The following is a 54,689-nucleotide window of genomic DNA, read 5'->3' as shown; positions in this document are numbered from 1 at the left end:
GTGAGCATGCCGCTGTAGGCGTTCAGGCCCATGGTCGCCACCAGCACCAGCGTCGACACGACCGCCAACACCGACCCCAGATACAACACGACGTCGTTGCCGGTCTCGTTGATGCCTGCCAAGGCGTCGCTCGCGCCGAGATACGTGGCCATCCACGCGCCGAGCGGGATCAGCCACGCCGGCGAGGCAGAGGCGCCAACGAAGACTGACGCGATGATCGACGACGGTTTGGTGTCGCGGGGGAGGTAGCGGCTGTAGTCGGATACGTACGGTGCATAGGTGATGTTGTAGGACGCAGCCACGCTGAATTGGACCAAGAAGGCGACGAAACTGAATCCTCCTGTGGCTGCTGTCGTTCCGGTGACACCACCGAACAGGACACCGCAGGTGAGAACAATCCACAACGGAAGGGAAATCCAGAACAGGATCCGAAATGTCCTGTGCAGCAGGTCGTGCCCGAAAATCGCGACTAAGGCCGCAATGACGGTGATCAACACCGCGACGACGACCGGGTTCCAGCCGAAGATCGACTGCAGTCCCGATTTGATGATGACGACGTCCACCACATTGAAGCCGACGAAGGTGAACAGCGTTCCGACAAGCGGCAGCAGTACACCGCGGTAGCCGAACTGTGCCCGCGACTGAATCATCTGCGGCAAACCCAGCACTGGGCCCTGGGTGGCGTGAAACGCCATGAACAGCGTGCCGAACGCAATCCCGGCCAGACCCGCCACAATCGTCCATCCCAATGACAGACCCAGGCTGGGGCCGACGAATCCGAGCGCAAGGGTGAACGGCTGAAAGTTGCCGACGAACCAGAACGGACCCTGGTGACTGACCTTGCCGTGACGTTCGTCGTCCGGTACGTAGTCGATGGACCGCGTCTCGATCAGAGCCGACGTTCGGCCCGCGGGTTCGGCGGATGGGTCTGATGTCGTCACGGGACCTCCGATGTGGCGGTAGCGGTCATGGGTATCACCTTGCGGCATGTACCACCGTGGACGCCATACTCAACTGCTGCGAACGCATTCCGTCGTCGGCCGCAGTGATCCACAGAGCGGACTTCATCCACAGTCGCCGCCGATCCCGGTCTCACCAGGCGGCTGCGGTCGCGGGCCAGATCTACCGTCGGCGCATGGGAACCGAACTGCCCACCGAACGTCTTCATCGCAGGCTCGGCGCCGAGGGCGATGCGGAATCCGGGGCGGACGACGACGGCGATTCGGATGCCGCACTGTCGCGCTGGCTGCCCGACGCTGGTACCGGCGCGCAGCCGGGGTGGCTTGCGGCGGTCCGCGCAGACCCCGGTCGCACCGGCGCGATCGTGCTGGGAGCCGTCGGCGTGGTGGCCGTGTTGGTCACCGTCTTCACGATGTTTGCGGACAAGACCCCGCCGGTGGCATCGGCCAAACTCCCGCCGGTGGAGATGGTCTCGTCGGCACAGCCCACCCCACGCGCCCCGGCCCCGGAGGGACCCGTCGTCGTGAGCGTCGTCGGGCTGGTGCACAAGCCGGGCCTGGTGACCTTGTCGACGGGCGCACGCATCGCCGACGCGCTCAGCGCCGCCGGCGGCGCGCTCGACGGCGCCGATCTGATCGGCCTGAACATGGCTCGTCGCCTTACCGACGGCGAGCAGATCATCGTCGGCATCGCCGCGCCCGCCGGGGAACCGACGACCATGGGAAGTTCAGTGGCGGCGGAGCCCACTCCGTCCGCATCTGCAGGAGGCCCGGATCCGCATGCAAGTGAGTCGACGTCCGGCGAGTCGGTCGACCTGAACACCGCGACCGAAGAGCAGCTCGACGCGCTGCCCGGTGTCGGCCCGGTGACCGCGGCCGCCATCATCGCGTGGCGTGACGCCAATGGGTCGTTCGCCAGCGTCGACCAGCTCAGCGAGGTGGACGGTATCGGGCCTGCCCGCCTGGAGAAGCTGCGCGCCCAGGTTCATGTGTGAGCGGCGCGGACCGTCACGAGGTCCGCCTGGATCTGCGTCTGGTCCCGGCGGCGATGACGAGCTGGGCGGTCACTGCCGCGGGAATTTCGTGGTCGATCGGCTGGGTCGTCGTCCTGCTGTCAGCGGCGGTCGCAGCGAGCGCGACGGCGTGGTGGGATGGCAGACACCGTGCGCTACGCGACGGTGCGCGAATGACAGCGGCGGCCGTGGTCGCGATCGCGTTGATAGGGCTTGGCTTCGCCGTCGCGATCCAGCTACGCGTCGAGCAGATCCGACATCATCTGCTGGTTGACCGTTACGGTGACGTCGCCGCCGTCATCGTCACGCCCAGCGAAACGCCGCGCTCGCTCGGCGGCGGAAGGTTGATGTTTCGGGGATCTCTGCGATACGTCGCAGGCAACGAAATGTCCGGCCGGGTGGTCGTTTTCGCTTCGATGGCTGGATTTGGCGAGCTGGCGGCGGGCCAGCCGGCTGCCTTCAAGGCCAGGATCTCCAGGCCGACCCGACGCGACCTCACGGTCGCCGTGCTTTCAGCGACCGGTGAGCCGACCCTCGGGGAGGCCGCACCCGTCCTGCGGGCTGGACAGCGGGTCCGCACCGCGTTCGCCACCGCGGCACGGGACGCCTTGCCCGCCGATCAGGCGGCGATGCTTCCCGCCCTGGTCCTCGGTGACACCTCCGCGCTGTCGGCCGACACCACCGCGCAGTTTCGGGCGGCGGGCCTGACGCATCTCACGGCGGTCTCGGGTGCGAACGTGACCATCGTCTGCGGGGCGGTGCTGCTGACAGCGGTGTTGGTCGGTCCTCGAACGGCGGTTGTGTTCGCCGGGGGTGCTTTGGTGGCGTTCGTCATCGTGGTGCAGCCGTCGGCGAGCGTGTTGCGCGCCGCGGTGATGGCGGCCATCACGCTGCTGGCCGTCGTGACACACCGACGCAGACAGGCGATCCCGGTACTGTCGGCGACGATCATCGCGTTAATGATCGCGACACCCGAGCTCGCCGTCGACCTCGGCTTCGCCTTGTCGGTGTCGGCGACTGCAGCGCTTGTGGTGATCGCACCAGGATGGTCGCGACGGCTGGTCGCCCGCGGCTGGCCCAAGCCGTTGGCCGACGCGGTCAGCGTCGCCGTGGCCGCACAGCTGGTGACCGCGCCACTGGTGGCAGCCATCTCCGGCACGTTGAGCGTGGTCGCGGCGTTGGCCAACCTTGCGGTGGCGGTTGTGGTCGCCCCGATCACCGTGATCGGCACCGCGGCGGCCGCGTTGTCGGTCTGGTGGCCCGCGGGCGCGGATCTGCTGATCAGGTTCACCGGACCCGAGCTGTGGTGGCTGCTCGGTGTGGCCCGTTTGGCCTCAGGGATTCCCGGCGCATCTGTGCCGGTGCCGTCAGGGTTGCCCGGTGCACTGACTATCGGGGCGGCAGGTCTCGGGGCTGTCGTGCTGTCGTGGTGGTGGCACAAGCGGCTGTCAGCGCGGCATGACACGATCAGAACATGAGCGAACCGGTCCCTGGATTGCATCTTGTCGTCGGGGATGAGGAGCTTCTGGTCGAGCGTGCGGTCGCTTCTGTCCTGCGCGCCGCGCGCAAGCAGGCGGGCACCGACGATGTCCCGGTGGACCGCATGCGTGCGGGCGAGGTGAGCACGGCCGAACTCGCCGAACTGCTGAGCCCGTCGTTGTTCGCCGACGAACGGGTGGTGGTGCTCGAGTCCGCCGCCGAAGCGGGGAAGGACGCGGTGGCCCTCATCGAGACCGCGGCTGCCGACCTGCCCGACGGCACACTGCTGATCGTCGTGCACTCGGGGGGAGGGCGCGCGAAGGCGCTGGCCGGAAAGCTGAAGGAGCTCGGCGCGACGGTTCATCCGTGTGCCCGCATCGCCAAAGCTTCCGAACGTGCCGATTTCGTCCGCGGCGAGTTTCGCGCCTTGAAGGTCAAGGTGTCCGACGACACGGTCACAGCCCTGCTGGACGCGGTGGGATCAGACATCCGCGAGCTCGCGTCGGTCTGCTCGCAGCTGGTGGCCGACACCGACGGCACTGTGGACGCGGTCGCGGTGCGCCGCTACTACAGCGGCAAGGCAGAGGTAAAGGGCTTCGACATCGCCGACAAGGCGGTGGTCGGTGACGTCGCAGGCGCTGCCGAGGCGCTGCGCTGGGCAATGATGAGCGGCGAGCCCCATGTCGTCCTCGCCGATGCGCTCGCCGAGGCGGTGCACACGATCGCTCGGGTCGGGCCGCTGTCAGGCGACCACTACCGGCTGGCCTCTGAATTGGGGATGCCGCCGTGGCGAGTGCAGAAGGCGCAGAGACAGTCGCGACGCTGGTCGCGGGAATCGGTCGGCAAGGCGATGCAATTGGTGGCGACGCTGAATGCCGATGTCAAGGGTGCGGCGGCAGACGCCGACTACGCGTTGGAGGCGGCGGTGCGCAAAGTGGCGGAACTCGTCGCCGACGATCGCTGAGTGGTGCGAATCAGAGCTTGTTGAAGGCGCGCGACAGCGCGGACTTCTTGTTCGCCGCCTGGTTCTTGTGAATGACACCCTTGCTGGCTGCCTTGTCCAGCTTGCGGTTGGTCGACTCGAGCAACTCGGCGGCCTTTTCCTTGTCGCCCGCCTCGGCGGCCTCACGGAACGAGCGGACGGCCGTGCGCAGCGAGGACTTCACTGACTGGTTCCGGAGTCGGGCAAGCTCGTTGGTGTGGATCCGCTTTACCTTCGACTTGATGTTGGCCACGCGCTAGTTCCTTCGTAAATCTTCATTGGGGTTGGGCAAAGTCTGGCGCCCGTCGCGCGGGCAGCGAGGGTTCAGATTACCAGCGCAAGGGGTAAAAGCCCAAAGTGGTCGAGAAGCGGAAGCCACTGGCCTGCGCAAACGCGGCGTTTGGGGCAGCATGTCAAAGGTGAGCCTGCGAACATTGCCAACCGAGACCGCGAAATCCGCCCGAGGCAATGGCCGCCGAACCGCGCGATACGAGGGTATCTTCGACGGCTACAACGACGTGGGCAGCTACTGCGAAGCCTTCGACGAGATGTTCGATGCGCAGGGCAACGTCCGCGGGCCGTACAAGGGCATCTTCGCCGAACTCGCCCCGTCTGACGCCTCTGAGCTGGAGGCCCGCAACGATGCCCTCGGTCGCGCGTTCGTCGATCAGGGCATCACATTCTCGCTGTCGGGCCAGGAACGTCCGTTCCCGCTCGACCTGGTGCCGCGGGTGATCTCGGCTGCCGAGTGGTCGCGGTTGGAGAAGGGCATTCGGCAGCGCGTCAAAGCGCTGGAGCTGTACCTGGACGACATCTACGGCGAGCAGGAAATTCTCCGCGACGGCGTCATCCCGCGCCGGCTCGTCACCTCCTGTGAACACTTCCACCGCGAAGCCGCGGGCATCGTGCCGCCCAACGGCGTGCGCATCCATGTGGCAGGCATCGACCTGGTTCGCGATGCGCAGGGCAACTTCAGGGTGCTGGAGGACAACCTGCGCTCACCGTCGGGTGTCTCCTACGTAATGGAGAACCGCCGCACCATGGCGCGCGTCTTTCCCAACCTGTTCGCCACCCACCGGGTGCGCGCAGTAGGCGACTATTCATCGCATCTGCTGCGTGCGCTGCGCAACGCCGCCGCAACCAACGAAGCGGACCCGACAGTCGTGGTGCTGACGCCCGGTGTCTACAACGCCGCCTACTTCGAGCATTCACTGCTGGCCCGGCAAATGGGCGTCGAGCTCGTCGAGGGACGCGACCTGTTCTGCCGCGACAACACCGTCTACATGCGCACCACTGAGGGTGAACGTCAGGTGGATGTCATCTACCGCCGCATCGACGACGACTTCCTCGACCCGATGCAGTTCAATCCCAACTCCGTGCTCGGCGTCGCGGGCGTGTTGAATGCCGCGCGCGCAGGCAACGTCGTCATATCGAGTGCTGTCGGCAACGGCGTCGGCGACGACAAGCTCGTCTACACATACGTACCGACGATCATCGAGTACTACCTTGGGGAGAAGCCGTTGCTCGCCAATGTCGACACCTTCCGATGCTGGCTCAGCGAAGAGCGTGAGGAGGTTCTCGACCGCGCCGACGAACTCGTCATCAAGCCCGTCGAAGGGTCCGGAGGTTACGGGATTGTTTTCGGGCCCAACGCATCCGAGAAAGAACTCGCGACGATCTGCAAGAAGATCCGCAACGATCCGCGCGGCTGGATCGCCCAGCCTGTCGTGCAGCTGTCGACGGTGCCGACGCAGATCGACGACAAGCTTGCGCCACGTCACGTGGATCTGCGGCCGTTCGCGGTCAACGACGGCGACGACGTGTGGGTGCTTCCCGGCGGCCTGACCCGTGTTGCGCTTCCGGAGGGCTCGCTGGTGGTCAACTCCAGCCAGGGTGGCGGCTCGAAGGACACCTGGGTGCTGGCGTCGCGCGCCTCGGGAGCCGACCGCGAGTTGGCCGCCGCAGAAGTGGTCCGCAAGCTCCCGAAGGCGCCGAAAGGCGCGAAGGGCGACAGGAACGGCGATTCGTCGGCGCAGCAACAACAGCAGTCGCAATCGTCGGGTCCCCTCCAGGAACAGCAACAACAGCAGCAGCAGGCGGTGATGAATCATGCTCGCGCGCAACGCTGAATCGCTGTATTGGATCGGTCGCTACGTCGAGCGTGCCGATGACACCGCCCGCATTCTCGACGTCACGGTCCATCAGCTGCTCGAGGACTCCAGCGTCGATCCCGACCAGGCGTCGCGCACGCTGCTGCGGGTGCTGGGCATCGAGCCGCCCGCAGAAGCGCTCGATGTCTGGTCGCTGACCGACTTGGTCGCATACAGCCGTGACACCCACGGCGGCTGGTCGATCGTCGAATCGATATCGGCCGCGCGTGAGAATGCAAGGGGTGCACGTGAAGTCACGTCCACCGAAATCTGGGAGTGCCTGAACACCACCTACAACGCGTTGGCTGAACGTGAACGGGTCGCCAAGCGTCTCGGCCCCGCCGAGTTCTTGTCTTTCGTCGAGGGCCGTGCGGCGATGTTCGCCGGGCTCGCCGACTCGACGCTCTCCCGCGACGACGGCTACCGCTTCATGGTGCTCGGCCGCGCAATCGAACGGGTCGACATGACGGTGCGCCTGCTGCTGTCTCGCGTCGGCGACAGCGCCTCGTCGCCCGCATGGGTGACGGTGCTGCGCTCCGCCGGTGCGCATGACACCTATCTGCGCACGTACCGCGGCGTGCTCGACGCCGGCCGCGTCGTCGAGTTCATGCTTCTGGACCGGCTGTTCCCGCGATCCGTGTTCTATTCCCTCCGACTGGCCGAGCACAGCCTCGACGAACTCCACAACCGCGCGCTCAACAGGGTCGGCGCGACCGCGGAAGCCCAGCGGCTGCTCGGCCGAGCGCGCAGCGAGCTGGAGTTCCTTCGCCCCGGCGTACTGCTGGAATCTCTCGAACAGCGGCTCGCCAGCCTCCAGAAGACATGTCACGACGTCGGAGAAGCGTTGGCGCTGGAGTACTTTCACGCCGCGCCATGGGTCGCGTGGACGGATGCAGGCCGCACCGGCGCGCTTGTCATCGAGGAAGGCGAGATCTAGATGTGGCGCATGCGGGTGGTGCACTCGACCGGCTACGCCTACAAGTCTCCGGTGACGGCGTCATTCAACGAAGCACGCCTGACGCCACGGTCGGACTCCCGTCAAAACGTCATCCTCAACCGCATCGAGACCGTTCCCGCAACAAGGTCCTATCGCTATGTTGATTACTGGGGCACCGCGGTCACGTCGTTCGACCTGTATGCACCGCACACCGAGCTCGAGGTCACCTCATCCTCGGTCGTCGAGACCGACAGGGGAGAAATGCCCAAGAAGGTCAGCTGGGAGGACCTCAACTCGGAGGCGGTGATCGACCGGTATGACGAGATGCTCAGCCCGACCGACTACGTGCCTGCGAGCAGGCGAATTCAGGCCGTAGGCAGGCGGATCGCCAAGTACAACGAACCTGCCGACGCCGTTCTCGCTGCCGCGCAGTGGGCGCACAGCGAACTCGAGTACGTGCCGGGGACCACGGGGGTGCACTCGTCGGGGCTCGACGCGCACCGCGAGGGCAAAGGTGTATGCCAGGACTATGCGCACTTGACATTGATATTGTTGCGGGGCATGGGTATTCCGGCCCGATATGTGTCGGGCTATCTGCATCCCAACCGGGAAGCCGCAGTGGGCGAGACCATCGACGGTCAGAGCCATGCGTGGATTCAGGCCTGGACGGGCGGTTGGTGGAACTATGACCCGACCAACGACAGTGACATCAACGAGCAGTACATCAGTGTCGGCGTGGGCCGGGACTATTCGGATGTTTCGCCGCTCAAGGGCATCTACTCGGGGGAGGGGTCGACCGACCTCGACGTGGTCGTGGAGATCAGCCGGCTGGCCTGACATTCATGGCGGCGGAGTTCGACCTCGATCTCGCATCCGGACGTGTGCATGCCCAGCGCTTCGGTGGCACCGATGCGCCGCTGGTACTCGCCGTGCACGGCCTCTCGGCCAACATGCACGGCTTCGACTACCTCGCGCCGCTTCTGATCGACGACGGCGCGCGTCAGCTGATCGCAGTCGATCTGCGCGGCCGCGGTGGCAGCGAGTCCACCGCGCCGGGGACGTACGGTCTCATGTCGCACGCCCGCGACATGTTCGAGGTGGCAACGCTTCTGGGCCACGACCGGTTCGACTGGGTGGGATGGTCGCTGGGAGCGCTGATCGGTATTGCCGCGTCGCAGATGGACCCCGGCCGGATCCGCAGCCTCGGGATGATCGACCACGCGGGCCGGTCCGACGAAAGTGCTGTCGCGGCAGTGCTCTCCGGCCTCAACCGACTGGATCTCGAGACGCCAACCGCCGAGGACTACGTGGCTCAGGTCGAGGCGCTGAGCCCGATCCACCCGTTCACCGACTTCTGGCGCCGGTTCTACGCCTACGAATTTCGGCGGACAAGAAAGGCGGCCTGCCTCGAAGACGGTCTCGATGCCTCCGGGCAGGACTGGCCGCGGTCGTGGCGGCACCTGACGATGCCTGTCGGGTTGGTTCGGTGTCGACGACCGCTGAACGGCGGGCTGGTGGTGCCCGACGACGTCGCCGCCGACATCGCGTCGGCGGTCCCGACGATCACCGTCACCGACGTCGACGCCGATCACTTCACCGTCATGACGCACCAGCCCGCCGCGGAAGCACTGCGTACTCTGCTGGATTAACCTGCGCCGCGGCCGCCACACACGCCGGGATGCACCTCGATTCGGTGCAGATCGTCACCGAGTTCGATCTGCCTACTGAATGCCGTGGCCGCCAGAGCGCGCCAGTCGTCCTCCTGCCCGGAGCCGATGCCCGGGACGTAGTGGGTGAGGACCAGGATTCCCACGCCGGCCCGCTCGGCGGTGGCAGCAGCATCCTCGACCGACGAGTGGTAGTCGATGATGTCCCTGATGCGTTGCACAGCCATCTGTTCGACCAGATCCCTTCGGATCACGGTGTGCACCAAAGCACCTGCGCCTGCTGCCAATTCGTCCAGTCCGGTGCACGGCACGGTGTCCCCGGCCAGTACCACCGACGCTCCCTCGAAATCGACCCGGAACCCGACAGTCGGCTCGACGGGTCGGTGATCGGTCGGAGCCGCGGTGATCCGCACGCCGTCACCGGCCCACACCACGCCGGTGGTCACCTCCTCCACCTCCACCGTGGGTGGTTCGGTGATGTCGGGGTGGTGGCCGATCCGATAGCTGATGTCCGGGGCCAGCGCGTTGAGCGTCGCATCGACCACTGCGGCGGTTCCTGGCGGACCGATCACCCGTAGTGGAGAGCGGGTGAAGGTGGTGACCCATCGCGTCGTGATGACGTCGGAGAGATCGGTGATGTGGTCGCTGTGCAGGTGTGTCAGGAGAAGGGCGGAGATGTTGGCGGCGCCGACACCTACCGCCGCAGCCCGCATCAACACGCCGCGGCCGCAGTCCACGAGGAAGGTCTGCCCGCCGGCTCGCACCAATGTCGAGGGTCCGGCACGGTTGGGATCGACCATGGGACTTCCGGTGCCGAGAAGGGTGACCTCGATCATAAGGCCTAACGTTAAACCCCGTGGCAGCGGATTCAGCCCGAACGGTCGCAACGTGGCTGTGGCGGGTGACCGCAGATACCGGGGGCATCGTCGCGTTCGCCACCGCACGCCACCTGCGTGAAGTCTATGTCGCGGTGCCGTTGAGTGGAGTCGACGATGACGTCGCGTCGCTCACCGCGGCTTTGCGGGCCAATGGAATTGCGGTGTCGTGCCTAGGCGGTGACCCGACCTGGACGGTCGACCACGACGCCGCACTGAACTGGGCCTTCCGCGCGACCACCGACGCCGTGTTCGACGGTGTCCACCTCGACGTCGAGCCATGGGCGTTGCCGCGCTGGCCCGACGACGCGGGCGCACTGATGGGTTCCTTCGCCACGCTGGTGGACGAGATGGCCGAGGTCGCACCGCTGGCGGTGGATTTGGTGCCGTGGCTGACGACCGAGCACCGCGAGACCGTCAGCCGCATTGTGCGCCAGTGCAATTCGATCACCGTGCTGGCATACCGTGATAACGCCGCGGCGATCCTCGCCGAGGCCGACGCAATGCTCCGGCTCTGCCGGACCGCCGGGATTCCCCACCGCATCGGCGTCGAGACGCAAACGCCCACCGCGGCAATCCCGGCGAACACGACGTTCGGCGACGACGGCGAGGCGGCGATGCGCAGGGAACTCGGCGACGTCGCGACCCGCATGCGGCCGCCGATGTTCGACGGGTTCGCCGTCCACCACCTCGAATCGTGGCGAATGATGCCGCCGTGACTGGCTACTCGCGGCCCGCCGACACCCAGCTCATGTCGTGGAACCTGTTGCCCGACACCGCATCCGCGGCCGCATCTAGCGCACTGATCTGATCAGCGTCGAGCACCACCGACAGCGACCCGAGGTTCTCTTCGACCCGGGCGGCCCGACGCGTGCCCGGGATCGGGACCGATGCAACACCGAACGCGGCGGCGCGATACCTCAACCACGCCAGTGCGACCTGCGCCGCCGTCGCGCCTGCGGCCATTGCGACCGACGTCACGACTTCCACTACCGCGAGGTTGGCGTCCAAGGCGTCCTCGGCGAACCGCGGCATGGTTTTACGGAAGTCGTTCGTCGATGCGAGGTCGGCTGCCGACCGGACGGTACCGGTCAAAAAGCCGCGGCCCAGCGGTGAATAGGGGACAAAACCCACCCCGAGTTCGGCGGCCGTCGGCACGACGTTGCGCTCGACGTCACGGCTCCAGATCGACCACTCGCTCTGCACCGCGGCGATGGGCTGGACTGCGACGGCGGCGCGAAGCTCTTCGGCGGTCACCTCCGACAACCCGAGGTGGCGCACCTTGCCCGCGGCCACCAGGTCGGCCATCGCGCCGACCGTCTCCTCGATCGGCACAGACGGGTCGCGGCGGTGCATGTAGTAGAGGTCGACGACTTCGGTCTTCAGTCGCGACAGGCTCTCGTCGATGGACTTGTGCACATACGCGGCGTCGCCATGTGCCACCAGACTGCCTGCCGCCCGATCGGCCGGGTTGCTCGCGATGCCGAACTTCGTGGCGAGGGTGACTTCGTCCCGACGGTCGGCAAGCAGCTTCGAGATCAGCCGCTCGTTGTTTCCGCTTCCATAGATGTTGGCGGTGTCGATGAAAGTCACGCCGATGTCGAGGCAGCGGTGCAGCGTGGCAAGCGATTCCGTGTCGTCGACCTCGCCGTAAACCGGCGTCAGCGCCATCGCACCGAAACCGATTGCACTGACCGTCAACTGATCGCCAAGGGCGACTGTGGGCACGTCCGCGGTTTTATTAGTCATGCTTTTCATCCTTGGATCGGGGGTGCTTTCACGTTCCTCCAACCGAGACCGCGGCGAGGCTGTTCCGGCGAAGGTGCTTTCGCCCTGACCAAGTTCGACCTAACCTGTTGTGACACCGGTCACTATGGAGGCGACGATGCGAATCGCGGACGTGTTGCGAACGAAGGGCGCCGCGGTGGCGACGATCACCCCCGAGACATCGGTCTCCGGTCTGCTTAACGAGCTCGCCATGAATAACATCGGCGCGATGGTCGTGGTCTCGGCCGACGGCGTCGTCGGCATCGTCTCGGAGCGCGACGTGGTGCGCAAACTGCACGAACACGGTGTCGAGCTGCTTCGGCTGCCGGTCTCGGCCATCATGACGACGATGGTCGCGACCTGTTCGCCGACCGACACGGTCGATCACCTCACCGCGCTGATGACCACCAAGCGTGTCCGTCACATCCCGGTGGTAGAGAACGAGCGGCTGGTCGGGATCGTCAGCATCGGCGACATCGTCAAGCAGCGGATGGAGGAACTGGAAAACGAGCAGCGCGCGCTGCAGGACTACATCACCCGTGGCTGAGATCGAATTACGCCCCATCGCGCGGGCTGACATTCGTTCGCAATCCACAGTGCTGGCCAGGGCCTTCTATGACGACCCGGTGATGAAATACATGCAGCCGGACGACAAGGCAAGGGCGAAGATGCTGCCGCCGTTGTTCGCGAAGCTGACCAAAAACCATTTCATCGCCCGCGGTGGTTCTGAGGTGGCGAGCCGTGGCGGGGTCATCGGGGCGGCGACGCTGTGGGATCCGCCGGGCCTTCGCAAGTCGTCGCGATGGGAAGAACTGAAGATGCTGCCCACATTGGCGTGGCACTTCCGTTCGCGGGCCGAGCAGACCAAGACCCTCGGCAAGCTCATGGAAATGGCCCACCCCGAGGAGCCGCACTGGTATCTGATGGTCATCGGCAGCGATCCATCGGTGCGCGGTGCCGGCTTCGGGCAGGCGCTGATGGGTTCACGATTGGACCGCTGCGACGGCGAGCGGGCCCCTGCTTATCTCGAGGCGAGCGAGGAATCGCTGATCCCGTACTACAGCCGGTTCGGATTCGAGCAGATCGGGGAGATCGACATTCCCGGCGGTCCGACGATGATTCCGATGTGGCGGGCGCCGCGGTAGGTCAGCTCCACGAATAGTCGCGGCGCAACCTTGTCGCGACGATCTCGAACGTCTCGCGTTCCAGGATTGCGCCTTCGCGGCGGATGCCCTCCTCGGGCACGTCCAGCACCCGGTCCAACCGCACCCAGCTCGGCCGGGCTTCGTAATCCCACGGTCCCGAACCGATACCGACCCACTCCCGGTCGTTCTGGTGGCGTTCCTGGCTGGACAGCATCAAGCCGAGGAGGGTGCGACGGTCGCGGCCGACCACAAGTACCGGGCGATCCTTCCCCCGCGACGGGTCGTCCTCGTAGACCACCCATGTCCACACCACTTCGCCGGGATCGGCGCGGCCGTCGAGGTCGGGTGCATACACCAACCTGCGGGCCCGTTGTGCGGTGGGAACGCTGTTATCGGTGACCGGGCGCCCGGCCGTGATGGCTGGCGCCGACTCGTCAGCGACTCCCGTCAGGGCGTCGATGCCCGCCTTGATGCCCTGCTGAATGCTGCGGGGCAGCGTCTCGGGCCGCTGCAGCTGGCGGATGAACCTGGGCGCCTCGTTGAACACCAGGTTCTCGGCTAGCCGCTGGAAGGTCTTCCATTGCGAGGCCATAATCGCAGCATATGTGAAGCGAAACGCGCGCGATTGTGTCGCCTCGCTCCGCTCTCGATACCCTGGATGGGCACAGCGCCCCCGCTATACAAAGCCTGACCAGGAGATTCCCATAAGCAGTTTCGCCGACCAGACCTTCACCGCGCCGGCGCAGATTCGGAACTTCTGCATCATCGCCCACATCGACCACGGCAAGTCGACGCTGGCCGACCGGATGCTGCAGCTCACCGGTGTCGTCGCGGACCGCGATATGCGCGCCCAGTACCTGGACCGGATGGACATCGAGCGGGAACGCGGCATCACCATCAAGGCGCAGAACGTCCGGCTGCCATGGAACGTCGACGGCACCGACTATGTCCTGCACTTGATCGACACGCCCGGTCACGTCGACTTCACATACGAGGTGTCGCGCGCCCTCGAGGCGTGCGAAGGCGCGGTGCTGCTGGTCGACGCTGCCCAGGGCATCGAGGCTCAGACGCTGGCGAACCTGTACCTGGCGCTGGACCGCGACCTGCACATCATCCCGGTGCTGAACAAGATCGACCTGCCTGCTGCCGATCCCGACCGCTATGCGGGTGAAATCGCCCACATCATCGGTTGTGAGCCCAGCGACGTACTGAGGGTCTCCGGCAAGACGGGAGATGGCGTCGCCGATCTGCTCGACCATGTCGTGCGCGAGGTGCCCTCGCCGCAGGGTGACGCCGACGCACCGACCCGCGCGATGATCTTCGACTCCGTCTACGACATCTATCGCGGCGTGGTGACCTACGTGCGCGTCGTCGACGGCAAGATCCTGCCGCGCGAACGCATCAAGATGATGTCTACCGGCGCCAACCATGAACTGCTGGAAGTCGGCATCGTGTCACCCGATCCCAAGCCGTCCGCAGGCCTCGGGGTCGGCGAGGTCGGTTATCTCATCACCGGTGTGAAGGACGTACGTCAGTCGAAGGTCGGCGACACCGTGACGATGGCCCGCCGCGGCGCCACCGAGGCGCTCACCGGATACCGCGAACCCAAGCCGATGGTCTATTCAGGGCTCTATCCCGTCGACGGCTCCGACTACCCGGTCCTGCGCGACGCGCTCGACAGGCTTCAGCTCAACGACGCAGCCCTGGTCTGGGAGCCGGAGACGTCGGTGGCGCTGGGATTCGGCTTCCGGTGCGGCTTCCTCGGACTGTTGCACATGGAGATCACCCGGGAGCGGCTTGAGCGCGAATTCGACCTGGACCTGATCTCCACCTCGCCCAACGTCGTCTACCGCGTCGAGAAGGACGACGGCAGCGAGCTCGTCGTCACGAACCCCTCGGACTGGCCTGAAGGCAAGGTGCGTGCGGTGTTCGAGCCGGTGGTCAAGACCACCATCATCGCGCCGAGCGAGTTCATCGGCACCATCATGGAGCTGTGTCAGTCCCGTCGCGGGGAGCTGGGCGGCATGGACTACCTGTCGCCCGAGCGGGTGGAGCTGCGCTACACGATGCCGCTGGGCGAGATCATCTTCGACTTCTTCGACTCGTTGAAGTCGCGCACCCGCGGATACGCCAGCCTTGACTATGAGGAGTCGGGCGAACAGGAAGCCGATCTCGTCAAGGTCGACATCCTGCTCCAGGGCGAGGCTGTCGATGCGTTCAGCGCGATCGTGCACAAAGACGCTGCCGGCGCGTACGGCAACAAGATGACCAGCAAGCTCAAGGAGCTCATCCCACGCCAACAGTTCGAAGTTCCGGTGCAGGCCGCGATCGGCGCGAAAATCATTGCCCGCGAGAACATCCGCGCGATTCGCAAGGACGTGCTGTCGAAGTGTTACGGCGGCGACATCACGCGAAAGCGCAAGCTGCTGGAGAAGCAGAAGGAGGGCAAGAAGCGGATGAAGACCATCGGGCGCGTGGAAGTTCCCCAGGAGGCCTTCGTTGCGGCGTTGTCGTCCGACGCCGCGGGCGACAAGCCCAAGAAATGACCGCACGGGCTCTCGTGGCCGGGACTGTCATCGTCGCTGTGATGGCGTTGTCCGGCTGCGTGAGCACCGTTTCCGGCTCCGCAGTGCGGGATGCGAAGACCGTGCCAACGGATGTGCCGCGGCTTGACGAGTCGGTTCTCGACTCTGTGTTGCTTCCCATCGAAGAGATCAACGACATCATGGGGACCAAGGATCTCGAAATCACCAGCGACATGGACGATATGACGGATTCATCGGACAAGGTGTCCGATCAGGATTGCCTCGGCGCCATGTTCGGAGCCGAGGAACCCGTCTACAAGGGCAGCGGATGGACGGCGGTGCGCGACGTCGTGGCGCGCGAACCCGATGAGGACAACGACCACTGGCTCGAGCAGACCGCGGTGATCTATCCGGAGGCGAGCAATGCCAACCGGTTCTTCGCGAAGTCTAAATCGAGCTGGGAGAAGTGCGCCGGGTCTTCGCTTGCGGTGGACACCGAGGACACCAGCTCGTTGTGGGAGTTCGGCGACGTGACAAGCAGTGGCGGTCTGATCGCGCAGATGGCGAACCAGGAGGATGCCGACGGCTGGGGATGTCAGCACGCACTCGCGACGGCGTCCAACCTGACCGTCGAGACGTGGGTCTGTGCCTACAACCTCTCCGACGAGGCGACGACGATGGCGATCGACATCATCAACAACGCATCGGACAGGTAGCGCCGCTGCACTTCTGCTCACCCAGAGTTCAAGGTTTGAAGCGACACCGGTTTCGGGGTAGTCCGGTAGCACTATGCGGGTATCGATCATCGAGACGTCGGGACTGGGCGACCGCAGCTACATCGTCAGCGGCGACGGCGTCGCTGTGGTCATCGATCCGCAGCGGGACATCGACCGTGTGCTGGCGGCAGTCGGCGATGCCCGCATCACCCACGTGCTGGAAACCCACGTCCACAACGACTACGTCACCGGCGGGCTGGAGCTGTCACGGACAGTCGACGCCGAGTACGTCGTTCCTGACGGCGAGAACCTCGGCTATTCGGCGCGAAGGGTGGTCGACGGCGACACCATCGAGTCCGGCTCGATCGTGCTACGAGCCATTCACACTCCCGGCCACACGCCGCACCACGTCAGCTACGAACTGCGCGACGAGTCCGGAGATGTCGTCGGCGTGTTCACCGGCGGGTCTCTGCTGTTCGGCAGCACCGGCCGCACCGACCTGGTCGACGAGGCCGAGACGGAGGCGCTGACCCGCGCGCAGTACAGCTCCGTTCGACGCCTGGCCGAAGAGCTCCCCGATGGCGCGGCGGTGTACCCGACACACGGTTTCGGCAGCTTCTGCTCCGCCTCGTCCGTCGACGAGGATGCGTCGACGATCGGGCAGCAGCGCCAGAGAAATCCCGCGTTGACCAAGGATGAGCAGGCTTTCGTCGACGAACTGCTGACAGAGCTGTCGGCATACCCCGCCTACTACGCGCACATGGGCGTGATAAACAGCGAAGGCCCTGCGGCCGTTGACCTTTCGTTGCCCGAGCCCGTCGAAGCCGACGACCTGCGTCGTCGGTTGGAGTCGGGCGAGTGGGTCGTCGACCTCCGCCATCGGGTGGCCTTCGCCGCCGGACATCTCAACGGCAGCTTCGGATTCGAGTTGTCAGGGTCGTTCGTGACGTACCTGGGGTGGCTGCACCCGTGGGGTACGCCACTGACGCTGATCGGCGAGGACGAAGACCAGATCGCCGATGCCAGGCGTGAACTCGCGCGTATCGGCGTTGACGACATCGCAGGCTCCGCCGACATCCAGCATGTTGAAAACGCCGTCGCCGTGCGGAGCTACCGGGTCGCCGACTTCGTCGCACTCGCGAAGGCCATCGGAAGCGGCGAGATGACGGTTCTCGATGTGCGCCAGCCTGACGAGTTCACCGAATCGCACGTGCAGGGCGCGGTGAACATTCCGCTGCACGAGCTGATCGACCGAGTCAACGTGCTGCCAGTCGGCGAGGTCTGGGTGCACTGCGCTTCTGGCTACCGCGCCTCCATCGCGGCTTCCATCCTCGACAGGCACGGGCGCGACGTCGTGCTGATCGACGACGAATTCGACAGAGCCGCCGAACTGAATCTGACAGGCGATGCGCGTTGATCCTCGCTAAAGCGAGCTGAATGCGGCCGCGAGCCGCCCGCGGAGATCACCTCGGCCGTAGCGGTAAAGCGGGCCGCCGCCGTCGGCGAGCAGAAGGCGAAGCTCGGCCATGCCGCGCGCGGTGACTGGGCGCTGGGAGTGCAGCCGCAACGTCGCGAACACGCGCTCATCCCGATGTGGCCGAAATGCACCACGGCATCAAGCCGAAAAGGTCCGCCGCCGCCTACTAGCCCGTCGGGGCTAGCTACATCGGCGCGTTGGCCGGCTGGAACCCGCCGGAACTATCGGACTCCTCCTCGGCGCGGATGACGTGGACGACCGCGTTGATCAGCGCTAGGTGGGTGAACGCCTGTGGGAAGTTGCCCAGATGTCGTCCGGTGCGCGGCTCGATCTCCTCGGCGTAGAGGTGCAGCGGGCTGGCGAAGGACAGCAGCCGCTCGCACAGATGCTTGGCGCGGTGGATTTCGCCGATCTCGACCAGTGCCGACACCAGCCAGAACGAACAGATGGTGAACGTGCCTTCCTCGCCGGACAGTCCGTCGTCGGTTTCCTCCACGCGGTAACGCAGCACCAACCCGTCCTCGGTCAGTTCGTCGGCGATGGCCAGCACGGTGGCCCGCACCCGAGGATCGTCGGGCGGCAGGAAGCGGGTCAGCACCGCCAGCAACAGCGAGGCGTCGAGGGCGTCGTCGGCGTAGCGCTGGGTGAGCACGCCGCGCGAGTCGACGCCATTGGCCAGGATGTCAGCCTTGATCTCCTCGGCGATCGCACGCCACTGCTGTGCGTAGGACTTCTCACCCTCGAGTTCGGCGAGTTTGGAGCCCCGATCGAGCGCCACCCAGCACATGATCTTGCTCGACGTGAAGTGCTGCGGCTCGCCGCGTACCTCCCAGATGCCGCGGTCGGGCTCGCGCCAGTGTTTGATCGCCTCCTCGACCTGTTGCTTGAGCACCGGCCACAGGTTCTCGGGAATCTGCTCGCGCGACTTCGTGTGCAGATAAACCGAATCCAGCATGGTGCCCCAGATGTCGTGCTGCATCTGGTTGTAGGCACCGTTGCCGATCCGCACCGGGCGCGCATTGTCGTAACCGGAAAGATGGTGAAGCTCTTCTTCGACGAGAGTGCGTTCGCCGCCGACGGCGTACATCACCTGAAGCGGGTGGCGCTCACCGTTGTTGGCGCCGGACACGTCGGCGATGAAGGCGAAGAAGTCGTCGGCCTCGCGGTCAAGGCCGAGTGTGTAGAGACCCCACAGCGCGAAGGTCGAGTCGCGCACCCAGGCGTATCGGTAGTCCCAGTTGCGTTCGCCCTGTGGTGTTTCCGGCAGCGACGTCGTCGGCGCCGCAAGCAACGCTCCGGTCGGCGAGTACGTCAGACCTTTGAGCGTGAGCGCGCTGCGCTGTAGATACGAGCGCCACGGATGGTCAGGGAAGTCGCCGATGTTGATCCACTGCCGCCAGCACTCGCTGGTCTGCCACAGTTTGTCGGCTGCCTCGTCATAGGTCTGCGGCACAGGGTGTTTCGACCAACTGAGCGCGACGAAGACGTTGTCGCCTTCCTTCATCCTGGTGCGGGCGCGCGCTTCGCGGCCCTCCAGCCCGATGCGCAGATTGGTGGTCAGCCGCATCGTCGGGTGGGAGTCGGGATCCTTGGTGGCTCGCGCGATCGCCTCGCCGTATGCCTGCGCCGAGTACTCCCAGGTGGCGCTGTTGCGGTGGTAGTCGAACGACGGTTCGCACTGCATCACCAATTCGACCGTGCCGCTCACACACCGCACCGTGCGCAGCAGGATGTGCTCGGCATCCCAGTCCATCGGGGTGCGGCGGTGGGTACGTGACCGCGATTCGATGTCGTGCCACGGGCCCATCACCAGCGCGTCGCGCACGATGACCCAACCGGTGTGTGTCTGCCAGGTGGTCTCCAAGATCAGGCTGCCCGGAAGGTAGCGGCGTGCGGCAGGTACGGAGACGCCATAGGGCCCTAGCCGAAAGTGTCCGGCGCCGCGGTCCAGGATGGCGCCGAAGACGCTCGGGGAGTCCGGTCTCGGTACGCACAGCCACTCCACCGAACCGGCCGACGAGATCAGGCAGGTGTTCTCACAGTCGGACAGGAACGCGTAGTCGGCGATCGGCGGGAACGGGTTCCGCAACGAGCCGCTCGGCGCGTACGGCACGGGGGCCGTCACGGTGAGCGGCGCGGGGGCAGTGGCCCCCTTGGCCTCTTCATTTTGTTGCAGAACCATGCGGAACATCATCGACTCCCAACCTGCCCGACGTCCACTTGTCGGCGCGAGTGTCCGGCTTTGCTGGCTCGGCTTCGGAGGCTGGCCGGGAGCTGCTTAGGCCGCGGCGCCGCCGCCAACCGGCTTGATCTGCGGAAACAGCCGCACCGTAGGCTGGCCGGGTGGGCGGCTTCCTCAACTGGTGGGACGGCGTTGAGCTTTGGCTGTCCGGGCTCGGCTTCGTCGCGCAGACCGCGGTCGTCATGCCTGTGGTGTTGGCGCTGGCCTACGGGATCGCCATTCTGCTGGACGGGGCGCTCGGGAACGGGATTCGGCTGCTGCGTCGGGCGCGCCACCAGGACGAGGAATCGGAGTAATAGCGATGCCGCGCTCTCGGGTGACGTTGGTGCTGGTCAGTCTCGTGCTGTTGGTGATCGTCATGTGGCTCGTCACGCGTTGACGGTGGCGAAAGCCCCGATCTGAGTATCAGCTGGGATTCTGTTATTCTTCGCGCCATGCAGACAGCGTCCGGCAACAAGAGCGGCCACGTCCTGGCCCTCATTGCCGTTGGTTTTCCGGCTGTCGCTGATGTCTGTTGTTGTCGCTGATTCCATACCCGTCCGCGGTTTGGTGTCGGTAGCGGCTGCATCTGTGCCGAAATGCTGATCCTTCGCCTTGCCGTCGTGACGGGCTCCCGTCAATTCCCTGCAAGGAAAGGTCATCAATGAACATCCGCAAAGCCTGGCTGCACGCCGCGGCACTCGCCACCACCGCGAGCGTGCTCGCGGCGTGCGGCGGAGGATCCAGCGACGTCGCGGGTGGAGGCGAGCAGGGCGGCGGCGCAGAAACCACGCTGACGCTTGTCGCCTACGCCGTACCCGAACCGGGCTGGAGCAAGATCATTCCGGCGTTTGCGGCCACCGAAGAGGGCAAAGGCGTCGCGGTGACCACGTCCTACGGTGCCTCGGGTGACCAGTCTCGCGCCGTCGTCGACGGCAAGCCGGCCGACATCATCAACTTCTCGGTCGAGCCGGACGTCGCCCGGCTGGTCAAGGCGGACAAGGTGGCCAAGGATTGGAACGCCGACGCCACCAAGGGAATCCCGTTCGGTTCGGTCGTTTCGCTGGTCGTGCGCGAAGGTAATCCGAAGAACATCAAGGACTGGGATGATCTGCTGAAGCCCGGGGTCGAGGTCGTCACGCCGAGCCCGCTGAGCTCCGGCTCCGCGAAGTGGAACCTGTTGGCGCCGTACGCCGCCAAGAGCGATGGCGGCAAGAATGAGCAGGCGGGGCTGGACTTCGTCACCAAGCTCGTCACCGAGCACGTCAAGACGCGGCCGGGTTCCGGGCGCGAGGCCACCGACGTGTTCCTGCAGGGCACAGGCGACGTGCTGATCAGCTATGAGAACGAGGCGATCAACGTCGAGCGGCAGGGTAAGCCGGTGCAGCACATCAACCCGCCGCAGACCTTCAAGATCGAGAACCCCGTCGCGGTGGTCACGTCCAGCACCCACCTCGATCAGGCGAACGCGCTGAAGAACTTCCTGTACACCCCTGAGGGACAGAAGATCTGGGCGCAGGCGGGCTTCCGGCCCGTCGACCCGTCGGTCGCCGAGGATTTCGCGAACGACTTCCCGACGCCGCAGAAGCTGTGGACCATCGGTGACTTGGGAGGATGGAGCGCAGTAGATCCGGCGTTGTTCGACAAGGAGAACGGCACCATCACCAAGATCTACAAGCAGGCGACTGGATGACAGCTGCGCTCGATCCGCAGGCGACCCGGCCAGAACTCACCGGTGACGGTGGGGCCGGGCCGTCCCGCGGTTTCTTCAAGAGCCGGTACGGCAGTACGTCGCTTCGCGTCGGGGTCGCCACGACGTGGCTGTCCGTGATCGTGCTGCTGCCACTCGCCGCGATCGTGTGGCAGTCCGCCGGTGGTGGCTGGGACGCGTTCTGGAGCGCGGCGACGTCGCGCGCTGCCATCGAGTCGTTCAAGGTCACGTTGACCATCTCGTTTTCGGTCGCGGTGATCAACCTTGTCTTCGGGCTGCTGGTGGCCTGGGTGCTGACCAGGGACGATTTTCCGGGCAAGCGACTGGTGGACGCGATCATCGACCTGCCGTTCGCCTTGCCGACGATTGTGGCCAGCCTGGTGATGCTGGCGCTCTACGGGCCCAACAGCCCGGTCGGGATTCACATTCAGCACACCAAATTGGGCGTGGCGATCGCCCTGCTGTTCGTCACCCTGCCCTTCGTCGTGCGGTCGGTGCAGCCGGTGTTGCTGGAACTCGACCGTGAGGTCGAGGAGGCCGCCGCGTCGCTTGGCGCCAACAACCGCACGATATTCACCCTCGTCATCATTCCTGCGCTGCTTCCGTCGCTGCTTTCCGGAGCGGGACTGGCCTTTTCCCGAGCGATCGGCGAGTACGGATCTGTGGTGCTGATCGGCGGCGCCGTGCCCGGCGAGACCGAGGTGTCGTCGCAATGGATTCGGACGTTGATCGAGAACGACGACCGTACCGGAGCCGCGGCGATATCGATTGTTCTGCTGGCAATTTCGTTCATCGTGCTGTTCATCCTGCGCAGCGTCGGCTCGCGCGCGGCCAAGCGTGAGGAGTTGGCGCAGTGAACGTCTCTCCCGCTGTGCGCTATCTGCTTCGGTACACCGCGCTGGCATATCTCGTACTTCTGCTGATCGTGCCGGTCGGGTTGATCCTCTGGCGTACGTTCACCCCGGGTATCGGTGCGTTCTTCGAGTCGATCACCACCCCGGCCGCCGTGTCGGCGCTGCAGCTGTCGTTGCTTGTCGTGGCGATCGTGGTACCGCTGAACGTCCTCTTCGGTGTGCCGACGGCATTGGTCTTGGCCCGCAACAAGTTCCGCGGCAAGAGCCTGCTACAGGCGGTCATTGATCTGCCGTTCGCCGTCTCGCCGGTGGTCGTCGGCGTCGCGTTGATCCTGTTGTGGGGGACCGCGGGTATCTTCGGTTTCGTCGAGAACGACTTCGGCTTCAAGATCATCTTCGGCTTCCCCGGCATCGTGCTTGCGAGCATCTTCGTCACGGTCCCGTTTGTGATTCGTGAAGTCGAGCCGGTATTGCACGAACTGGGCACCGATCAGGAAGAGGCCGCTGCGACGCTCGGCTCTCAGTGGTGGCAGACGTTCTGGCGGATCACGCTGCCTTCGATCCGGTGGGGGCTCACCTACGGTGTCGTGTTGACCGTCGCCCGCACCCTCGGTGAATTCGGGGCGGTCATCATGGTGTCGTCGAACCTGCCGGGGCAGTCGCAGACCCTCACACTGCTGGTGGCAGATCGGTACGGCCGCGGCTCCGAATACGGCGCCTACGCCGTCTCAACCTTGCTGATGAGCGTCGCGGTGATCGTGCTGATCGTTCAGGTGGTCCTGGACGCCCGCCGCGCGAAAACGGACAATTAGGGCCTCGAGGAGACGCTGATATGACGAATGCGATCACGGTGCGGAGCGCCAACAAGCACTATGGCGATTTCGCCGCGCTGGACAACGTCGACTTCGACGTGCCTGCAGGCTCGCTGACCGCCCTCCTCGGGCCCAGCGGATCGGGTAAGTCGACGTTGCTGCGCGCCATCGCCGGCCTCGATCAGCCCGACACGGGCACGATCACCATCAACGGGGAAGACGTGACGCACATTCCGCCGCAGCGGCGCGGCATCGGCTTCGTTTTCCAGCACTACGCAGCGTTCAAGCATCTGACGGTTCGCGACAACGTCGGATTCGGCCTGCGCATCCGTAAGCGGCCGAAGTCCGAGATCAAGGAGAAGGTGGACAACCTCCTCGAGGTGGTGGGCCTGGCCGGCTTTCAGACCCGCTATCCCAACCAGCTCTCGGGAGGGCAGCGGCAGCGCATGGCGCTGGCCCGCGCTCTGGCGGTGGACCCGCAGGTCCTACTTCTCGATGAGCCGTTCGGTGCGCTGGACGCCAAGGTGCGTGAGGATCTGCGGGCGTGGCTGCGCAGGCTGCACGACGAGGTCCACGTCACCACTGTGCTTGTGACGCACGACCAGGCCGAGGCGCTCGACGTCGCCGACCGGATCGCGGTCCTCAACAAGGGCCGAATCGAGCAGGTCGGTTCCCCGACCCAGGTCTATGACACACCCGCCAACGCGTTCGTGATGTCGTTCCTCGGGGCGGTGTCGTCGCTCAACGGAACACTGGTGCGGCCGCACGATATTCGCGTTGGCCGCAAGCCCGATATGGCGATTGCAAGCAGCGACGACTCGGTGCAGGCGACTGGTGTGCTGAAGGCGACGATCGACCGAATCGTCATGCTGGGCTTCGAGGTTCGCGTCGAACTGACAGCGGCCTCGAACAACACGCCGTTCACCGCGCAGATCACCCGCGGCGACGCCGAGGCGCTCGGACTCAAAGAGGGCGACACCGTTTACGTCCGCGCCACCCGGGTGCCGAGCCTTCCCGGCGGCACCGAGCTGTCGACGGCCGACGAAGCCGACGAGGACGAAGCACTGACGAGGGCCTGAGTTTCTGTCGCCTAGAAGTAGCCGTTGGCGGCCGGCCACGTGCCGTTGACGGCGTAGTCGCCTGCCGCGTAGGCCTTGTAGGCCAATGGGCTGTGTGCGGCGATCGTGCGCGCATTGCGCCAGTGCCGATCCAGGTTCAGTGCACGAGCGGTGGCCGATGCCCCGCCGGTGTCGAACAGCCGGCCTGCCGCCGAGATCGTCAACCGTTCGGCGATGAGCTGCGCCCTGGCCACGGTGACGGCGACGTCGGCGAGCGCGTCGGGATCGTTCTGCTGGCCCCCGTCGACGAGCCGGTCGATGGCGTCGGCCGCCGTCAGCACGATGGCTTCAGCTGACGTCGCCGCAGCCGAGATCTCTCCGACGGCCTCCAGGACGAACGGGTCGGTGGCGGCGCTGTTTGCGACGGAATGCGATGCGGGACGGGCTTTCGTGCGCACGTAGTCGACGGCGTCGTCGAATGCGGCATAGGCGATGCCCACCGCCACCGACGCCAGGTACAGCTGCAGGAAAGCGGTGGCGTGGCCCAGCGTGTTGCCCTCGGAGACGGTGATCACCTCGTGCGGGAGCACCTCGACATCGGTGAACCGTGTGCCTCCACTGGCGGTTGTCCGCTGACCGAATCCGTCCCAGTCGTCGAACAATTCGACACCGGTGCGGTCTGCGGGGATCATCGCTTGCACATCACGGCCTTGGGCGTCCAGTGCCGACACCGCGATGACGTCGGCGAACAGCGTGCCTGTGGAATAGAACTTGTAGCCGTTGAGCCGCAGCACCCCATCGGTGTCGGGCAGCACCTTCGTGTCGGCACTCGACGGCGCCTTGCCCGCCGCGTCGGTGATCGCGTTGCCGACAATGAGGCCTGCATACACACGCGGGAACCACTCCTGCGCTTCCTGCCGCGTCGCCCTGTTGCTGAGCAGCCGCTCGGAGAACCCGAAGTGAGACCGAAGTGCCTGTGCCACATTCGAGCTGCCGCGGCCAATCTGGATGACGGCCGATAGTACGTCGCGGGCTGTGCCGCCGGGACCGCCGAATTCCGTGGGTACTCGGAGGTTGAGTACCCCTGTCCGCCGGATCGCCTCGACGGCGTCGTACTGCAGAACCCTATCGCGCTCGGCGGCAGGATCGTCACGACGGAGCCTTGCGACCACCTCGGGCAGCCGCGCGAGTCTCTCGCCGACGGTTCCGCCGAGTGGTCCGTCGGAGAACGGCTTTCGCGCGGCGACTGCGTTGCGTGTGACAGGCATATCTGCTCCCGGCGTTATCGGAATTGGGGGATGATCTTGTCCGCGAACCGGTCGAGCTCCGACTCGATGGGCTGGAACTGAAGCATGAACAGCTCGACTCCGGCATCGTGGTAGGCCTCAATCCGTTCGGTCACCTGCTCGTAGCTGCCGACCAATCCGGCTAGGGTGCCGCCGTTGGAGCCGATGCGTTTGGTGTCCGACAACACCTTGTACATTTGGGTTTTCGGATCGGTGCCGCCGGCGATCTCGGGTCGGCTTTCGGCGTCCGACAGCGACTGCAGGTAGGCCAGCTCTGCGGTTGCCTCGGCCTCGGTGTCCCGGGCGATGACGAACGCGGAGAGGCCGAATCGCAGTGGTGCGCCTGCCCGCGGCCGGTCACGCAAATCCTCGATGACTTCGACGGTATCGGCGTAGGGGCGGCCGTTGATGAAGAACACGTCCGCGGTGTCGGCGGCCAGTGCGCGACCAGGCTCGGACTCGCCGCCGACATACAACAACGGGGGATTGGTGGGCACCGGTCGAATCAGCGCGGGGTGGCCACCGCGATCACCGATCGGAACCTGCTTGCCCGTCCACAGCTCGGTGACGATACCGATCCATTCCCGTGAGTAGGCGTAGCGGTCATCGTGATCGAGGGGATCCAGTCCCAACCCTTCAAGCTCGGGCAGGAACCATCCCGTGACAAGGTTGACCGCGAGCCGTCCGTCGGCAATGTCGGCGATGTTGGCTGCGATCTTCGCGAAGACCAACGGGTTGAACAGCAATGGCTTTACCGCACCGATCAGCTCGATGCGCGAGGTGGCCTCCGCCAGCGCCGCTATCGTCGACCATGTCTCGAGTACGTCGTCCTCGGTGTTGCTGGGGTGAATGACGTGCTCGGCCAGCAGGGTTGAATCAAAACCGGCCCGCTCCGCGCGTAACAGCAGATCGCGGGTGCGTCGGTAGCTCGCGTCGGGTACGTCGTGCGGATGACTCCGTGCGCCGTGATTACCGTAAACCGGCGCCCACACCCCGAACCGCACAGCGGTCACGAGGTGCTCAGATAGCGCCTGCGTTCCCAGTCGCTGACTTCGTTGGAGAACTCTGTCCACTCGCTGCGGGCCAAGGTGGCGAAGTCGAGCACCGAGTCAGCGCCCAATATTTCGAGGATGGTGTCATCGCGAGTGGCTAGTTCGATTGCCACACCGAGTGATTCAGGTAGTGGAATGCCTTCGGTGTAGAGGTTCCCGCCAATAGCGGGCGGCGCATTGCGTTTGGCTTCCAGACCTGCGATGACCGCAGCCAGAGCCGACGCGATCAACCAGTACGGGTTCGCGTCGGAGGCACCGCTGCGCAACTCGATCCGGGTGGCGGATGGGTCGGGCTCGATCAGCGATCGCACAGCGGCACTGCGGTTGTCGCGGCTCCACGTCACGGTGGCAGGCGCGAACGAGTCCGGAGTGAACCGTCTGTACGCGTTGACCGAATGCGCGCCGAACAGTGTGATCGACGGTAGGTGTTCGAGCAGACCCGCGATGGCATGCAGGGCCAGCTCGTTCTCGCCGCCGTTGTCGGGGGCGAAGGCAGGTTCGTCACCGCGCCACAGCGAAATATGCACATGCTGCGAGCTTCCCGAATGATCGGTGAAGGGTTTGGGCATGAAGCTGGCGATCTTGCCGTGTTTGCGCGCGACATCCTTGGTCGCGTATTTCAGCCGGGCCGCATCGTCGGCGGCGGCCAGAGCATCGGTATAGACGAGATTCGTCTCGATCTGTCCTGGACCGTACTCGCTCTGGATGCCCTCCAACCGCGTGAACGCGCTCAACACTTCGTAGAGATCGGTGAGTATCGGATCGAGTGCGTTGGCGTTCTCGAGTGAGTAGGCGTGGATGTCGTCCTGGTATGCCGAGCCGTCCGGGTTGAGAAGATACAGCTCGAACTCGACGCCGATCTTGGCGGTGAAACCCAGTCTGGCAAGCCGTGCTAGAACCTTTTTGAGGACGCCGCGGGGATCGAGGAGCGACGGGCTGCGGTCGTGCGCAACGATGTCGGAAATGACATGGCCGACGCGGGGCCGCCACGGTAACGGCTTGTACGTCGAGAAGTCCGGAACCGCATAGACGTCGGGATACCCGCCGCTCCAGTTGGTCAGCCGCAGCGAGTCGATCACCGTACCGGCGGTGTCCCAGGCCAAAGATGCCTCGCAGAAGGCGAATCCGGTGCCGAGGGCACGGTTGAGAAATTGCGCGGCCGGGATTCGCTTGCCCTGGGCGTGCCCGAACGGGTCACTCCACGCGATCTCGATCTCGGCCAGTGAACCGTCATCGAGCCCGTCGCGCAACTCCTGCTCGGCAGCCGACAGCACACCGCGCTCCGTCGACGTCGAATCGACGGTGTGTGTCACGGGGCGGCCACCTTTTTGTCGCCGACCCGGGTGCCCACGACGACACCTGCGATGAAGGCTACGACCAGCAGGCCGACGATGGCCCAGCCCAGGATCGTGGAACCGCCCACCAGGTCCTTCAGATTGAGGACGATCAGCACCAGCCCGATGACCAACCCGAGCAGTCCCAGGGCGGGCGCGATACGCACCCGCCACTGCGAGTAGCCGCGACGGTCGCGGGCGAAGTACACCAAGACCGCCACCGATGTGGCGATCAGAAGGACGACGAACCCGACCGTGGTAGCGCCTGCGAACCAGGTGTAGAACTGCGCGGCAGGGTCGAGGTTGAACACCACAGCGGCGATGACGCTGACCGCGACCACAGCGGAGATCCACAGAGACGCCTGATGCGGCGAACCGTGCCGGTCGTGCGCGCGGCTCAACGACTCAGGAAGCACGTTGCGCTGTGAGAGGGCGAAGATGTACCGCGATGCCACGTTGTGGAACGACAGGATGCAGGCGAACAGGCTGGTGAAGTAGAGCACCGTGATGATGTCGGTGCCGACGACACCGATGTAGCGCTGAGCGGTGTCGGCGAGGAAGGTGGCGCCGGAATCCGTTGCCCGAGTTACCGCTTCCTGATCGCCCCATCCCGATATCAGAGCCCAGCTGGTCACCGCGTAAAACACGCCGATCAGGATGAGGGCGATGTAGGTGGCGCGCGGAATAGTGCGTTCCGGCGTCTTTGCTTCATCACGGAAGATCGCGGTGGCCTCGAATCCGACGTAGCTGATCAGCGCGAACAGGAGGCCGATACCCAGGGAGCCGGACAAAATGGCGCTCGGGTTGACGATGCCGCTCGACAGCCCGTGATCACCGCCCTGAAAGACAATGACCGCGTCAAGCACCACGACGATCGCTATCTCGGCACTAAGAAGAATCGCCAACACCCGGCTGGACAACTCGATGTTGCGGTAGCCCACGAACGTGGTGACGGCGAACGCCACCGCTGCGAACACCCACCAGGGCAGAGCCGGTCCCCCGAAAAGCTCGACGATCACTCCGCCCGCCGGACCGAGCAGACCATAGACACCCGCCTCGATCGCCACGTAGCTGATCAGCGCGACGAACGCGATGCCGATGCCGGCAGAAAATCCCAGCGATGTTCGGACGTATGAGAAGAACGCCCCTGCGTCCTCCACATACGGTGTCAAGGCAGTGAATCCGACTGCGAAGAACAGCAAGATGACCGTGGAGACGACGAATGTGGCCGGGAAGCCGGCGCCGTTGCCCGCGGCGATGCCGAGCGGGACGACCCCGCCGATCACGCCGAGCGGCGCGGCGGCGGCCACCACCATGAACACGATCGAGGCCACGCCCAGGTTGCCGCGCAGTCTGCGTACAGGCCCGGGCGGCTCTTCACTCAAAGCATCAGGGGCGGCGATGATTTCGGACATGGGCGAACCATCCTTCAATGGAGAGTCGGCAGGTTACGGGTACCGTAGAACTGCACGGCGGTACAAGAGAACATCTGAAGTCATCGTGAGTCTTACTAGGCGGCAGCTGCTTTCACGGCGCGTCCGACCTCGGTGCGCAGCTCGGCGTACTCGGGTGAGCGGCGAAGCTCGTCAGCATCGACCCTTCCGCGTGGCAGATTGACCGAAAGGTCGAGCGCCACCTGTCCGGGTCGCCTGGTCAGCACCACGATTCGAGAGCCGAGGAATGCGGCCTCGTCGGCGCTGTGCGTCACGAATACCGTGGTGCGACCGGACTCGGCGCTGACTTGACGGACGTCCTCCTGAAGCCGTTCCCGCGTCAGCGCGTCGAGTGCTGCGAACGGTTCGTCGAGCAGGAAAAGCGGTGTCTCTGCGGCCAGTGCCCGCGCGATCGCGACGCGTTGTTGCTGCCCACCGCTGATCTCCCAGATCTTGCGATCGGCGGTGCCTTCGAGGCCGACGCGTTCCAGCAGCTGGGCCCGCCGTTCGGCGCGCCGCTCCCGCGGCACCTTCGCGTATTTCAGGGCCAGGTCGACGTTTCCACCGACGGACCGCCACGGGAAGAGGCGCGGCTGCTGGAACACCACACCCGCCGTCACGCCCGGCGTCGGAGCGGCACCGGATATCTGCACCGAACCCTCGCTGGGCGCCTCGAACCCGGCCAACAGCCGCAGCAGCGTGCTCTTACCGCAGCCGGATGCGCCGACCAGAACCAGGAAGGAGCCTGGCTCGACGGTCAGGTCGACCGGGCCGAGCGCGGTGACCTCGTTGTTGCCCTTGCCGTACCGGTGCGACACATCGGCGATCCGGACGCCGCCGTTATCCCGTTGACGTGGCGCTACTTCCAGATCACTGACTGAGGACACCGGGAAGTCCCTTGGTGTAGATGGCCTTCTGGAACGTGGCCAGCGGCGCCGCCGAAGGGATCTGCTTCTGTTCGGCGAGGAATTGAGAAGCGCTCTGCAGGTTGACCGCGATGTTCCCCGGGTTGCCCTCGGAGCCAAGCCATTCGGGCGATGCAACCTCTTCGGGTGTCAGGTAGACGCCTTGCTTCAGCTGCCCCGCGGTTTCCTCAGGCGTCAGCCCGATCTCGGCGGCGATCGCCTTGGCCGCGGCGTCGGGCTCATCCTTGATCGTCGTGAGCGCCCTTGCTTCCTGCTGACGCCAGATGTCGACGACCTCGGGATGGGCGGACGCAAAATCGTCGGCCACCGCGGCCAGGTCGAGCGTCGGCTTGCCGTCTCGGGCCAGCTGGCGGCTGGTGATCAGGTCCTTGCCGGACTTGCGTAGATCGTCCAGCGTCGGCAGCCAGGTGTAGGCGGCGTCGATGTCACCGCGGTCCCACGCCGCGAGAATCGCCTGCGGCTGGAGGTCGACCAACTGAACATCGCTGGGGGACAGCTTGTTCTGAGACAGCGCGGCGAGCAGGCTGTAGTGCGCCGTCGAGGCGAAGGGGGTGGCGATGCGCTTGCCCTTCAACTCGGGGACCGAGTTGATGTTGGAGCCGTTACGAACCACCAACGCCTCATTGTCGCCGGCGACGTCGAGCACGAAAGCGACCTTGTACGGGATGTTCAGCGGTGCCGACAGCCCGCGTGCCACCGGGCTGGAGCCCAGCGCGCCGAAATCGAGTTCCTTGGCGATGAACGCGGTGTTGACGTCGGCGCCGGAGTCGAACTTGACCCACTTGATGTTGTAGTCCGGCAGCGCCTCTTCCAGCCACTTGTTGTTCTTGACGATCAGATCCCCGCTGGGGAACGTCTGATATCCGACCCGGATCGTCGGCCTGTCGGCCTGTTGACCCGGCTGGTTCACCGAGCATCCGGCCAACACCAACGTGGTCGCAGCAAGCGCCGCGACAAGAGCGCGTCGCAGTGTCGCCGCCGAAGCGGCTCCGCTGAGTTTCATCAGATTTTTCCTCTCCAGGGGACAGCACGCCGTTCGATGGCGCGAAGCAGACCGTCGATGACCAGGCCGGATATTCCGATGGCGAAGATGCCGACCAGTACGACTGGGGTGTTGTTGTAGTTGCTGGCGTCCTTGACCAGGCCGCCGATACCGGGGATGCCGTTGAACAGTTCGGCGGCTACCACCGAGGAGTACGCCATGCCGACCGCGAGCCGGATGCCGGTGAATGTTTCGGGCAGGGCCGACGGCACGACGACGTCACGAATCACCTCGCCGCGCCAGGCGCCGAGCGCGCGGGCCGCCTCCTGAAGTCCGACGGGTGCGGCGACGACGGCGGCGGTGGTCGCGACCGCCGCGGGCGGCAGAGCCGCAAGCGCCAACAGCGTGATCTTCGGAGCCTCGTCAATACCGAGCCAGATCACCAGCAGGTAGAAGTAGGCCAGTGGCGGCAACGCACGCAGAAATGTCAGCCACGGTTCGAGCACGCTGCGCACCCAGCTCACCGAGCCCATGACGAGGCCGAGCAGCACGCCGAGCACGACGCCGATGACGACGCCTGCGAGGACGCGGCGAAGGGTCATGTAGAGGTGTTCTCACAGCAGGTAGCCCGCGTAGCCGCGGGTTCCGTCGTGTGTCGTCGAGACGTCAAGGAAGGCGCGCCACACCGTGCCCGGATAGGGCACGAACGTCTGATTCCAGATGCCACTCGCCGCGGCGATCTGCCACACGACGAAGAAGACGATCAACGACAGCGCCGGCAGGGTGGCGCGGGTGAGCCTGCCCTGCCATTTGTTTGCGGGTGCATTGACTTTCGGCGAATCGGCGCGCGACTCGTCGGGGGCGATATCTACGAACACGGACACTGTGAGCGACTTTCTCTAGCTGAGCGGAGGCGGAGACTGGTTCAGCGACAGCAGGAGTCGTCAGACAGCGCGGTGGTCACCCCGATATTGGTACCGGCTGGCAATTGCCTGGTATATACCTAGGCTCAGCGCGAATTTATTGTCGCGCGCGTCCGCGAGTCCAAGGGGCTGCGTATACCGGATGGTATGACGACTACCGAAGACACTGCGCAGTCCACATTCGAGGCGGAGTGGGATGTGTGGCATCGCGAGCGCGAGCGTTACTTCGGCGATCCCCTCGGATGGGTCAGCCTGACCGGACTGTACTGGCTGACAGATGAACGTGAGACTGTGGCCGATCTGCCCGGAGCGTGGCGCGCGGACGCCGACGCCGTATACGTCGAAGGCGTCGAGGGGACGCAGCGGCTCGAACCGGTTGAAGGGGCGCCCGGATTGCTCGTCGCCGATGGAGATCGCCGTATCGAAGTGATACGCCGAACCGGTTCGGTGGCCTTGCGGGTTCACGACCCGGAATCACCGCATCTGAAGGCCTACAGCGGCATTCCCACATATCCGCCGAGTGAGGACTGGGTCGTGACGGGCCGGTTCACGCCCTACGAGCAGCCACGCACCGTCACCACCGGTGCGGTCGTGGATGGCCTCGAGCACCACCACACCGCGCTGGGGGAGATCGATTTCGAGTTGGCCGGGGTCGCGCTGAAGCTTGTGGCGTTCAAGGGCCGTGGTGACGGACTCGGCCTGCTGTTCACCGACGCCACCAGCGGCGTGACCACCTACGGCGCGTGCCGCTCCCTGGCGCTGCCAGGATCCGCGGCCGATGGGGTGGTGACGCTCGACTTCAACAGAGCCTCGAACCTGCCCTGTGCTTTCACCGACTACGCGACGTGCCCGGTCGCACCTGCAGAGAACCGGCTACCGGTTGCCGTTGAGGCCGGGGAGAAGAATCCGCGCTAGACGGTCGGACTCCGAGAATGCGGTTTGGTCCGGAACACGCCGAGTTCGCGTGCAAACGCACACTCGACGATCCTGACTACGCTGCGACGCGGCTGGCGATCACTTCGTCGAAACGATCGAGCACTGTTTCCGCCACCAGGCGGTGCGGCCCCAGCGGTTCAGCCATCGAAATCCCATGCGCGCGTGCATAATCCGCCACACGATCGGTGATCCGTCCGTGGGCGAGGAACCAAGGCGCGATGACCAGCCTGGTGGCACCGCGGTCCCGGAGCTGTTCCGCGGCTTCGGCAAGAGTCGGGTGTGGTCCGGTGGCGAAGGCGGTCGTGGTCATCCAGCTTGTGTGTGCGGCGAGATGGTCGGCGACCGATGCGGTGCGCGAATTAGCATGCGGGCGTGAAGAACCCACGGCGGTGACGAGAACACCGACACCGTGGTCGAGCCTGGACACGCCTGCGTGCGCCAGCCGCTGATGCAGCACCGCAACCAGTCGGTCGTCCTCACCGAGCACGTCGGCCTGCCGCGCACCGGAACCCGACTCGTCGATCATCGCGGGAATGTCGACCCGGGCGTGGTACGCGTCGGCGAGCAACAGCGGCACCACGACGGAATCAGGATCGGACGATGCCAGCACATCGCGAAGGTTGGGGGAGTTCTGTTCGCAGAAGGCAACCCGCACGTCAACGTCGGGGCGCACCCGCCCGATGGTGCGTGCCAGCCCATGAGCCGATGCCGCAGACCTCGGGTCCGCGCTACCGTGCGCCGTCAGGACGAGAGTCACGAAGCGTGCAGCCCGCATTCCGTCTTCGCCGAACCGGCCCAGCGGCCGCTGCGCGGGTCGGCGCCGTCGGCAGGCCTGGACGTGCACGGCGCGCATCCGATGGACGGATATCCCTCGAAGACAAGGGGGTTGACCAAGATGTCGTTGGCGTCGATGTAGGCCTGCAGGTCCTCATCCGTCCATGCCGCGATCGGGTTGATCTTCACCAGATTGAAGGCCTTGTCCCAGCTGATCAATGGCGCGTTGGCACGCGTGGGTGCCTCGACGCGGCGGATCCCGGTGACCCACGCCGAATATCCCTGCAGCGCCCTGCCGAGCGGTTCGACCTTGCGCATCCGGCAGCATTCGTTCGGCTCGCGGGCGAAAAGGTCCTTGCCGAACAACTGGTCCTGCTTGGCGACGCTGTTCTCGGCAGTGACATTGACGATGTTGACGTCGTACACGGCCTCGACGGCGTCACGGGTGCCGATGGTCTCCACGAAGTGGTAGCCGGTATCCAGGAACAACACGTCGACGCCGGGTCGCACCTTGGCGGCCATCGACACCAGTGCCGCGTCCTGCATGTTCGACGCCACGACATATCCCGATGTCGCCGGCAGGCCGGCTCCGCCCTCGCCGCCGAAGTGCTCGTCGGTCCAACGCAGAAGCTCGTCCGCGCTGGCGCCCTCGAGTTCGGCAGCACCTTGCTCGGCCAGCTGTTGCAAATCTGTCACTGTCATCGTCACCTCAGGTCCGCTTCGTCTGCTCGTACCGCCCACGTAGCGAAACGCTCGCCCTGCTCCCGTTGTTTCACAAAATTGCGAACAACCCGTTCGATGTAGTCGCCCAGCTCGGTGGAGAGCACCTTGTGCTGGCGCAACTTGCGGCCGAAACCGCTGTCCAGCCCGAGACTGCCACCGAGATGCACCTGGAAGCCCTCGACCGGGCCGTTGCCGTCGTCGACCATCTGGCCCTTGAAGCCGATGTCGGCGACCTGAATACGGGCGCACGAGTTCGGGCAGCCGTTGATGTTGACCGTGATGGGCACGTCGAGTTGGGCGTTGACGTCCTCGAGCCGCTTTTCCAGGTCCGGCACCAACAACTGCGCCCGGCCTTTCGTGTCGGCGAACGACAGCTTGCAGAATTCGATGCCCGTGCAGGCCATCAGGTTGCGGCGCCAATGTGTGGGCGTCGACGGCAGGCCCAGCGCATCCAGCCCTGCGACCAACGCGTCGACGTTGTCGTCGGGCACGTCGAGAATGATCAGCTTCTGGTACGGGGTGAGGCGTACGCGGTCGGATCCCGCTGCCTCGACGAGATCGGCGACCTTGGTCAGGATCGTGCCGGAAACGCGGCCGGCGATGGGCGCGACGCCGATGGCGTTCTTTCCGTTCTTGAGTTTCTGAATGCCGACGTGGTCGATCGGGTGCTTGACCGGCTCGGGCGCTGGCCCGTCGATGAGCTTGCGGCCCAGGTACTCGTCCTCGACAACCTGGCGGAATTTCTCGATGCCCCAGTCCTTGATCAGGAACTTCAGCCGTGCCTTCGACCGCAGACGCCGGTAGCCGTAGTCGCGGAACACCGACGTCACGGCCTCCCAGACCTCGGGCACCTCCTCCAGCCGCACCCAGGCGCCGAGCCGCTGGGCCAGCATCGGGTTGGTGGACAATCCGCCGCCGACCCAGATGTCCAGGCCGGGCCCATGCTCGGGATGGTTCACGCCGACGAACGCGATGTCGTTGACCTCATGGGCGATGTCCTGCAGGCCGGAGATCGCGGTCTTGTACTTGCGCGGCAGGTTGGAGAACGACGGATTGCCGACAAACCGCCGCACGACCTCGTCAACGGCCCAAGTGGGGTCGAGCACCTCGTCGAGGGACTCGCCGGCCAGCGGCGATCCGAGCACGACGCGGGGGCAGTCACCGCAGGCCTCGGTGGTCTGCAGGCCGACGGTCGCCAGACGGTCCCAGATCTGGGGGACATCCTCGATCCGGATCCAGTGGTACTGGATGTTCTCGCGGTCGGAGATGTCGGCTGTGTCGCGCGCAAACTCGGTGGAGATCTCGCCGAGAGTGCGCAGGGCCTGCGTGGACAGTGCTCCGCCGTCGCAGCGCACCCGCATCATGAAGTACTTGGCCTCGAGGATGTCAGCGTTCTCGTCGCCGGTCCATGTCCCGTCGTAGCCCTGCTCACGCTGCGTGTAGAGGCCCATCCAGCGCATCCGGCCGCGCAGATCCTGTTTGTCGATGCTGTCGAAGCCCTGCTTGGAGTAGATGTCGACGATGCGGGCTCGCACGTTGAGCGCGTCGTCGTCCTTCTTGAACTGCTCGTTCGGGTTCAGGGGCTCGCGATAGCCGAGCTTCCACTGGCCTTCGCCACGCGGGCGTTTGGCAGGCTTCGGCTTTGCGGTGGTCATCGAATGGCTCCTTCGGAGCCGGCCTTCGGGCGCGCTGTTCACCGGTGGCTGTCCGGCGGCGCAGATCCGGCGGCCAGCTCAAGTACTGGTGGGCAGGTCTACGACATCAAGGCAGACAACAACAGGTACAAACGCGCTTGAAGTCGACATGCCGCCGTGCCACCAGCGAGACGCGGTGGGTGAAGATGCGGGCGGCGGTCACGGTGCCAATTGTGCCACGGACATCGAGTTATGCCCTAACCGGGCGAGATTTGCGCTCATGGTGAGCTAAAGGCCTCTGCGAAACTGGTTGTGTGACGGTCCGAACGCAGCACCTCGACCTACCCGGCCTTGCGCCGACGTGGGGCAAGCCGTTCGGCATCTACATCCATGTGCCCTTCTGTGCCACTCGCTGCGGGTACTGCGACTTCAACACCTACACGCCCGCCGAACTGGGCGGCGCGAACCCCGACGGCTGGCTGGCCGCCCTTCGCACCGAGCTGGCGCTGGCTGCCGGCATCGCGGCTCCGGAAGTCCACACGGTGTTCGTCGGCGGAGGCACGCCGTCGCTGCTCGGCGCCGCGGGCCTGACCGGGGTGCTCGACGCGGTCCGTGAGCACTTCGTCCTCGCGCCCGGCGCCGAGGTGACCACGGAGGCAAATCCTGAGTCGACGTCGCCGCAGCTGTTCACCACACTGCGCGCGGCCGGCTACACGCGCTTGTCGCTCGGCATGCAGTCGGTCGCCCCGCACGTGCTGGCCACCCTGGATCGGGTTCATTCGCCGGGGCGGGCGCCCGCTGCGGCGCGCGAAGCCCTCGCCGCCGGGTTCGAACACGTCAACATCGACCTCATCTACGGCACGCCGGGGGAGTCCGACGACGACCTCTCGCGCTCCGTCGACGCCGCGATCGAAGGAGGCGTTGATCACATCTCTGCCTACGCGCTCACCATCGAGGAGGGCACGGCGATGGGCCGGCGGGTGCGCCGGGGCGAGATGTCGCCGACCGACGACGATGTGCTTGCCCGCCGCTACGAGCTTGCCGACGAACGGATCCGGGCCGCCGGCTTCGATTGGTACGAGGTGTCGAACTGGAGCAGGCCCGGCGGTGAGTGCATGCACAACATCGGTTACTGGGACGGCGGCGAGTGGTGGGGCGCCGGGCCGGGAGCGCACGGCTACGTCGGTTCGACTCGGTGGTGGAACATCAAGCACCCCAACGCATATGCGCAAGCCCTGGCCGATGGCCGGCTGCCGGTCGCCGATTTCGAGCAGCTCGACGCGCGGGCGATGCACACCGAGGACGTGATGCTACGGCTGCGGCTGCGGCGCGGGCTGGCCGCCGACACGCTCAGCGCTCAAGAGGGCGACCGCGCGCAGATCGCGATCGGCGACGGGTTGCTGAAATCGCAAGCGGGCCGCCTGGTGCTCACAGACCGCGGCAGGCTTCTCGCCGACGCCGTCGTGCGCAGCGTGCTCGACTGACTGACGCGCCGATGAACGATTCCCGCGCTGTGTCCCGTATTTTGAAGGAAATTCACAGCAGACGCGAAGGGTTCGCGCTGAGCATCATCTGCATGACCGATCCGCATCGGGCTGAACTTCTGCCGGCGATTACGACGCACACAGCCAGGCGCTCCAACTGCAACGTTCACAGGTGAATTGAAGATGGACTCCGTGCCGGAGCGGTCATCGCCGGATGCGATCGGGCCTGAGTTCGACAAATGGATGCTGTCGGACGCATTGCTGTCACTGTCCGCCGACCATCGCGTTGCCGTCGTTCGCGCCCACTATCTCGGTCAGACCGTCGGCGACATCGCTGCGCACGAGGAGATTTCGGAAGGCACTGTCAAGTCCCGGCTGCACTACGCATCGCGATCGCTGCGAAGTGCGTTGCAGGAGAGGGGTGTCATCCGATGATCGACAACACCCGAACGCCCCGGCTGCGTAACCGCCGAGGCCGTCGCGGAATCTGATCCCGCCGCCGGCACTCGCGGCTGCCGAGGGGCAGCGGCCGCGACGACCGTGCGATAGAAGTACGGTCGGCTGATGGCATTCGACCCGCCCGCCGTCGCCCTCGCATTTTCCGAGCATCGCTTCGACGAGGCGCTTGGGTATCTCGCCAAGAATGTGCGCTGGACGATCGTCGGCTACATGGTCCTCGAGGGCGCAGACGCGGTCCGGCAGACCTGCCGCGATACCGCGGGCAGCCTGGAGGACACCACGACCACGTACGACCGCTGTGTGGTGGCGGCCGGTTCCGACGTCGTCGCCGTCGACACCTTCTCGCGCTACAGCGGCCCGTCCGGTGTCACTGCGGTCGCCAGCTGTGACATCTACGAGTTCGCGGGCGAACAGATCACCGAGATCACGTCGTATGCCGTCGAGGTGGACCCTGATTGCGCCGGCTCGCAGCCACCGCCTCGGGGCGCGTCCTGACGTATTCCGGCAAGTCAGATTTTCCGGTTCTCCGACTTCAGCATCCAGGCAGCCTTCTCAAAGCTGTCGATCATCTGGTGCAGCAGATCGGCGGTGGAGGGATCTGCTGCGTCCACCTCGTCGTGGACGAAGCGCATCGTGCCGACGGTGGCGTAAATGCGGGTGGTGATGAGGTCGACCGTCTCCATGGTGCTGAGCTCCGCCGGCGAGATGGCGGGCAGTGTGGTGGACGCGGTGACGGTGTCGGAGCGGCCGTCGGGCACCGCGTTCAGCGCGCGCATGCGCTCGGCGATGGTGTCACTGGCTTCGCGTGCGGTGTCAACGATTCCGTCGAGTTGCAGGTGCAGATCCCGGAAGTTGGTGCCGACGAGATTCCAGTGGGCCTGTTTACCCTGTAGATGCAGTTCGATGAGGTCAACTAGGACCCTCTGCAGGTTCAGCGGGAGTTCGGGCGGGGCGTCGAACTCCCGGACCTGATCGTCGGTCAGGCGGCGTGAAGTCGTCATGGCATCTCCGTTTTAGTCACGGTTGTGGACATCGAATAAGGTTGGTGTCCAACGCCTTGTGGTATTGGCAGGTTGTTCGGTGTGGCCATTGACCGCTACCGGCCGTGCCCGCCCCCGCCGCCGTGAAAGCCGCCACCGCCGAAGCCGCCACCGCCGAAGCCGCCGCCGTAGAAACCACCGCCGTAGCCGAGCAGGAGGCCTTCGTCTCCGTAGGGGTCGTAACTAACCGGGGGAGGGGAGTCGTTGATCTCGACGTTGCCGGGTGTCTCACAAATGCTGCCTGTGACGCCGGCGTCGCATGCCCCTTTCGGCGTCGAGGCGGCCGCGGCGATCGGTGCGGCGGCGATCGCGACCGCGGCAGCCCCCGTCGCCAACAGCGGTGCGATGTAATTCAGTTTGATCCTCATGGTGGAACTCCTTGATCTAGTGGGGTGGACCTAATCTGGCTAATTCCAGGATTGCCTCGTACCGGATATTTTCCGTCCCGGATAACACCCAAAGTTGTTTCCCCCCAGCTGCAATCAGCCAATGCCTGCCAATGGCAATGACTCCTCGCCAGCCCTGACGCATACCACGGTCCGTCCTGGTCGGCTGGAACGTTTGCATCTGGCTGGTAATGCGGGAGGGGTGCTGACCAGAACAGCGAGTGGGTGCCAACGGTGACGACAATGAACCACCCGGGAGTGCAAGCTTGGTTGCAAGCGGTATGTGCGCCACCAAGGCATTCGCGAGACCGCGAGAGATGCAGCGATGTGGGAGGACCGAACCGGCACGATGATCTACGACGAATTGCCGTTCAATGTCGAAGCCACGCGTAGGCCCCACGCATCGCGGCGCTGGTCGCTCGTCGTGGATGCCGCCGTGGGGCCGCTAAGCGTCACCGCTCGCCTGGTGTTCCGCCGCCCCAACAAGCGGAATCTGACCGTCGCCTGAACCCCGGCACAAGACCTAGTTCATCGGCGAACGTATTCAATTTGGGAGAACTGATTATGAGCAACGTTCCTGCAGTCGCACTAAACGATGGAAACCACATCCCGCAGTTAGGGTTTGGTGTCTTCCAGATAGCGCCAGAGAAAACCGCCGCCGCAGTGAAGGCTGGCCTGGAGATCGGATACCGGCACATCGACACAGCAGAGATGTACGGAAACGAGGAGGGGGTCGGTCAGGGCGTCCGCGACGCCGGATTGGACCGCGCCGATGTCTTCATCACCAGCAAACTCAACAACGGTTTCCACAACCCCGATGATGCGCGACGTGCGTTCGACAACACGCTGAAAGCGCTTGGATCCGATTATGTCGATCTGTTTCTCATCCACTGGCCGCTGCCGACGCTCTACGGCGGTGACTTCGTCTCGACCTGGAATGTCCTCACAGAGTTCGCCAACGAAGGACGTGCCCGCAGCATCGGAGTCTCGAACTTCCAGCCCGCACATCTGGACAGACTGGCAGCGGAGTCCAGCACCGTGCCCGCGGTCAACCAGATCGAGGCCCATCCGTATTTCACCAACGATGAGGTCCGCGCGTACGGACGAAAGCATGGCATCGCGATCGAGGCGTGGTCCCCGATCGCTCAGGGAAAGGTGCTCGGTGACCCGGTCATCGAGCGAATCGCCGGCGCCGCAGACCGGTCGCCCGCACAGGTCGTACTGCGGTGGCACATTCAACGGGGCGACGTCGTGTTCCCGAAATCTGCATGGCCCGCTCGGATGAAGCTTAATTTCCAACTGTTCGACTTCGAACTGGACAACTCCGCTATGGACGCGATCTCGGCCCTCGATCACGGCGAATCCGGTAGAACCGGTCCTCACCCCGACAAGTTCGACTACATACCCAAGTAGCGTTGATCGTCGGCCGCTCGAGAGCCACGGCAACGCGGACGAAGGGATTCCGGTGACTGACGACAAGACACCGATGGCGGGGGATCTGCTCGGACAGGGTGAGCCGGGACGCCCCGCGGCCGGCCGGGGGCCGAACAACGGGGGTGAGTTCTCCCAGAAGGATTATCACCATCCCTCTGCCGGTTGGGGCGCGGCTCGCAGCGTGGCAAAGGTGTTGGCGCAGAGCCGGGAGCTGGTTACCGGTACGCGGGCGATCCAGCGGATGAACCACGAGAACGGCGGTTTCGATTGCCCGGGTTGCGCCTGGCCGGATGATCGCAAGGGTCTGCACCTGGATATCTGCGAGAACGGCATCAAGCACGTCACCTGGGAGATGACCCGCAACAGGGTCGACCGCGAGTTCTTCGACAGCCACACGGTGACCGAGTTGTCGGGGTGGACGGATTTCGCGCTGGAGGACGCGGGCCGGTTGACCGAACCGATGGCTTATGACTCGGAGTCGGACAAGTACGTCCCGATCTCGTGGCAACAGGCCTTCGAGGTGGTGGGTTCCACGCTTCAGGGGTTAGACAGCCCGCAGCAGGTGTCGTTCTACACGTCGGGCCGGCTCAGCAACGAGGCGACGTTTCTGTACCAGCTATGGGCGCGGGAGTTCGGCACCAACAACCTGCCCGACTGCTCGAACATGTGCCACGAGGCCAGCGGCCGAGCGATGACGGCGTCGTTGGGAACCGGTAAGGGCACCTGCGACCTGGACGATTGGGAGAAGGCAGACCTGCTGCTGGTGATGGGGGTCAACGCCGCATCCAACGCGCCGCGGATGCTGACCGGTCTGGCCGAGGCGCATCGCCGTGGCGCGCAGGTCGTACACATTAACCCGCTGATCGAGGCGGCCAGCCGCCGCACGGTCGTGCCGCACGAGTTCCTGGCGATGGCCACCTTCCACGCCACCAAGACTGGAGACATGAACGTTCAGCCCCGCGTCGGCGGCGACCTGGCATTGCTGCGCGGGGTCGCCAAGGTGGTTTTCGAGCGCGCCCAGAGCGACCCCAAGGCCATCGATCACGAATTCCTGCAGCGCTGCACAACCGGTTTGGAGGCATACCGGTCACTGGTCGAGGCGACCGGCTGGCCCGAGATCGTGCACCAGTCCGGTGTCGACGAGAAAGCCATCCGGGAGATGGCCGAGGTATATCTGGGTGCCGATCGGACCGTGGTGGCCTGGTGTCTGGGGCTGACCCAGCAGGAACACGGCGTCGACACGGTCCGCGAGATCGTGAATCTGCTTCTGCTGCGCGGCAATATCGGCCGTGAAGGGGCCGGTCCGTCCCCGGTGCGTGGTCACAGCAATGTGCAGGGCAACCGCACCTGCGGTATTGATCACCGGCCGCCCAAGCAGCTGTTGGATCGGCTGGAGGAGGTTTGTTCGATTACTGCGCCGCGTGAGCATGGCCTGGACACCGTCGACACGATCAAGGCGATGCTGGCCGGTCAGGTGAAGGTGTTCGTCAGCATGGGTGGCAACTTCAGTCTGGCCACCCCGGACACCGAAGCGACGTTCGCGGCGCTGCGCAACTGCGAGCTCACCGTTCAGGTCAGCACCAAGCTCAACCGCAGTCATCTGGTGCATGGCCGCCAGGCGCTGATCCTTCCCTGCCTGGGGCGCACCGAGAAGGACATTCAGAAGACCGGCGAGCAGGGCGTAACGGTCGAGGACTCGATGAGCATGGTGCACCTGTCGTTCGGAATGACAAAGCCTGCATCGCCTCAGTTGAAGTCGGAGTGCGCGATCGCCGCCGGAATGGCCCGCGCCGCCCTGCCGGACTCCGCCACGCCGTGGGAGTCCTACGTTCAGAACTACGACCGCATTCGCGATGTGATGGCCAAGGTGTTCGATGGCTTCGAGGACTTCAACCGCCGCGTGCGCCTTCCCTTGGGGTTCCGGATCCGCCAGCCGGCGCGCGAGCGGGTGTTCCTCACCGCCTCCGGTCACGCGGAGTTCTCCGCCGCACCGATGCCCGATGTGGTGCCGCCACCGGGACGGTTGACGCTGAGCACCGTGCGGTCCCACGACCAGTGGAACACCACCATCTACTCCGACAACGACCGATACCGCGGCCTGAAGAACCTGCGCACCGCATTGTTCATGAACGTCGCCGACATGCGCGAGCGCGGACTGAATGAGTTCGACCTCATCGACATCACCAGCTTCGCCCGAGACGGCAGCACCCGCGCGGTATACGGGTACCGCGCGGTGGCTTATGACACCCCGCGCGGCAGCGTTTTCGGCTACATGCCCGAACTGAACGTGTTATGTGCGATCGCCGATCACAGCGAGCAGAGCGGGCAACCGTTGACCAAGCAACTCATCGTCGAGGTTAGTCCTGCCGCGGCGGGTCCGGCAGCCTGATCAATCGGCTGTGCCGAATGCTGGCGCGTCGCCTATCTTCCAGGCAGAATGCCGCCGCCGCCGAGCGCGAGTCCGTATCCGCCGTATCGATAGAAGTTAACCGGCGGAGGGGTGTCATTGATCTGTGCATTGCCAGGCGACTGGCACACGGTTCCCGATGCAGTGGCCGAACACGGCTGCGCGGTAGCTGCCGCGGCGACGGGTGCGGCGAGAACCGCCACGGCCGCCGCGGTGGCTCCGAAGAGCGTTGTGAAGTATGTCAGTTTGGTTCGCATGGTGTGTTCCTTCAATGGGTGGCCTTGATCTGGCCTGACTCCAGGGTGGTCTTCGATCGACCCCATGTCGTCCCTGCTGGCCCCCATGGACGTACCCGCCAGCTAGAACCGATTCCCAAGCCCCACAGCTGTTCTCACGACTGCTGTCCATGATCGGTGCCGAGCAGGACTTGCGCGGTGCGGGCAACCCCCGAGGGGTCGAGATAATTCACCGCGATCGTGGCGCCAGGCGCCTTCGTGAGCACTACGGCGGCCAACGCGTCAGCGTTGTCGATCAGTTGATCGTCGACCTTCGTGACCAACGCGCCTGCGGGCAGGGCCGCCGCCGCCGCAGGACCGCCGCTCGTCACGTCAACGATCCGGGCGCCGTCGGCTTTTGCGTCGTCGGCAAGCCGCGCACCGAGGAACCCATGGGAGGCAGTGCCGGTGGCGATGAGTTCATCGGCGATGCGTCTGGCCTCGTCGACGGGAATCGCGAATCCAAGTCCGGTCGAACCGCTTTCGGCGGATGGGGGGCCAAACGACGCGTTCGCCGAGTTCATTCCTATGAGCTGGCCGTTCACATTCGCCAACGCCCCGCCTGAGTTGCCGGGGTTGAGCGGGGCGTCCGTCTGGATGGCGTCGATCGCCGTGGCCTGATTCGGTGAACCGGAAGCAGTCGACACCGGCCGATCCAAGGCGCTGATGATGCCCGCTGTGACTGTGCCGTCCAAACCCAGCGGCGAACCCACTGCCACGACTTGCTGGCCGACGCGAAGGTCGGTTGACGCGCCGAAGGTAATCGGGGTGAGTCCGGTCGTTCCGTCGGCCCTCACAACGGCGACATCACATGTCGGATCGGTGGCGACGACGGTGAACGGCGCCGTGCGGCCATCGGCGAACGTCACTGTAGTGCGCGCGTCGCCCGGATCGGCCGGAGCGGGCTGCTTTGCGGCCGACACGACATGAGCATTGGTCATGATCAGCCCGTCGGCGGTCATGACGATGCCCGAGCCCACGTCAGTCTGACTGCCCAGATCTGTCTGCAGTTTGACGATGCTGGGCACCACCTTTGCGGCAACCTGCTCGATTGAGTCGGTGCGAGGGCTGGCCGGCTGGGACGCGGCCGCCGGGACCGTCGCCACGGTGCTCCTGGCCGCCAGTTGCGAATGCAATTTGGTCGCGGCCATTCCGCCGATACCAGCGGACACCACGGCGATCGCCAGCGCGGCGGTGAACAGAGCCACGCCTCGGGAACGCTTGTGCGGCTGGGGATCTGTCGAGGCTGCGCTTTCGGACCCGGGAGACATGAACATGACTCCTAGAATCGCGTTTGTCGGTGCCTGTTGTCGCTAGCGCTGGCGTCCATCGCCGACCCCTGCCAGCGGCAAATCCGCAATAGCCGCCAGCTGCAATGAGTCACGATCCCCGCCCGCGCGCGCCCGCCGGCCGAGTTGTTCGGATTCGGAGACCAATACGCTGGCGTCATCCAGCTGGATCCACCCGCGGAGGGCGAAATCGGCCAACGCGTCGTTGACCGTCTCCGGTGATGCGCCGACCAGCTGACCCATCTCTTCGTCCGTCAAGTCGTGGGTTACACGCAATGCGCCGTCCTCCTGGACGCCGAACCGATGTGCCAGCTGGAGCAGTCGCTTGGCGACTCTCCCGGGAACATCGGTGAAGATCAGATCGGCCAGGTTGGTGGTACGCCGTAGGCGGCGGGCCAGCACACGAAGCAACTGCTCGGCGATCGCGGGATTGTCAAACATCAAGGCGCGCAGGGCGTCGCGGCCTATCGGCACGGCGCGGACTTCGGTGATGGCGGTCGCTCTGGAGGTCCGCGGACCCGGATCGAACGTCGACATCTCGCCGAACATCTCCGATGGGCCCATGATTGCGAGCAGATCTTCACCGCGATCGCGAGAACCGCGGCCGATCTTGACCTTCCCGGAAATGATGATGTACATCCGGTCACCGGGTTCGCCTTCGGTGTAGATGGTGTAGCCGGGCGGGAAGTCAACGGGTTCAAGCCGTTCGGTCAGCGCGGAACGCGCGCTTTCCTCGACCCTGCCAAATATCCCGCTCCTGGCGAGCACCTCGTCGATCTCTTCCCGCTGGCGCGGTGCGGGCATCAAGGCGGTATCGATTGCAGCCGGGCCGAGGGACATCTGGATTCTCCGATCAACAGGGGACGAGCATCGTCGTTATCGACAAGAGTGCGGCGATGCACCTGCCACGATGCCGGTAAATCGAGCGAATGTCGCTACCGCTGGCGCCCATCAAGGCGGCATGCCAGCCGGTGTCTGGGATTGCCGACGAGCCCCAGGGCAAGGGGCTTCTCAGCGTCGGAAGGTCTCAGCGGCCTTGAAGTGGGCGTCGCGGTCGCCCGGTCACGGCGAACGCTGGCCGTACTCGACGAGGGCGGTGATGTCGTTCGCCACCCATCCATCCTGGGCCACCTGCCGGTAGGCATCGCGCGCCGCCCGCGGTGACCGGCAGCAGTGCGCCGCCTTTGGCGAGGTCCAGGGCGAGCGACACATCCTTGGCGGCCTGGACGCTGGTGAACCAACCCGCGTGGTCGGGGTCGAAGAGGACGTCGATGCGGTTGCGCAGACCCGTGGGCATCATCGGCGACTCGCGCAAGGTCGTCCCCAGCGTGGTGTCGTCGATACCCGCGGCGCGCCCCGCTCGTACGGTCTCGGCGATCACTGCCAGCTGCACCAGCAGCATTTGATTGTTCAGCAACTTCATGATCGCTGCGGTCTCCGGGTGGTCGCCGACATCGAGCGCCCCCGCGAACGCCGTCCACACCGGTACCAGCGCCGCACGGGCTGACGCCGGGCCGCCGACGACGAATGTGGCTGCACCCGCGCGGACAGCCTGCGGCGCCCCGAGGATCGGCGCGTTCACAAACCTGTCACCGTAAGGCTGCGCGAGAGCAGTGACGACATCGAGAGCCACCGTTCCCGTGTTGACGACCAAGGTCTGTGCCCAGCTCGCGCGCGCCTCACCGTTGGGAGCCGCTACGTCGAGGGTGCTCTGGTCGTCGGCCAGGCACAGGAAAAGGGCATCACAGTCGTCACCGAGGTGGTCCACAGAGCTCATGACCATGGCTCCTTGTTCCTCGAGTGCAGCAGCCCGGTCAGCGGTCCGGTTCCACACGCTCACCTCGTGGCCCTCGTCGAGCAACCGCTCGGCCAGCGCGCGTCCCATTCTGCCGAGTCCGATGATCGCTATCCCCATGCGCTGCTCCCTTGCCTACCAACCGATCCGATCGCCACGACCTGCCCGGGATAGGCCTCGTAGCCGATGTCGTCAACCGAACCGACGCCAGCGAAGATGTGAAGCACCTCGCTGTCCACGGTGCCGACGTTTCTGATCTCGTGCCAGTTCCCGCGCGGGATGACAAGGACATGTCCGGGCGACACGTCGCCGGGGGACCCGGGCGCACCGAGGAACTGCACCACACCGGTCACCGGGATGATCACCATGTCAGCGTGCGGGTGCCGGTGCATGCGGTGGATGAAACCGGGCGGGAACGTCAAGTGGTCGAGGACCATGTCATCCGTCCCCGTGAGCGCCTCGCTGAAAAGGTGGCGGTTGACCTGATGGCCGGTGATGTCCCACCGGCTGAATTCCTCCTGGTCAATCTCACCGATATCAAGTAGCTGCACGTCTGGCATGACTACACCCGTCGGGCAGCGCGATGTTGCCCGCCGAATCCAAGAAGTCATCCATCCGGAGGTTGTTCTCCCGACTGGTCATTCGTCCCTCCTCGAGCGAACCGAAGCCGGACTCGGCGGCCAGTCCACGGCTGGTGATGCCGTCGGAATCCCCACCGGCGGTGACGACCAAATCGGCGCTGTGCGCTGCCGGCACGGCAATCGCGGTCGGGAGAATGCCCATGGCTTCCAGGATTGCTGTCTCGTCATCAGAAATCTTTAACGCTGGCATCCCTACCTCGTTCCCGCTACCAGTTGGGCCGCGGTACCTGCTAGCTGTAGGAATCGTGCCGCGGCGCCTACGTCCACCATGAAATGGCATTGTCACCGGCGGCGGCAGAGGGCATAGTGCCCCGCCCCGGGCGAATCGTCACAGGCGACATTCATCGAGCCGGAGACGCCCTGCCTGATGGCCTAGCTGTGTAATCGAATATACCTAATCGCTTGTGGCACTAAGGAATTCGGATGGATACGCCAACGTTCTAGGCCTCGGCCGCGTCAGCACCCAGAGTTGTTAGAATCCAAACTACGGTCGAGGAGTTCGGCGACCAAGCCGAACAGCCACCCCGTGCGACGAGATCCTCGAACCGCCATGCGCAACGTCAGCGGCGGAATGTCTCAGCGGCCTTGAAATGAGCGTCGCGATTACCCATCTCGTTGCGAAACCAGATGTTTCGCCGCCACCGGGCGAACCGATCCTGGAGGTGTGCGATGCGGGCGCTTACGTGTGCCAGCAGGTCGATCGTGAGGTTGATCGGAATTTGAAGGGGCGGCAGGACCGCCCATGGCCACGGGCTCGGCATGTCGTAGGACCGGTAGAAGCGGCCCGGCAGGAAATAGCGGGTGTAACCGAGCTGGATTCGATAATTGAACTGGTCGCGAATTGCCTTGCGAGCACCCGTGCCCTGTTTCGGTGTGAACGCGCGCGGATATGACTCGATGAGTTCGCGGCCGTCCTGGCCCGCGTCGAATGTCCGCTTCGCGAAGTAGAGCGTCATCAGCTGGCCCGCTTCACGCAGATCTGCTGGGTACCAACGGGGTTGGACGCCCATCAGGTGTCCTACGTATCGCCAGAAGTGCATCATCGCTTCGGTGTCTGCGGTGGTCGATCGGTAGCCGAGTTTGTGCATACCCAGTCCTGCGCCGAACCCGCCCGACAGGAGCGTGATGGTGGCTTCGGCCTGGTTGATCGGTTTACCCCACGCGGCCAGGTTCCACTGCGGGTGCCGGGTGATCCGCTGCCGGAGAAAGACGTGCATGATGCGAACCCGCATGGCGGTGGCACGCCCAGGCGCCCCGGGTTTGGTGCCACCAGGGTCGGACACGTCGATCCAGAAGCGTGCGGTCTCCATGAAGCGGTTGAGGGCGGCGTCGCCCGCGTACTTGCCGGTCATGCTGAGCGGCTGCACGATCGGGTTTTCGGTGTACGCGAGCAATGTGCCGACGCCGAGAAAGCTGAACATTGCCGGGCCACACCGCCGGAAGAGGAATGCGCCGCGCTCGACCAGATCGTGATCGACCCATGGGGGATCTTTCTCGAATTCTTCAAATAGTCGCACCATCGATGCCGGCGCGTTGGCCACGGCGTCGATTCCGTGCGTTAATGCCTGGTCAAGGATTGCCCTGCCGTGGGATGGGTTGCCATCGACGTAGGCGTCTTTCACGAAGGCCTCAGCGACCGGGTCTGCGTCGTAATACGCGTGCGCAAAGTCGAGGATGTGATCGTCTGACGGCAGTGTGCTGGCTCCGGGGACGAGCTTGAGGCCGTGACGTTTTCGTTGCCCGGCACGTCGACTGCGCTTGTCCAAGTACGCTCCGAAGTCCGTCGGGATCTGTTCGATCTGAATGCGCGACACATCGTCAACGGTCATGGGTGCACCCCTTCTACGTTGAGCTGGACGGGCTCGCCCCGGATCCATGGCTGGAGGTCTGTCAGGAACACGGACTCACCATTTCGTTGCATGTCGAGCCATATCTGCAGCGCCCGTGGAGCGGGGCCGGACAGGATGGTGGATACGTTGGCTGCGCTTTCGCGCTGAAGGCTTTCGGCCGGGTGCAAGACAACGTTTTCGTTGAAGACTTTCTTCTGTGCCGCAATGGTGTCCCGGTTTCGGCGGGCGTACCGGGCACCAAGCTCCTTGGCTTCGTCGATGAGGTCATCCGGGGGCACCAATCGGTTCACCAGGCCCATATGATGTGCCTCCTGCGGGGAGTACATCCGGCCCTCGAGCATCATCTCCAGCGCCCTGGCGGGCCCGATGAGCTGAGCCAGTCGCTGACCCCCGACGGTGGTTGTCAAACCGATGAGCAGCTCGGGAAGTATGAAGCCCACGGATTCGTCATCGGCGGCCAAGCGAACGTCGAAGCAGACCGACATCTCCAATCCGCCACCGCCGCAAGGCCCTCCGATCGCAGCGATGTAAACCGCGGGCGATCGCATGACACGCAGAACGACCTGATTGAATCGCGGGACGCTCAAGAATTGGCTGAGGGGAGTTCGTTCCAAGGCCTGCTCGCCGCCGGGTACTGCACCGACGTCGTGGACACCCGGCAGGAGGCCCAATAGTGCCCGACCGGATAAAGGCCCGACACGCTGCGCGGCGGCGAGAATCTCGGCGATGTCGAAATGAGTGATGTAGCGCTTCGGTACGCCTCCGGTGAGCACGACCGCGCCGACACTGACGTCAGCGTCGACGGCTGCCGTGAGGGTGTCAAGATCCTTCTGCATCCGCGCCGTCATGAAGTTATTTGGTGGATCGCAGAAGCGGACGGTGAGCACTCGATCCTCCTGCTCGACCGTCAGGGTGTCCAGTTCCAGGTCGCGTGCGTGCGTCGCCGTCATCAGCCGTTGCCGCTCATGCATACTTCACAGCAGTGCGCTGCTCGCCGAGGTCCATTGCCCCGTCATCGGTCGCCACGGCGGCCTCGACGACGTCGCCGTGGCGCAGATATTTCCGATTCTTGGCTTGCCTGGAGAAGAAGGTCTTCCACTTCAGCTGGTCCGGAAGCAGCGACCCGATGATCTCGATTGGCTTGGCTGGTGCGCTGATAGCCGTGCCGACCGGGGTACCAGTCAGTACCAGGTCGCCGGCATCGAGACGCTGAAATCGCGACAGCGCCTGCAGCGCCTGCACGGGAGGGTAGATGATGTCGCCGTCGACCAGCATGTCCTGGCGGATCTCACCGTTCACCCGCAGCCGCAGCCGAAAGTCACCGAAGCGCTTGAGCTCATCGGCGCTAAGCAGCACCAGCGCCGGTCCGACCGGAGTGAACGTCGGATACGACTTCGCTTCGTAGAACTGCGTTTTGGTCAGTTGCACATCGCGCGCCGAAACGTCGTTGGTCACCACCAGCCCGCAGACGTAGTCCGAGAGGTTGGCTTCAGTGATCGTGGTGCCGACAGGCATATCGCGGCCGATGACCAGACCGATTTCCACCTCGTAGTCGAGCAACCGCACGTGGTGGGGTTTGACGATGTCGTCGAATGGGCCGCTGATGGAGCCGGATGTCTTGCGGAAGAAGGCCAGCGGGGCGTTGGTCGGGTCGCGCCCGGCGTCTTTGACATGGGAGGCGTAGTTGGTCATTTGTGCCACCACCCGGCACGGGGCGGTGATCGGGGACAGCAGTTGCAGGGCGTCGACCGGCACGGTGTCGGCGTTACGGTCGGCCGCCTCGATGGCGGCTCGGTCGGCCAGCAGCTGGCGTGTGGTGGCGGCCGCGGTGGTGATTCGAGCGGCCCCGGCTGGGGTCTGCACCCACCACCCGTCGGCGGTGCGCAGGATCGAGATGGTCACGTTGGGTCCTTGGATCGTGGGGCGTTAGGAGTTGGCCACGGCGAGCAAGCCGCGGAGGCTGGTCAGGTCGAACTCGCTGTTGTCGCGCAGCGCGCTGATCATCGAGCGAAGTTCGCGCAGGGATTCGCGGCAGGGCGCGATACCCAGGAAATCTTTGGTGATCGGGGGTCCCCATTGGGAGAGCCCGGAGGCGGTGAAGGGAGCCCAACCTGTCTCGAGCGTGCAGTCGAACATGTCACCGTCGCTGAAATGCTCGACCAGAAAACCGTCGGGATCGCGCCAGTAGTCGAAGATCTGGCTGCCCTGGATGTGCCGGCCGATCCCCCAGGAGCGGTGATAGCCGAGCTCGGCGAGGTAGCGGGCGCCGGCGCCCATCGCGTCGATGTCGCTGACCTGGTAGGCCGAATGGACGTAGCGGTTGGACGGGCCTAGGGCCATCGCCAGGGTGTGGTGGTCGGCGGGCGTCTGCCCGCGGTCGCAGCGGATGAAGCTCATCGCCGGTCCGCGGTCTCGCCCTCCGGGGTAGTAGAGGAAGTCGCTGACGATCATCCCGAGGTGATCGAGGTACCAGTTGAGCGTCTCGCGGTACCTGGTTGTCTGCATCACCACATGCCCGAGCCGCTGCACCCGTGTCGGCTCGCGCGGCGGCCGCTGCGTGGCGTTGAACCGCCGGAGTTCGTGCCCGAAGTTGAGCCGATGCGGCGTCTGCTCCGGCAGAGCCTCGAGCCGGTGAGTCCCATGCACCACACGGACTGTCACACCGCTGGGGTCGACCAGGTCGACCGCCACGCCGCCGAGTGATTCAGGCAGCGCGCGGATTCTGGTCCCGGTCGCCTCGGCCAGCCGGAGCACATCGGATTGGTCTTGAGCGGTGTATGCGGCTCCGACGAATCTCGACCGCGGCCCTCGCCGGATCAGCGCGCAGGGCGAGCCGGAATCGGTGCCACGCAGACACAGTTCGTCGGCCGTGCGCATGGCGGTGCCAAAACCGAATGCCTGCGAAAAGGCTTCAGCCCGAGCGAGATCCGGCTTCTCGAACTCTAGCCAGGCAATGTCGTGAACTTTGATGATCGGGTCACTTGACCGCCCCGGATGCTCTCCTTTGCGAGTACCCTGAGCACTGTGCAGATCGTTATGGGTGCCGACAACATGGCCGCTCATCAGTCCGTCTGCTCTCCAGATGGCAATCGCGCCTCGAAGAACTCGATCGCTCCGCTGCGTTCGAGTGTCACGACATCGAGGCCGAATTCCCTGAGCCACGTCTCGATCTCACCTGTGTGTGGGGTGTTTCCAAACACCCCGGCGCGACGCGACATTGCGATCAGGGCATCCTTGCGCGGACCTCGACCGGTAACGCATGACGTCCCCCGCAGCGTCCCCTCTGGCTTGAGCACGCGAGTGAGTTCGCCCAGCGCGGCGCGCGGGTCGGGCAGACAGTGAAGCCCGTTGTAGGTCACGCACAGGTCAAAGGTGTTGTCGGCGAACTGCAGCGCGGTCACGTCGGCTTCGACGAATTCGATCATGTCTTGCGTCCGCATTCGACGCGCCACTTCGCGCGCCCGCTGGAGCATGTAGGGCGATATGTCGGCCGCGACGTATCGCACGGGCTGGCCGGGGCGCAGGACGCGAAAGGCGAAGCCGCCCCCGCAGGGTAAGTCGAGTATCGATGTCCCGGCCGGCGCGTCGGCAAGTCGCGCAACGTCGGCGAACACGCGTCGCATGTCGGCACCCCACATCGCCCAGGCGCCGACCGTTGCGACACTGTCGTGCTTCACCCCGGCGTCGTACACGGCGGCCAGAACGCGCTCAGTGCGCCACCGCTCGGTTACATTGCTCATCTCTGAGAGCCACCGTCTGGGGAGTCGGCGGCGTTCCAGGGCATCGACCCGGAGACCCAGTGGGTCAGCTCCTTCTGGTCATTGCTGTGCAGGTGTCGCGGCGGCGTGACGAATGTCGCGTAGGGCCTGCAGCGCACCAGCACTCGGCCTTCCTGCTCTGCGACGGCCTTGACTGCGGGGCGCAGCTCCGCTGGCACCGGCTCACCCGACATGCGTTCAGCCACCGCCATCATCACGTCGATCAGAGTTTCGTCGTCGTCGTCGATCACCGCGTCGCAATACACCTGGAGGTAGGCGAAGGGCCAGGTCTCGTCGAGCACGCAGAGGCTGACTTTGCCGTTGCGGACTACGGCTTTGGCCTTGGCCCGGTCGCCCATGGTCGCGACGAGCAGGTCGTCGTTGTCGTCGGGGACGTAGTAGACGATCGACATCGCCGGACCGTCCGATCGGCGGCCGTAGCCGAAGACGCAGGTTCGGTGGGTCTGAACGAACAGCCGCCGCTCTGAGGGCAGCATGTCGCGATCCGTCGGCGCCTGGAACGGATCCTTCGACAGCGGTAGCAGATGCGCCGATGCGCGATCTTGATTCGTGGTGTCAGGGGAGATGCTCATGGCTTTGATCCTTCCTTGAGCTATTATCGATTGATAATAAGAGTACACTCCGAGCCATGGAACGCAAGACCCCAATGCCGAACAAGGTGCGCCTCCGCCGGACCAGGACCGATATCCGGGAGGCTCTGCTGGAGTCGGCTCTGGTCGAGTTCGGCGCCAAAGGGTTCGACGGCGCGTCAACACGGGCGATCGCGCAACGTATCGACGCGCACCAGCCGCAGATCAACTACCACTTCGAGTCCAAGACGGCGCTGTGGACGGCCGCGGTGGATCACCTCTTCGGGCTCTTGCGGGAGACATTCCGCGGCGTGTTTCCCGCGAACCCGACCGAGATCGGGGTACCGGCGCTCGCCGCTGCATACGCCGACGGGATACGCCGATTGGTGCGATTCGTCGCAGCGCACCCCGAGCTCAACCAGATCATGGTGCACGAAGGCACCGCGCCAAGCGACCGCTTAACCTGGCTGACAGAGACCCACGTGAAGCCGTTCTTCAACGGCATCCGGCCGGCCTGGCAGATACTTCGTGACGCCGGCATGGCCGCGCCCATCGACAGCGAGATCCTCTACTACGTGCTCGTCGGCGGGGCATCGTTGCCCTACGTGAACGCCGCCGAGGTCCGCTTGCTCACCGGCCGGGACCCGAAGAGCCCCAGCTGGATCGACGCACACGCCGATGGAATGGTTTCCATCCTCCTGCCAGGACGGCGCCGATGACGGTCCCGTTCTCGTGGGAGCTGCCCTACGCTTGGCCGCGCAAACCCGTGCTGGCGCGCAATGTCGTTTGCACGTCCCAGCCGTTGGCCGCGCAGGCCGGCCTGGCGATGCTCGCCGACGGCGGCAGCGCGGCCGACGCGGCGCTGGCCGCAGCGATCACCCTGACCCTGGTCGAGCCGGTGTCCAACGGCATCGGCTCGGATGCCTTCGC

Annotated in this window: 58 protein-coding genes and 2 pseudogenes (1 of these 60 running past the window's edge); 28 read left to right on the top strand and 32 right to left on the bottom strand. The window is 65.1% G+C overall.

Annotated elements, in window-relative coordinates:
• Positions 1-989 carry the 5' portion of a purine-cytosine permease family protein gene (locus QOJ24_RS22245; RefSeq protein ID WP_526265197.1) on the bottom strand. 505 nt of this gene lie to the left of the window's left edge, so only the first 989 of its 1,494 coding nucleotides appear in the window; it begins with the start codon at positions 987-989; its stop codon lies off the left edge, out of view.
• Between the two features lie 146 nt (positions 990-1,135).
• On the opposite strand from QOJ24_RS22245, the gene QOJ24_RS22240 reads away from it, so the two are divergent.
• The 3 genes from QOJ24_RS22240 to holA are packed head-to-tail and all read left to right on the top strand — an operon-like array spanning position 1,136 to position 4,415.
• On the top strand, positions 1,136-1,954 hold the full coding sequence (locus tag QOJ24_RS22240; RefSeq protein WP_526265195.1) for a ComEA family DNA-binding protein: 819 nt from the start codon (positions 1,136-1,138) through the stop codon (positions 1,952-1,954).
• Positions 1,955-2,007: 53 nt separating this feature from the next.
• Positions 2,008-3,450 (top strand): ComEC/Rec2 family competence protein, encoded by a 1,443-nt coding sequence (locus tag QOJ24_RS22235; RefSeq protein WP_526265218.1) that lies wholly within the window; start codon positions 2,008-2,010, stop codon positions 3,448-3,450.
• Between the two features lie 17 nt (positions 3,451-3,467).
• Complete coding sequence (holA, locus tag QOJ24_RS22230; RefSeq protein WP_526265216.1) at positions 3,468-4,415, top strand: DNA polymerase III subunit delta; 948 nt, start codon at positions 3,468-3,470, stop codon at positions 4,413-4,415.
• A 10-nt stretch (positions 4,416-4,425) separates the two neighbouring features.
• On the opposite strand, the gene rpsT is transcribed toward holA, so the two are convergent.
• Positions 4,426-4,686, bottom strand: coding sequence for a 30S ribosomal protein S20 (gene rpsT, locus QOJ24_RS22225; RefSeq protein ID WP_526265193.1), 261 nt, complete (start codon positions 4,684-4,686; stop codon positions 4,426-4,428).
• A gap of 157 nt (positions 4,687-4,843) precedes the next feature.
• On the opposite strand from rpsT, the gene QOJ24_RS22220 reads away from it, so the two are divergent.
• The 4 genes from QOJ24_RS22220 to QOJ24_RS22205 are packed head-to-tail and all read left to right on the top strand — an operon-like array spanning position 4,844 to position 9,169.
• Positions 4,844-6,562, top strand: a complete 1,719-nt coding sequence (locus QOJ24_RS22220; protein WP_526265191.1) for a circularly permuted type 2 ATP-grasp protein — start codon at positions 4,844-4,846, stop codon at positions 6,560-6,562.
• Positions 6,543-7,520, top strand: a complete 978-nt coding sequence (locus QOJ24_RS22215) for an alpha-E domain-containing protein (protein ID WP_526265189.1) — start codon at positions 6,543-6,545, stop codon at positions 7,518-7,520. Before QOJ24_RS22220 ends, QOJ24_RS22215 begins: the two co-directional genes overlap by 20 nt.
• Complete coding sequence (locus tag QOJ24_RS22210) at positions 7,521-8,357, top strand: transglutaminase-like domain-containing protein (RefSeq protein WP_526265187.1); 837 nt, start codon at positions 7,521-7,523, stop codon at positions 8,355-8,357.
• A 5-nt stretch (positions 8,358-8,362) separates the two neighbouring features.
• Complete coding sequence (locus tag QOJ24_RS22205; protein ID WP_526265186.1) at positions 8,363-9,169, top strand: alpha/beta fold hydrolase; 807 nt, start codon at positions 8,363-8,365, stop codon at positions 9,167-9,169.
• Here the strand turns inward: QOJ24_RS22205 and QOJ24_RS22200 are convergent.
• Positions 9,166-10,023, bottom strand: a complete 858-nt coding sequence (locus QOJ24_RS22200) for a ribonuclease Z (protein ID WP_526265184.1) — start codon at positions 10,021-10,023, stop codon at positions 9,166-9,168. The genes QOJ24_RS22205 and QOJ24_RS22200 overlap by 4 nt on opposite strands.
• A 20-nt stretch (positions 10,024-10,043) precedes the next feature.
• Between QOJ24_RS22200 and QOJ24_RS22195 the strand changes: the two genes are divergently transcribed.
• Positions 10,044-10,781: a hypothetical protein gene (locus tag QOJ24_RS22195; RefSeq protein WP_526265183.1), complete on the top strand. Its 738-nt coding sequence runs from the start codon at positions 10,044-10,046 to the stop codon at positions 10,779-10,781.
• Positions 10,782-10,785: 4 nt separating this feature from the next.
• On the opposite strand, the gene QOJ24_RS22190 is transcribed toward QOJ24_RS22195, so the two are convergent.
• The gene (locus QOJ24_RS22190) at positions 10,786-11,811 is read right to left on the bottom strand and encodes an aldo/keto reductase (protein WP_526265181.1); all 1,026 of its coding nucleotides are present in this window, start codon (positions 11,809-11,811) and stop codon (positions 10,786-10,788) included.
• A 136-nt stretch (positions 11,812-11,947) separates the two neighbouring features.
• Here QOJ24_RS22190 and QOJ24_RS22185 point away from each other — a divergent pair, with 136 nt between their 5' ends.
• Both QOJ24_RS22185 and QOJ24_RS22180 read left to right on the top strand, forming a co-directional pair.
• Complete coding sequence (locus tag QOJ24_RS22185) at positions 11,948-12,376, top strand: CBS domain-containing protein (RefSeq protein ID WP_526265179.1); 429 nt, start codon at positions 11,948-11,950, stop codon at positions 12,374-12,376.
• Positions 12,369-12,974, top strand: a complete 606-nt coding sequence (locus tag QOJ24_RS22180) for a GNAT family N-acetyltransferase (RefSeq protein ID WP_526265178.1) — start codon at positions 12,369-12,371, stop codon at positions 12,972-12,974. Before QOJ24_RS22185 ends, QOJ24_RS22180 begins: the two co-directional genes overlap by 8 nt.
• A 1-nt stretch (position 12,975) precedes the next feature.
• On the opposite strand, the gene QOJ24_RS22175 is transcribed toward QOJ24_RS22180, so the two are convergent.
• Positions 12,976-13,566, bottom strand: coding sequence for a type II toxin-antitoxin system PemK/MazF family toxin (locus QOJ24_RS22175; RefSeq protein WP_526265176.1), 591 nt, complete (start codon positions 13,564-13,566; stop codon positions 12,976-12,978).
• Between the two features lie 106 nt (positions 13,567-13,672).
• On the opposite strand from QOJ24_RS22175, the gene lepA reads away from it, so the two are divergent.
• From lepA to QOJ24_RS22160, 3 genes are all read left to right on the top strand, one after another.
• Positions 13,673-15,520, top strand: coding sequence for a translation elongation factor 4 (gene lepA, locus QOJ24_RS22170; RefSeq protein WP_526265214.1), 1,848 nt, complete (start codon positions 13,673-13,675; stop codon positions 15,518-15,520).
• The gene (locus QOJ24_RS22165) at positions 15,517-16,215 is read left to right on the top strand and encodes a sensor domain-containing protein (RefSeq protein WP_526265174.1); all 699 of its coding nucleotides are present in this window, start codon (positions 15,517-15,519) and stop codon (positions 16,213-16,215) included. Before lepA ends, QOJ24_RS22165 begins: the two co-directional genes overlap by 4 nt.
• Before the next feature lie 73 nt (positions 16,216-16,288).
• A complete protein-coding gene (locus QOJ24_RS22160; RefSeq protein ID WP_526265172.1) occupies positions 16,289-17,632 on the top strand; it encodes an MBL fold metallo-hydrolase in 1,344 nt (447 codons plus the stop codon).
• 6 nt (positions 17,633-17,638) lie between these two features.
• Here the strand turns inward: QOJ24_RS22160 and QOJ24_RS22155 are convergent, their stop codons facing one another.
• Both QOJ24_RS22155 and QOJ24_RS22150 read right to left on the bottom strand, forming a co-directional pair.
• A complete protein-coding gene (locus QOJ24_RS22155) occupies positions 17,639-17,794 on the bottom strand; it encodes a hypothetical protein (protein WP_526265170.1) in 156 nt (51 codons plus the stop codon).
• A gap of 82 nt (positions 17,795-17,876) precedes the next feature.
• Positions 17,877-19,874 carry a glycoside hydrolase family 15 protein gene (locus QOJ24_RS22150; RefSeq protein WP_526265168.1) on the bottom strand — a complete coding sequence of 666 codons (1,998 nt, stop codon included), beginning with the start codon at positions 19,872-19,874 and terminating at the stop codon, positions 17,877-17,879.
• 161 nt (positions 19,875-20,035) lie between these two features.
• On the opposite strand from QOJ24_RS22150, the gene QOJ24_RS22145 reads away from it, so the two are divergent.
• The 6 genes from QOJ24_RS22145 to QOJ24_RS22120 all read left to right on the top strand — a co-directional run bounded on the left by QOJ24_RS22145 (position 20,036) and on the right by QOJ24_RS22120 (position 24,369).
• Positions 20,036-20,230: a hypothetical protein gene (locus QOJ24_RS22145; RefSeq protein WP_526265166.1), complete on the top strand. Its 195-nt coding sequence runs from the start codon at positions 20,036-20,038 to the stop codon at positions 20,228-20,230.
• A gap of 138 nt (positions 20,231-20,368) precedes the next feature.
• A complete protein-coding gene (locus QOJ24_RS22140) occupies positions 20,369-20,461 on the top strand; it encodes an Ms4533A family Cys-rich leader peptide (protein WP_526265164.1) in 93 nt (30 codons plus the stop codon).
• 116 nt (positions 20,462-20,577) lie between these two features.
• Positions 20,578-21,606: a sulfate ABC transporter substrate-binding protein gene (locus QOJ24_RS22135; protein WP_526265163.1), complete on the top strand. Its 1,029-nt coding sequence runs from the start codon at positions 20,578-20,580 to the stop codon at positions 21,604-21,606.
• Positions 21,603-22,481 carry a sulfate ABC transporter permease subunit CysT gene (gene cysT, locus QOJ24_RS22130; protein ID WP_526265161.1) on the top strand — a complete coding sequence of 293 codons (879 nt, stop codon included), beginning with the start codon at positions 21,603-21,605 and terminating at the stop codon, positions 22,479-22,481. Before QOJ24_RS22135 ends, cysT begins: the two co-directional genes overlap by 4 nt.
• Entirely contained in the window at positions 22,478-23,290 is an 813-nt protein-coding gene (gene cysW, locus QOJ24_RS22125) for a sulfate ABC transporter permease subunit CysW (RefSeq protein ID WP_526265160.1), read from the top strand. The genes cysT and cysW overlap by 4 nt, the downstream gene beginning before the upstream one ends.
• 20 nt (positions 23,291-23,310) lie before the next feature.
• Positions 23,311-24,369 (top strand): sulfate/molybdate ABC transporter ATP-binding protein, encoded by a 1,059-nt coding sequence (locus QOJ24_RS22120; RefSeq protein ID WP_526265158.1) that lies wholly within the window; start codon positions 23,311-23,313, stop codon positions 24,367-24,369.
• A gap of 11 nt (positions 24,370-24,380) precedes the next feature.
• Here QOJ24_RS22120 and QOJ24_RS22115 read toward each other — a convergent pair whose 3' ends face one another.
• The 7 genes and pseudogenes from QOJ24_RS22115 to QOJ24_RS22085 form a co-directional block, all read right to left on the bottom strand.
• Positions 24,381-25,616 carry an acyl-CoA dehydrogenase family protein gene (locus QOJ24_RS22115; protein WP_526265156.1) on the bottom strand — a complete coding sequence of 412 codons (1,236 nt, stop codon included), beginning with the start codon at positions 25,614-25,616 and terminating at the stop codon, positions 24,381-24,383.
• Positions 25,617-25,630: 14 nt separating this feature from the next.
• Positions 25,631-26,647, bottom strand: a complete 1,017-nt coding sequence (locus QOJ24_RS22110) for an LLM class flavin-dependent oxidoreductase (RefSeq protein ID WP_526265154.1) — start codon at positions 26,645-26,647, stop codon at positions 25,631-25,633.
• Positions 26,644-27,999 (bottom strand): glutamine synthetase family protein, encoded by a 1,356-nt coding sequence (locus QOJ24_RS22105; RefSeq protein ID WP_526265153.1) that lies wholly within the window; start codon positions 27,997-27,999, stop codon positions 26,644-26,646. The genes QOJ24_RS22110 and QOJ24_RS22105 overlap by 4 nt, the downstream gene beginning before the upstream one ends.
• Positions 27,996-29,435, bottom strand: a complete 1,440-nt coding sequence (locus QOJ24_RS22100; protein ID WP_526265151.1) for an amino acid permease — start codon at positions 29,433-29,435, stop codon at positions 27,996-27,998. The genes QOJ24_RS22105 and QOJ24_RS22100 overlap by 4 nt, the downstream gene beginning before the upstream one ends.
• 95 nt (positions 29,436-29,530) lie before the next feature.
• A complete protein-coding gene (locus tag QOJ24_RS22095; protein WP_526265149.1) occupies positions 29,531-30,340 on the bottom strand; it encodes an ABC transporter ATP-binding protein in 810 nt (269 codons plus the stop codon).
• Positions 30,324-31,382: a taurine ABC transporter substrate-binding protein gene (locus QOJ24_RS22090; RefSeq protein WP_526265147.1), complete on the bottom strand. Its 1,059-nt coding sequence runs from the start codon at positions 31,380-31,382 to the stop codon at positions 30,324-30,326. Before QOJ24_RS22090 ends, QOJ24_RS22095 begins: the two co-directional genes overlap by 17 nt.
• Positions 31,382-32,245, bottom strand: a pseudogene (locus QOJ24_RS22085) (ABC transporter permease). Before QOJ24_RS22085 ends, QOJ24_RS22090 begins: the two are co-directional and overlap by 1 nt.
• A 186-nt stretch (positions 32,246-32,431) precedes the next feature.
• Here QOJ24_RS22085 and QOJ24_RS22080 point away from each other — a divergent pair.
• The gene (locus QOJ24_RS22080) at positions 32,432-33,199 is read left to right on the top strand and encodes a DUF1684 domain-containing protein (RefSeq protein WP_526265145.1); all 768 of its coding nucleotides are present in this window, start codon (positions 32,432-32,434) and stop codon (positions 33,197-33,199) included.
• A gap of 76 nt (positions 33,200-33,275) precedes the next feature.
• Here the strand turns inward: QOJ24_RS22080 and QOJ24_RS22075 are convergent, their stop codons facing one another.
• The 4 genes from QOJ24_RS22075 to QOJ24_RS22060 form a co-directional block, all read right to left on the bottom strand.
• Positions 33,276-33,995 carry a sirohydrochlorin chelatase gene (locus tag QOJ24_RS22075; protein ID WP_526265143.1) on the bottom strand — a complete coding sequence of 240 codons (720 nt, stop codon included), beginning with the start codon at positions 33,993-33,995 and terminating at the stop codon, positions 33,276-33,278.
• Positions 33,974-34,696, bottom strand: coding sequence for a phosphoadenylyl-sulfate reductase (locus QOJ24_RS22070; RefSeq protein WP_526265141.1), 723 nt, complete (start codon positions 34,694-34,696; stop codon positions 33,974-33,976). Before QOJ24_RS22070 ends, QOJ24_RS22075 begins: the two co-directional genes overlap by 22 nt.
• A 2-nt stretch (positions 34,697-34,698) precedes the next feature.
• A complete protein-coding gene (locus QOJ24_RS22065; RefSeq protein ID WP_526265139.1) occupies positions 34,699-36,372 on the bottom strand; it encodes a nitrite/sulfite reductase in 1,674 nt (557 codons plus the stop codon).
• A gap of 106 nt (positions 36,373-36,478) precedes the next feature.
• On the bottom strand, positions 36,479-36,535 hold the full coding sequence (locus QOJ24_RS22060; protein WP_393431272.1) for an Ms4527A family Cys-rich leader peptide: 57 nt from the start codon (positions 36,533-36,535) through the stop codon (positions 36,479-36,481).
• Between the two features lie 130 nt (positions 36,536-36,665).
• Between QOJ24_RS22060 and hemW the strand changes: the two genes are divergently transcribed.
• The 3 genes from hemW (at position 36,666) to QOJ24_RS22045 (ending at position 38,789) form a co-directional block, all read left to right on the top strand.
• Positions 36,666-37,835, top strand: coding sequence for a radical SAM family heme chaperone HemW (hemW, locus tag QOJ24_RS22055; RefSeq protein ID WP_526265137.1), 1,170 nt, complete (start codon positions 36,666-36,668; stop codon positions 37,833-37,835).
• 183 nt (positions 37,836-38,018) lie between these two features.
• Positions 38,019-38,270, top strand: a complete 252-nt coding sequence (locus QOJ24_RS22050) for an RNA polymerase sigma factor (RefSeq protein WP_526265135.1) — start codon at positions 38,019-38,021, stop codon at positions 38,268-38,270.
• Between the two features lie 129 nt (positions 38,271-38,399).
• The gene (locus QOJ24_RS22045; RefSeq protein ID WP_526265133.1) at positions 38,400-38,789 is read left to right on the top strand and encodes a nuclear transport factor 2 family protein; all 390 of its coding nucleotides are present in this window, start codon (positions 38,400-38,402) and stop codon (positions 38,787-38,789) included.
• Between the two features lie 14 nt (positions 38,790-38,803).
• Here the strand turns inward: QOJ24_RS22045 and QOJ24_RS22040 are convergent, their stop codons facing one another.
• Together QOJ24_RS22040 and QOJ24_RS22035 are read right to left on the bottom strand one after the other, a co-directional pair.
• Positions 38,804-39,295 carry a Dps family protein gene (locus QOJ24_RS22040; protein ID WP_526265132.1) on the bottom strand — a complete coding sequence of 164 codons (492 nt, stop codon included), beginning with the start codon at positions 39,293-39,295 and terminating at the stop codon, positions 38,804-38,806.
• A 95-nt stretch (positions 39,296-39,390) separates the two neighbouring features.
• Entirely contained in the window at positions 39,391-39,702 is a 312-nt protein-coding gene (locus QOJ24_RS22035) for a hypothetical protein (protein ID WP_526265130.1), read from the bottom strand.
• Positions 39,703-40,045: 343 nt separating this feature from the next.
• On the opposite strand from QOJ24_RS22035, the gene QOJ24_RS22030 reads away from it, so the two are divergent.
• From QOJ24_RS22030 to QOJ24_RS22020, 3 genes are all read left to right on the top strand, one after another.
• Positions 40,046-40,228: a hypothetical protein gene (locus QOJ24_RS22030; RefSeq protein ID WP_526265128.1), complete on the top strand. Its 183-nt coding sequence runs from the start codon at positions 40,046-40,048 to the stop codon at positions 40,226-40,228.
• Positions 40,229-40,284: 56 nt separating this feature from the next.
• On the top strand, positions 40,285-41,133 hold the full coding sequence (locus tag QOJ24_RS22025) for an aldo/keto reductase (RefSeq protein ID WP_526265127.1): 849 nt from the start codon (positions 40,285-40,287) through the stop codon (positions 41,131-41,133).
• Positions 41,134-41,206: 73 nt separating this feature from the next.
• Entirely contained in the window at positions 41,207-43,543 is a 2,337-nt protein-coding gene (locus QOJ24_RS22020) for an FdhF/YdeP family oxidoreductase (RefSeq protein WP_526265212.1), read from the top strand.
• Between the two features lie 32 nt (positions 43,544-43,575).
• On the opposite strand, the gene QOJ24_RS22015 is transcribed toward QOJ24_RS22020, so the two are convergent.
• From QOJ24_RS22015 to QOJ24_RS21960, 12 genes and pseudogenes are all read right to left on the bottom strand, one after another.
• Positions 43,576-43,818 (bottom strand): hypothetical protein, encoded by a 243-nt coding sequence (locus tag QOJ24_RS22015; protein ID WP_526265125.1) that lies wholly within the window; start codon positions 43,816-43,818, stop codon positions 43,576-43,578.
• Between the two features lie 134 nt (positions 43,819-43,952).
• The gene (locus tag QOJ24_RS22010; RefSeq protein ID WP_526265123.1) at positions 43,953-45,113 is read right to left on the bottom strand and encodes a S1C family serine protease; all 1,161 of its coding nucleotides are present in this window, start codon (positions 45,111-45,113) and stop codon (positions 43,953-43,955) included.
• Positions 45,114-45,233: 120 nt separating this feature from the next.
• Positions 45,234-45,902, bottom strand: a pseudogene (locus tag QOJ24_RS22005) (Crp/Fnr family transcriptional regulator); the annotation flags it as partial.
• 250 nt (positions 45,903-46,152) lie between these two features.
• The gene (locus tag QOJ24_RS22000) at positions 46,153-47,040 is read right to left on the bottom strand and encodes an NAD(P)-dependent oxidoreductase (protein ID WP_526265121.1); all 888 of its coding nucleotides are present in this window, start codon (positions 47,038-47,040) and stop codon (positions 46,153-46,155) included.
• A complete protein-coding gene (locus tag QOJ24_RS21995) occupies positions 47,031-47,480 on the bottom strand; it encodes a cupin domain-containing protein (RefSeq protein ID WP_526265119.1) in 450 nt (149 codons plus the stop codon). Before QOJ24_RS21995 ends, QOJ24_RS22000 begins: the two co-directional genes overlap by 10 nt.
• Entirely contained in the window at positions 47,458-47,751 is a 294-nt protein-coding gene (locus QOJ24_RS21990) for a hypothetical protein (RefSeq protein ID WP_526265117.1), read from the bottom strand. Before QOJ24_RS21990 ends, QOJ24_RS21995 begins: the two co-directional genes overlap by 23 nt.
• Before the next feature lie 370 nt (positions 47,752-48,121).
• Positions 48,122-49,390, bottom strand: coding sequence for an oxygenase MpaB family protein (locus tag QOJ24_RS21985; RefSeq protein WP_526265115.1), 1,269 nt, complete (start codon positions 49,388-49,390; stop codon positions 48,122-48,124).
• A complete protein-coding gene (locus QOJ24_RS21980) occupies positions 49,387-50,361 on the bottom strand; it encodes an enoyl-CoA hydratase/isomerase family protein (protein WP_526265113.1) in 975 nt (324 codons plus the stop codon). The genes QOJ24_RS21985 and QOJ24_RS21980 overlap by 4 nt, the downstream gene beginning before the upstream one ends.
• A gap of 13 nt (positions 50,362-50,374) precedes the next feature.
• Positions 50,375-51,313, bottom strand: coding sequence for a fumarylacetoacetate hydrolase family protein (locus QOJ24_RS21975; RefSeq protein ID WP_526265111.1), 939 nt, complete (start codon positions 51,311-51,313; stop codon positions 50,375-50,377).
• Between the two features lie 24 nt (positions 51,314-51,337).
• Complete coding sequence (locus tag QOJ24_RS21970) at positions 51,338-52,474, bottom strand: VOC family protein (protein ID WP_526265110.1); 1,137 nt, start codon at positions 52,472-52,474, stop codon at positions 51,338-51,340.
• A complete protein-coding gene (locus tag QOJ24_RS21965; protein WP_526265108.1) occupies positions 52,474-53,151 on the bottom strand; it encodes a class I SAM-dependent methyltransferase in 678 nt (225 codons plus the stop codon). Before QOJ24_RS21965 ends, QOJ24_RS21970 begins: the two co-directional genes overlap by 1 nt.
• Positions 53,148-53,762 (bottom strand): pyridoxamine 5'-phosphate oxidase family protein, encoded by a 615-nt coding sequence (locus QOJ24_RS21960; RefSeq protein WP_526265106.1) that lies wholly within the window; start codon positions 53,760-53,762, stop codon positions 53,148-53,150. The genes QOJ24_RS21965 and QOJ24_RS21960 overlap by 4 nt, the downstream gene beginning before the upstream one ends.
• A gap of 56 nt (positions 53,763-53,818) precedes the next feature.
• Here QOJ24_RS21960 and QOJ24_RS21955 point away from each other — a divergent pair, with 56 nt between their 5' ends.
• Both QOJ24_RS21955 and QOJ24_RS21950 read left to right on the top strand, forming a co-directional pair.
• Positions 53,819-54,478, top strand: coding sequence for a TetR/AcrR family transcriptional regulator (locus tag QOJ24_RS21955; protein ID WP_526265104.1), 660 nt, complete (start codon positions 53,819-53,821; stop codon positions 54,476-54,478).
• Positions 54,475-54,689: gamma-glutamyltransferase (locus QOJ24_RS21950; RefSeq protein ID WP_526265102.1), on the top strand; the 215-nt coding region annotated here is incomplete at its 3' end. The genes QOJ24_RS21955 and QOJ24_RS21950, both read left to right, overlap by 4 nt.

Source organism: Mycobacterium sp. (assembly GCF_032159775.1).
GTDB lineage: Bacteria > Actinomycetota > Actinomycetes > Mycobacteriales > Mycobacteriaceae > Mycobacterium.
Note: the sequence above shows the minus strand (reverse complement) of the source record. Positions and strands in the feature narration are given on the sequence as shown.

Coding starts and splice junctions, on each gene's coding strand:
- QOJ24_RS22240 (WP_526265195.1), top strand. CDS start 1,136: ATGGGAACCGAACTGCCCACCGAACGTCTTCATCGCAGGCTCGGCGCC.
- QOJ24_RS22235 (WP_526265218.1), top strand. CDS start 2,008: ATGACGAGCTGGGCGGTCACTGCCGCGGGAATTTCGTGGTCGATCGGC.
- QOJ24_RS22220 (WP_526265191.1), top strand. CDS start 4,844: ATGTCAAAGGTGAGCCTGCGAACATTGCCAACCGAGACCGCGAAATCC.
- QOJ24_RS22215 (WP_526265189.1), top strand. CDS start 6,543: ATGCTCGCGCGCAACGCTGAATCGCTGTATTGGATCGGTCGCTACGTC.
- QOJ24_RS22210 (WP_526265187.1), top strand. CDS start 7,521: ATGTGGCGCATGCGGGTGGTGCACTCGACCGGCTACGCCTACAAGTCT.
- QOJ24_RS22205 (WP_526265186.1), top strand. CDS start 8,363: ATGGCGGCGGAGTTCGACCTCGATCTCGCATCCGGACGTGTGCATGCC.
- QOJ24_RS22200 (WP_526265184.1), bottom strand. CDS start 10,023: ATGATCGAGGTCACCCTTCTCGGCACCGGAAGTCCCATGGTCGATCCC.
- QOJ24_RS22190 (WP_526265181.1), bottom strand. CDS start 11,811: ATGACTAATAAAACCGCGGACGTGCCCACAGTCGCCCTTGGCGATCAG.
- QOJ24_RS22185 (WP_526265179.1), top strand. CDS start 11,948: ATGCGAATCGCGGACGTGTTGCGAACGAAGGGCGCCGCGGTGGCGACG.
- QOJ24_RS22175 (WP_526265176.1), bottom strand. CDS start 13,566: ATGGCCTCGCAATGGAAGACCTTCCAGCGGCTAGCCGAGAACCTGGTG.
- QOJ24_RS22165 (WP_526265174.1), top strand. CDS start 15,517: ATGACCGCACGGGCTCTCGTGGCCGGGACTGTCATCGTCGCTGTGATG.
- QOJ24_RS22160 (WP_526265172.1), top strand. CDS start 16,289: ATGCGGGTATCGATCATCGAGACGTCGGGACTGGGCGACCGCAGCTAC.
- QOJ24_RS22150 (WP_526265168.1), bottom strand. CDS start 19,874: ATGGTTCTGCAACAAAATGAAGAGGCCAAGGGGGCCACTGCCCCCGCG.
- QOJ24_RS22140 (WP_526265164.1), top strand. CDS start 20,369: ATGCAGACAGCGTCCGGCAACAAGAGCGGCCACGTCCTGGCCCTCATT.
- QOJ24_RS22135 (WP_526265163.1), top strand. CDS start 20,578: ATGAACATCCGCAAAGCCTGGCTGCACGCCGCGGCACTCGCCACCACC.
- cysT (WP_526265161.1), top strand. CDS start 21,603: ATGACAGCTGCGCTCGATCCGCAGGCGACCCGGCCAGAACTCACCGGT.
- QOJ24_RS22120 (WP_526265158.1), top strand. CDS start 23,311: ATGACGAATGCGATCACGGTGCGGAGCGCCAACAAGCACTATGGCGAT.
- QOJ24_RS22115 (WP_526265156.1), bottom strand. CDS start 25,616: ATGCCTGTCACACGCAACGCAGTCGCCGCGCGAAAGCCGTTCTCCGAC.
- QOJ24_RS22100 (WP_526265151.1), bottom strand. CDS start 29,435: ATGTCCGAAATCATCGCCGCCCCTGATGCTTTGAGTGAAGAGCCGCCC.
- QOJ24_RS22090 (WP_526265147.1), bottom strand. CDS start 31,382: ATGAAACTCAGCGGAGCCGCTTCGGCGGCGACACTGCGACGCGCTCTT.
- QOJ24_RS22080 (WP_526265145.1), top strand. CDS start 32,432: ATGACGACTACCGAAGACACTGCGCAGTCCACATTCGAGGCGGAGTGG.
- QOJ24_RS22075 (WP_526265143.1), bottom strand. CDS start 33,995: ATGCGGGCTGCACGCTTCGTGACTCTCGTCCTGACGGCGCACGGTAGC.
- QOJ24_RS22070 (WP_526265141.1), bottom strand. CDS start 34,696: ATGACAGTGACAGATTTGCAACAGCTGGCCGAGCAAGGTGCTGCCGAA.
- QOJ24_RS22065 (WP_526265139.1), bottom strand. CDS start 36,372: ATGACCACCGCAAAGCCGAAGCCTGCCAAACGCCCGCGTGGCGAAGGC.
- QOJ24_RS22050 (WP_526265135.1), top strand. CDS start 38,019: ATGGACTCCGTGCCGGAGCGGTCATCGCCGGATGCGATCGGGCCTGAG.
- QOJ24_RS22045 (WP_526265133.1), top strand. CDS start 38,400: ATGGCATTCGACCCGCCCGCCGTCGCCCTCGCATTTTCCGAGCATCGC.
- QOJ24_RS22040 (WP_526265132.1), bottom strand. CDS start 39,295: ATGACGACTTCACGCCGCCTGACCGACGATCAGGTCCGGGAGTTCGAC.
- QOJ24_RS22035 (WP_526265130.1), bottom strand. CDS start 39,702: ATGAGGATCAAACTGAATTACATCGCACCGCTGTTGGCGACGGGGGCT.
- QOJ24_RS22030 (WP_526265128.1), top strand. CDS start 40,046: ATGTGGGAGGACCGAACCGGCACGATGATCTACGACGAATTGCCGTTC.
- QOJ24_RS22025 (WP_526265127.1), top strand. CDS start 40,285: ATGAGCAACGTTCCTGCAGTCGCACTAAACGATGGAAACCACATCCCG.
- QOJ24_RS22020 (WP_526265212.1), top strand. CDS start 41,207: ATGGCGGGGGATCTGCTCGGACAGGGTGAGCCGGGACGCCCCGCGGCC.
- QOJ24_RS22015 (WP_526265125.1), bottom strand. CDS start 43,818: ATGCGAACCAAACTGACATACTTCACAACGCTCTTCGGAGCCACCGCG.
- QOJ24_RS22010 (WP_526265123.1), bottom strand. CDS start 45,113: ATGTTCATGTCTCCCGGGTCCGAAAGCGCAGCCTCGACAGATCCCCAG.
- QOJ24_RS22000 (WP_526265121.1), bottom strand. CDS start 47,040: ATGGGGATAGCGATCATCGGACTCGGCAGAATGGGACGCGCGCTGGCC.
- QOJ24_RS21995 (WP_526265119.1), bottom strand. CDS start 47,480: ATGCCAGACGTGCAGCTACTTGATATCGGTGAGATTGACCAGGAGGAA.
- QOJ24_RS21990 (WP_526265117.1), bottom strand. CDS start 47,751: ATGCCAGCGTTAAAGATTTCTGATGACGAGACAGCAATCCTGGAAGCC.
- QOJ24_RS21985 (WP_526265115.1), bottom strand. CDS start 49,390: ATGACCGTTGACGATGTGTCGCGCATTCAGATCGAACAGATCCCGACG.
- QOJ24_RS21980 (WP_526265113.1), bottom strand. CDS start 50,361: ATGACGGCGACGCACGCACGCGACCTGGAACTGGACACCCTGACGGTC.
- QOJ24_RS21970 (WP_526265110.1), bottom strand. CDS start 52,474: ATGAGCGGCCATGTTGTCGGCACCCATAACGATCTGCACAGTGCTCAG.
- QOJ24_RS21965 (WP_526265108.1), bottom strand. CDS start 53,151: ATGAGCAATGTAACCGAGCGGTGGCGCACTGAGCGCGTTCTGGCCGCC.
- QOJ24_RS21960 (WP_526265106.1), bottom strand. CDS start 53,762: ATGAGCATCTCCCCTGACACCACGAATCAAGATCGCGCATCGGCGCAT.
- QOJ24_RS21955 (WP_526265104.1), top strand. CDS start 53,819: ATGGAACGCAAGACCCCAATGCCGAACAAGGTGCGCCTCCGCCGGACC.